This is a genomic window from Acinetobacter sp. AYS6 (assembly GCF_025630795.1).
Taxonomy (GTDB): Bacteria; Pseudomonadota; Gammaproteobacteria; order Pseudomonadales; family Moraxellaceae; genus Acinetobacter.
This window is the reverse complement of record NZ_JAOTNV010000009.1, coordinates 57,672-115,342: the sequence shown is the minus strand read 5'-3', so window position 1 is coordinate 115,342 and position 57,671 is coordinate 57,672. Positions and strand designations below refer to the sequence as shown.

Here is a 57,671-nt window from a genome sequence, read left to right as displayed (position 1 = left end):
TGGATCAGTATGGACTCAATCAGCAAGAGTTTGCTTACGTATTTGGATTAAATGCTTTTGGCATTATGTTGATGTCATCTTTAAATAAGCATTTAACATCACGTGTTGAAATCACTAGACGGTTAAAGGCGGGTTCGCTCGTCCAAGTGACTGGAGCCATTATCGTATTTATTGCGGGTTTAATTCCTGCAGCGCCTTTATGGCTCGTTATGTTAGGGCTGTTTTTAGCTATTTCAGGCATTGGTTTAACAGGACCAAATGCAATGGCGTTGGCAATGTCCAAACAAGGCGCTCGCGCAGGCACAGCGAGTGCCATTATGGGAAGTATGCAATTCGCTTGTGGCCTCTTGGGTGGAGTGCTGCTTAACTTCCTTATCTGGTCTGCATCGCTCAATATGGGTGTGATGATGGTGTTATTTACGCTGAGCGGTTTTATTGTTGTGTTAAAAGCGGCGCAACAGGTAAAAACCAAGCCATCCTCATCGTTTTAGAGAATGGCAACTTAGATTTTATTCGTCTAGAAAAACTGCGAAATTTTCAACAGGTTCTCTAGGTGTAATGAAGGTATTTACAATATGGTTAGGGTCAGCATGACCTAACGCAATTGCACATACCAGTTCTTCATCATCTGATGCACCCAAAATATCTAAAACAATAGGGTGAAAATGGTTCCAAGCTGCTTGTGGGCATGTATCTAAACCACGTCCCTTGGCAGCAACCATCACGTTTTGGATCATCATTGCAATATCCATTTTTGATCCAATTCCCATCGTTTTATTTACTGTAAAGAAAAGACCGACTGGTGCATCAAATAGTTTAAAGTTACGTAACTGCTGTTCGGCCATTTTTTCCTTTTCGCCTTTTTTAATTTCGAGTAGACCATAGAGGCCCCAACCATTTTCGCGGCGGCGATCAATAAAAGGCGATATCCATTTTTCAGGATAATAGGCAAAAGTTTCTTTATATTGTTCTGCAAGTTCCGGGTTTTTTGAAACTTCGATTTGGGCTGCGCAGACACGTTCAACCATTTCATCACGCTTGTTGCCTGTTATTACATAGACTTTCCATGGCTGAGTATTTGTTCCAGAAGGGGCTCGACTTGCGACTCGTAATATATCTTTAATGACTTCTGGCTCAATTGGTGTATTTAAAAAAGCGCGAACAGAATGTCGAGAAGTGATCGCTTCATCAACGAGACGAACTTGTTCCAGATTCATGAGTACTCCTATATCTTTTCATAAATATTTCATACTTTTTGAAGCTTAATTTCATGCTTTGAAAGTAGTTCATTTATAAGCAAAAAATATTAGAAAAGAGAAATTCTTACAGGTATGATAATTTAATTAATTTAGACATATTGTCTGATTAATCATAATTCGAATATGCCACTTTAGATTTAAATAGACAAAATAGTGTGATTTTGTCGGTTATAAAAATAAAAGCATAACAGTAAGTGGGTGAAAAATATTCAATTGAAAGAAAGGTATAATATGTTTAAAAACAGTGCAAAACGGATAGTTTTATATAAAATATGACCATTTTTTATATAAAATTTTAATGAAAAACATACACAAAACTTTAAATTTCTGCATAATACCGACTTTTTTACGCAGGTATGATTTCTCCATACTCATGTTAGGAATAGTGGCTGCATACAAAATCCTTTTACAAAAGGGATCTGAGTGCAGAAATGGAGAAATACACGAGGTATAGGAGCTTTACATGAGTCTACCACTCATCAACAAGCAGTTCATGAAACAAGGATTGGCGATTACCATTGCAACCATGAAAATGAACGTAACTCAAGCAGCTACTGAGCCACAAATAATACAACAGCTTAGTACAGGTCTAAACGCACTCTTCTTTGATCATGGAGAAAAGGGCGCAGATAGTCGCGTTATGGCGATGGCTCGTTACAGTCTTTGAAATTTATATCCAGTTTAGACATTTGCTCAAAAGTATATGTAAATATGCTTATTGGCTTAAATCCAGATTTTGTATAACTCGCTTAATTGATGGGAATCATTGGACGAGTTTATTTAGCGGTGGTCATTTGTTAGTTTCCAAGTTTGTAGCTGAGTCGATGCATACTGTTTTTCCAAAAGCGGAAAAGTTCAGTAGTGCAATGATATTATTTTATCTGAAGGTCGCGTTCTCTCATGCAACTTTCAAAGGCTTAGTGTTGGGCATGATGTTGCTTAAACTTGTGACGATAATTGCTATTCAATTGACATTCAAAGTTTTTTCTTGAATTTACTGAAAAGTCCCGGTTTTTAGGGGCTTTTTTGTTTATTGCAGTATTTTGGCATGTGCTCTTAGCACATTAGCAAGGAACGTAAGCGGACCGAGTATGAATGAACAACTCAATGCCACACTGATGTCGTGGGTAAAATTTTTTAATGACCCTTTATGGGACTTTTTGGTTATTTTCTTGCTGGCTGTAGGTATTTTTTATACGGTCTTAACAGGAGCTGTGCAAATTCGCATGTTCTTGCAAAGTATCCGAGTGATGAAAAGTAGTCGTACAGAAGGGGAAGATGAGCATGGTCTTACTCCTTTTCAGGCGTTTGTAACTGGCCTTGCGAGCCGTGTTGGGGTAGGTAATATTGCTGGTGTAGCAATTGCTATCGCAATTGGCGGTCCTGGTGCAGTTTTCTGGATGTGGGTAACGGCTGTTCTTGGTATGAGCTCTGCTTTTATTGAGTCTACGCTTGCTCAGCTATTTAAAGTTAGAGATAGTAAGAGTAAACAGTTCCGTGGTGGACCAGCCTACTATATTACTCAAGGTTTGCGCAGTAAAACCTTTGGTGTGGTCTTCGCACTTGCATTGATCTTTACCTACGGTTTCGTATTCAACTCAGTTCAAATCAATGCGATTGCTAATGCATCTTCACATGCTTGGGGTTGGGATAAAGCCAATGTTATTGCTCATTTAGGTGGTGTTGATCTAGAAATTTCATGGGTTGGTCTTGCGCTTGTTGTTATGGTTGCATTGGCAATTTTTGGTGGTATTAAGCGTATTGCTAAATTTGCAGAGATGTTTGTACCTTTAAAAGCAGGTCTTTACCTATCTGTTGCTCTCTATATTGCAATCAGTAACTATGCAATTTTGCCTGATATTTTAAAGCTGATTGTGACTGAAGCTTTCAATTTTAATTCTGCAGCAGGTGGTTTCTTTGGTGCGGCAGTGTCAATGGCAATGATGCAAGGGATTAAGCGTGGCTTGTTCTCTAACGAAGCTGGTATGGGTTCTGCACCAAATGCAGCGGCTGCATCTGATGTAAAACATCCTGTAAACCAAGGTTTGGTACAAATGCTCGGTGTATTTGTAGATACTTTCATTGTATGTACAAGTACAGCAATCATCATTTTGGTTTCTGGTGTTTACCAAGATGCAGGTTTTGTCGGTGTTGAGTTAACTCAACGTGCTTTAGAAACTCAAGTTGGGCATTGGGGATCGGACTTCCTTGCTGTTCTATTATTCTTGTTCTGTTATTCAGCTGTACTAGGTAACTATGCCTATGCAGAAGGTAATGTGCAGTTTATTAATAACAACCCGAAAGTCATGTTCATCTTCCGTATTTTTGTATTGGTGATGGTGTACTTCGGTGCAATTGGTAGTGTTCCGCTCGTTTGGTCTATGGCTGACTTGTTTATGGGTATCATGGCAACCATTAACTTGATAGCAATCGTACTATTAACGCCGATGGCACGTACATTGTTGAAAGATTACCGTGAACAATTGAAAAAAGGCATTAAAGAGCCTGAATTTAAAATTGATAAGTATCCAGAATTGAAGAAAAAAGTTGATTCAGATATCTGGTAAGTTACAAAAGGCCTCTTATAAATAAGGGGCCTTTTTCATAAGGGGGATAAATAAAATACTTGAGTCTAAATTTTAAACATGACAAATTAAATAAATTCAATACAGCTTTTCACGAAACTAGCAACTAAAATTGCAATCCAAACTTAAATCTCATAGTGCGAAGATGGGCCATGAAACAGCTTAAATTGTGGGTTCTCGGACTCTCTATGGTATTGGCGGGATGTCAAACCACCACACACTTGTCTGCTGCTCTAAAACCGCAAACAGCGGAGGCTTATGCTCGTTCTGTGGATCAGCCTTTTGCAAGAATCAAAAAACAGCAAAAACGACCTGTGGTTGCGCTCGTCTTGGGTAGTGGTGGAGCACGGGGTTATGCTCACATAGGGGTTATTGAGGTTTTAGAACAACACGGTATTCGACCAGATTTTATTGTAGGGACCAGTGCGGGTAGTATTGTTGGAGCACTTTATGCCAGTGGTAAAAGTCCTGCTGAATTGCGTAATACAGCATTAAAAATGAAAGCTGGCGATGTTCGTGACATTAGTATCGGATTAAAAGGTTTCTTTGATGGTAAAAAAGTAGAAAACTACGTTAACCAGCAAGTAAACAACATGCCACTCGAAAAAATGAAAATTCCAATGTATGTGGTTGCAACCGAATTAAAACATGGTACTAAAACCGTATTTAATTACGGCAATACGGGGCAAGCTGTTAGGGCTTCTGCTTCAATTCCGAGTATGTTTGTCCCTACCAAAATTGGTAAATCTGAATATGTCGATGGCGGGTTGGTGAGTCCTGTGCCAGTGGAAGTCGCACGAGATTTAGGGGCTGATGTGATTATTGCAGTTGATATTTTAGCTCAGCCTATTTACACAGAAACATCGAATGTCTGGGGACTGTTTAACCAGAATATTAATATTATGCAAGGTCGTCTAGCGGCAGAAGAATTACAATATGCGGATGTTGTTATTCAGCCAGATTTAAGAGAAAAAGCGCATATTTTTGATGTGAAAGGCCGTGAAGCCACCATGAAATCTGGTATCGATGCGGCCAATGCCAAACTTTCCGATATTCAGTTTGCTATTGATGAAAAAATAGCTGAACAGAATATGTCTACTGAAGGGTTAAGTGCACAAACTCAATAATTTTATGTTAATTATTTGAAAATTAATTAAAAAGCTTGAATAGGGCTTTTTTTATGGCAGTTTAAATCTTTAATTTTTGGAATAAAAATTTTTGTATATTAGAAACATGTTGGATATGCTGAAAACTCTGATGACCAATAGGTAATATTGATGTCATTGTTAAAAAATAATTGATTTGTAATGTATTGAGGCTGACTAGATAAATGATACAGCAACAGGTTGAAAATGGGTTTCCAACATTAGATGATGTTCATGCTGCCGCAGAGCGTTTAGAAGGTTTAGTCGTAAAAACTCCTTTTGTTTTCTCTGAAACCATTTCTAAAACCTTAGGGGCTGAGATGTGGCTGAAATTTGAAAACTTACAATTTACAGCTTCTTTTAAAGAACGAGGTGCACTGAATAAACTGTTGTGCTTATCTGACCAAGAAAAACAACATGGTGTTATTGCAGCTTCGGCAGGCAATCATGCCCAAGGCGTAGCGTATCATGCTCAGCGCACAGGGGTGACCGCGACCATTGTGATGCCTAAATCTACACCTAATGTAAAAGTGCAACGAGTGCGTGAATATGGCGCACGCGTTATTTTGCACGGACAAGACTTTTCAGAAGCAGCCGCTGAAATGCACCGGGTGGCACAAGAAGAATCTTTAACGATTATCCACCCATTTGACGATGCAGAAATTATTGCAGGTCAAGGAACTATTGCGCTTGAAATGCTTGCAGCTGTTCCTGATTTAGACATTTTGGTGGTGCCAATTGGTGGGGGTGGCCTAATTTCTGGTATTGCGATTGCTGCTAAAGCAATAAATCCCAAAATTAAAGTGATTGGGGTGCAATCGGTTGTATATCCAAGTATGGCAAAACTACTTTGTAATTATCAGCATGCTGTTTCAATGGGTTCTACAGTTGCAGAAGGTATTGCGGTAAAAACTCCGGGTGAGCTTACGACCCGAGTTGCTAAACAATATGTTGATGACATTGTAGTTGTTACTGAAGACATGATTGAAGAGGCAATTGCGCTGTTACTCAATATTGAGAAAACAGTATGTGAAGGGGCTGGTGCGACAGGTATTGCTGCCATTATGTCTCGTCCTGATCTATTTTTAGGTCATAAGCTTGGTGTAGTTCTGTCTGGTGGCAATATTGATACACGCGTTATGGTTTCTGTATTGCAACGTCATTTAACGCGTACAGGTCGTATGGTTCGTATTCGCGTTGAATTACCAGATAATCCAGGTGCTTTAGCGCGTTTAACAGCAATCATTGCTGAGCAAGGCGGTAATATTTATGAATTGCGTCATGAGCGCTTTGCAGCAACCAGCCGTGCCAAAGAAAGCGCCGTGAGTGTTGATGTTGAGCTTAAAAGCGCTTCAGACCTAGATTTGCTCATTCAGGCAATGCAGTTGGAAGGTTATATTGTCCGTAAAGAAGAGATTTAATCTCTGATATTGCTGTGTTATAAAAGCCGTATATGGCTCTATCGAGAGTCATATACAAGGTAATTTAAATGGATTAAATTGCCAAAAAGGGATGAATTTACAAAAAAACGATCAAATCCTTCAATGAAACGGAAAAAACTGACAATTCTCTAAACTTTGCCCTTCACAATTTTAAGGTTTAGGTTTTAGTATTCCTTCCATTGTAAATTTGAAGAAATATAAGGATATCCACGCTCAATGTTCAAATCATTCTTTCCATCACCACGGTATTTTTTTATATCTGTAGTTATTTGGCTCGCGCTAAATATGGTGCTCTGGTATACGGGGGGAGATCACTGGGGAGAGTATTTAGGCTTTCCTCATGGTTATGCAGATGCTGAGTTGCCTATTGGGGTAAGCCGTTTTTGGTCACCTGCATTTTTATGGTTCTATCTCTGGTTTTTAGTCTCTACTGCTCTTTTTGCTGGCTTTTGGAAAGTTATTTCTCATAATCCATGGCAGCGTTGGTCTATATGGGGGTCGGCATTTATTTTATTTAACATCTGGTTTAGCGTTCAGGTCAGTGTTGCGATTAATGCATGGTATGTACCATTTTGGGATTTAATTCAAAAAATGCTTTCGAGTGGCGGGGGAAATGTTTCGGCACTCTATAGTGAGACAATGGTCTTTCTTTATATTGCTATGGTTGCTGTGACTCTTGCTGTAATTAATGCTTTTTTCACAAGCCACTATGTATTCCGTTGGCGTACAGCAATGAATGAATACTACACAGAACATTGGGAACAACTGCGTCATGTTGAAGGTGCTTCGCAGCGTGTGCAAGAAGATACCATGCGCTTTGCAACAATTTTGGAAGATTTAGGGGTAGAGTTAGTAAAAGCAGTTATTACATTGATTGCGTTTTTACCTATTTTATTTCAGCTGTCTAAACATGTTTCCATTTTACCTATTGTTGGTGAGTTAAATCACTCTTTAGTATGGGCCGCAATAGTGTGGTCAATTTTCGGAACTGTTCTATTAATGGTAGTAGGGATTAAGTTGCCAGGTTTGCAATTTAACAATCAGAAAGTAGAAGCTGCTTATCGTAAAGAACTTGTCTATGGTGAAGACCATGCTGATCGCGCACAACCTGCTACCTTGCGTGAGTTATTTAGTAATGTACGTAAAAATTATTTCAGACTTTACTTCCATTATGCCTATTTTAATATGACAGCGATTTGGTATGGCCAACTTGATGTTTTATATAACTTGGTTGTCCTTTTCCCATCAATTGCTGCTGGTAAGCTCACATTAGGTTTGATTCAACAAATTGCAAATGTATTTGGGCGTGTACGTGAATCCTTCCAATACTTAATTAGTTCCTGGAAAACGATTATTGAACTGCTTTCAATTTATAAACGTTTAAAAGCTTTTGAGTCGATACTACATAAATAAATGAAAACCCGCGAAAGCGGGTTTTTTTATAAGCATTGGATTAATGGGTTGTATTATAAAAATTAAGGATAGGTCCTACTAAAGACTGTTGAGATTTATCTAAGGTGACTTGAATCTCTTTATAGTTAAAAGTGTCTTCATCATCATATTTAGCTATACCATGCGTTTTATTGTTCACTTGTGGAATTTGATAACTAAAAAAAGCCACTTTCTTAGAAGGGTGAACAATATTGATCAGTTTTTTAGGATCTTTATAGCCACCGAATTCATTTTCAAGACTTTCTTTTAACAGCTCGGGAAAGTAAAGCGTTGCATTTGGTAGTCCGCAACCAACACAAAATGAAGAATCATAGAGTTCTATTGCTTGTTTTTGATCTGTACTCATTATTAGAGCAAAACCAGTCCCGTTAGCACCTGCACTTGCTTGCACATCTTGCCAATTTCTTGGAACGAGCACTAAACCTGTTTCAGGTAATGCAAGAAGCTTGAGTTGCTTGGCATATTGAGCATCGAGTTTAAAATTAAAACGACAACTTTTAGGTGTACAGGTTTCAAAGTCTTTAAGTAAACCATTCTCTGTTGGGCTTTGTGCTGTAACACCATAAAACGGGACTGTAACGCCGTTTAAAAACTTTGCCTCTCCTAGAGCGTAGAATTGATTATCTGCTTTGCGGGTTGCAGCAGAGCTATAAAACTTTGGGAAATGGGGAGTAAAGCTTTTTACTTCTGCATAAGCAGTTGAAGTTAGACTGATCAATGCTGTGCATAATAGAAAATTTAATTTTTTCATTTTTAGAAAGTAATCAATTTAAATCTTATATAAATCTAACATATTCTTTTAAACTGTAAGGTAATTCAAAATTTAAAACTGTTTTAACTTCATAATAAAACAGACCAGCAGAGACTTGAAAAAATGAAAAAAATCCTTTCAATTTGCTGTTTATCAGTCATCAGTTCTTATGGTTTTGCTCAAGACATAAAAGGTATTTCATTTTCACACCAAGAATGGGAAATCTCTTGTAGCAATACCGGCACATGTAAAGCCGCAGGCTATCAAAATGAAGAAAATGGCGATAATCCAGCATCGCTTTTATTGGTACGTAAAGCAGGGCCAAAACAAGCTGTGCAAGCTGAATTTGCTTTATCAGACTATGAGCAAAGTTTGCCAGCCAATCAGCTTAAAAATATTCATTTTTATGTAAATAGCAAAGATTTAGGGGCTGTGAGTATCGATGGGAATGATTTGCCATTGATGGGGAAATTGAATAATTCACAAGTCAACGCTGTACTACAACAGTCTAAACAGAAACCTGAAATTGTATTTAAAAATGCTCAGCATGAATGGAAAATTTCCGATGCAGGAATGACCGCTGTGCTATTAAAAATGGATGATTTTCAGAAGCGTATTGGGACTGTTGGTGCTTTAGTTAAAAAGGGCAATGCCAATGAAGCTAAAGTACTTATGTCTGAGCCAAAACTACTTGTTAAACGCATTAAAACTACAGCTAAATCTTATTTAACGCTACAACCGAAAAGCAAGCAGTATCAAGCAATACACCGTAGCTTGATGGAAGCTAATCCGAATCCTAAAGAAGACTTTTGTGAAGGAATTTATGGTGGTAATAGTGATGGAGCTGAACCACAAGAAATTGAGCTATATAAACTAACCAATAAGAAAGTTTTGGCGACTACATTGTGTTGGAGAGGGGCTTATAACGAAGGATATGGGGCATGGATACTCGATGAGTCTTTGACTGGTAAAGCAACGTTTGTGACAGAAACAGCTTCTGATTTCGATAGCGGTATTATCAGTAGTGCTCAAAAAGGAAGAGGCATAGGCGATTGCTGGGCAAGTGAAGAATGGGTTTGGGACGGCAAGAGTTTTGTACACACAAAAGATATGTGGACAGGGATGTGCAAAGGCTTGGCAGCAGGTGGGGTGTGGGAGCTTGATCGAATTGAAGCTATTGTAAAATAATGCATTGAATATATAAGAATAGTGTAAGGAAATAAGATTTTGAATTATAAAATTAATTTAATAATGGTTGCTTTAGCAGGTGTATTAAGTTGTTCGGCTATATCCGTTTTTGCTGCGCCATTACAAATTCTGGAATTTAAGAAAGGGCAACTGAGTTCAATAGAACAAAGTCAACTTTGTAAACAAATAAAAGATTTATGCCAGCAAGGCGCGCAATGGCGTAGCTTAAAAACTCCAGACCAAAATTTATGGATGTTATCGAGCCGTAATGATATCGCACAGTTTAAAGCTACATCTACAGGTTTTAAATTAGTCAGGAAATGGAATATTGTGACAACAGGCAGCGAGGATGGCTTTCATAAACAATATATATTTCCTAAGCTTTTTCCACTCACTCAACAGCGTTATGCAATTGCTGTAATCGATTCATTTTCTGAAATGTACTCAGGAGGCGGTGCGAATATTGAGCGTGCTAGTTTTTATGAGTTAACAGATTCTGGAACGACACATCAATTTATTGCGAAATATCCATTTAGTTTTAGTCGGATGATCAGAGCTTGTTTTTCTGAGCAAGATTATGAAAGTTCTCAAGGCAAATGCCATGATGAAGATAGTCTCAGTCTAGATATTCGTCCGATTAAACCTATGTTGTGGCAATTTCGCTATCGTTATAGTTTAAGCGTATCACCTGTCTCGGATTCAGGTGAAAAATCTTATCAGGGCAGTAGAAACTTAGATATTGATTTAAATAAAGCGCCAGAACAGCCAAATATTCCAGAAGCATGGAATTATGCCGGAATGGGCTAATTATTAAAGTAATTATTAAATTTGAAGAAATAGACGATTTACAGAGTCATAACAGGTAACACCACTAGCTCTGTGATACAAAGAACAGATTGTTTATTGGAGCTAGACCCATGTCACGTCAAGTTTATGCGATTGCCCGCCGTAAGTTTTCACATTTGAGCCGTTCAGTTTGTATGGCAGTTGCTGTACTGGGTACAACACAAATTGCGATGGCGGGTCCAACGGTTGATCAGCTCAGTGATTGTCTTGTTAAAGCGACAACGGCTTCAGACAAGACCACGGTGCTTCAATGGACATTTACGGCTTTAGCTGCCCATCCCGATTTAAAAGCATTTAGTAATGTAACGCCTGAGCAAAAAGATCAGTTAGATCAAAAACTGGCGCAGGTTTTACAGCGTGTGATTGTGGAGCAATGTTCTACCCAAACTAAAGCTGTGATTCAGGCTGAAGGTGTGAAGGCAGTTGGGGAGGCTTTCCAGCAGTTAGGTCAAAGTGCGGGTGAAGATATTGTTAAAGACCCCGCAGTTAAACAGCAGTTGCAAGGCACATTACGCTATATCGACTTAAATAAATTGGTGACAACGTTTTTAACGCCAGAGATTTGGAATAAGTTGGGAATTACAAGATAAAAAATCTAGTTTTCTATTTTAGTAATAAAGCCTGCTATCTAAGAGCAGGCTTTATTGTATTTGGGATAAAGTGATTTATTTAGATTGTAATTGTAGCGCCTAAGACTTTCACGAATTGTGCTAACCAAGCTGGATGTGCAGGCCAAGCTGGGGCAGTCACCAAATGTCCATCTGTAACTGCTTCAGTTACAGTAATATCTGCGTATTGTCCACCTGCCAATTTTACTTCGGCAGCACATGCTGGATAAGCTGAGCAGAGGCGACCTTGTAATACATCTGCCGCTGCGAGTAACTGAGCGCCATGGCATACGGCTGCAATTGGTTTTTTCACTCGATCAAACTCACGCACAATTTCGACAACACGGTCATTCATGCGCAAATACTCTGGTGCACGGCCACCCGGAATAACTAGACCTACATAGTTTTCAGTATTAACGGCATCAAAATCAAAGTTAATGGCGAAGTTGTGGCCACGTTTTTCGCTATAAGTTTGTTCACCTTCAAAATCATGAATAGCTGTCGCAATATGGTCGCCGTTCTTTTTATTTGGGCAAACAGCATGCACGGTATAACCTAAACCAGTTAAGAACTGAAAAGGAACCATGGTTTCATAGTCTTCCGCATAGTCACCGACCAACATTAAAATATTTTTAGACATGATTTAACTCTCTTTTTAAAATATAAGTTAGCTCAATTTTTAATTTAAGTTAGCACAGTCGGTATGCGATTTTTTAGTAAAAAGCGCATTCTTTAGTCGAAGAATAATTCATAGGTGATATAAAAAAGCCCCGATAAATCGAGGCTTTTTGTTGAGTTGACTAATGAAATTAACCAATCAATTTTTTCATTAATTCATTTACTTGAGCAGGGTTGGCTTTACCCTTAGAAGCTTTCATGACTTGACCTACAAGACCGTTAAAGGCTTTTTCTTTACCAGACTTGTACTCTTCAACCATTTTCTCATTGGCTGTAAGCACTTCTTTAATGATTGCTTCAATCGCACCAGTATCAGTTTCTTGCTTTAAGCCTTTTTCCGCAATAATGTCATCGGCAGATTTACCTTCCGATTCCCACATAAAGCCAAAGACTTGTTTTGCAATCTTACCGCTAATGGTGTTGTCAACAATACGTGCAATCATTCCACCTAGCTGTTCAGCAGAAACAGGCGAGTCAGCCAAATCTAGATTAGCTTTGTTTAACGCAGCTGAGAATTCGCCCATCACCCAGTTTGCAGATACTTTACCTTGTGTAGCGCCGCCCGCAGCAGCCACAACAGCTTCATAGAAGTCCGCCATTTCGCGTGAGAGTGTAAGTACATGTGCATCGTACTCAGTTACACCAAAGTCTGCGATAAAGCGTGCACGGCGTGCAGCAGGTAGCTCTGGAAGTGCAGCACGAGCTGATTCAATTTGCTCATCTGCAATAATCACGGGTAACAAGTCTGGATCTGGGAAGTAGCGGTAATCGTTCGCTTCTTCTTTCGAACGCATTGAACGTGTTTCCATTTTGTTTGGATCGAACAAACGTGTTTCTTGGTCGATGCTTCCGCCGTATTCCAAAATTTCCATTTGGCGTTCAATTTCAACATTGATTGCTTGTTCAATGAAACGGAATGAGTTGAGGTTTTTAAGCTCACAGCGCGTACCAAACGGTTGACCCGGACGACGTAAAGACACGTTACAGTCTGCACGGAATGAACCTTCAGCCATGTTGCCGTCAGAAATACCTAACCAACGCACAAGTGTGTGAATTGATTTGATATATGCCACTGCTTCTTCAACCGAACGCATGTCAGGTTCAGAAACGATTTCAAGCAAAGGTGTACCAGCACGGTTTAAGTCAATGCCAGACATGCCATCAAATTGGTCATGAATCGATTTACCTGCATCTTCTTCAAGGTGAGCACGAGTTACACCAATACGTTTAGTCGTACCATCCTCAAGCTGGATATCAATGTGGCCTAAACCAACAATTGGGTTATCCATTTGACTAATTTGATAGCCCTTTGGAGAGTCAGGGTAGAAGTAGTTTTTACGTGCAAACACAGATGCTTGGTCGATGTAAGCATCGATTCCAAGACCGAAACGAATTGCAAGATCAACTACTTTTTCATTTAAAACAGGCAATACACCCGGCATAGCCAAGTCTACAAGGCTTGCTTGCGTGTTGGGGTCTTGACCAAATTCAGTCGATGAACCAGAGAAAATTTTAGAATTGGTTGCAAGCTGAGTATGAATCTCGATACCAATAACGACTTCCCAACCGTCAATCAATTTCAACTTTTGAGCTTCAGCCATTATGCATTCTCCTCAGCAATTGCCGCACGTTTGGTATGCCAGTCAGTGTTTTGTTGGTATTGATGAACAATCGACAATAATTGTGACTCTGACCAGTAGTTACCAATCAACTGTAAGCCTACAGGTAAGCTGTCTTTATCAAAACCAACAGGAGCATTAATCGCTGGTAAGCCTGCTAAGTTCACTGCAAGTGTATAGATATCACCTAAATACATTTCAGTTGGACTTAAGTTTGCACCAATTTTATAAGCTGTCGTTGGTGCAGAAGGAGCCGCGATCACATCTACATTTTCAAATGCTTTTAAGAAGTCCTGTTGAATTAAGCGACGTACTTTTTGTGCTTTTACATAGTAAGCATCGTAATAACCTGCAGAAAGCGCGTATGTACCAATAAGGATACGACGTTGAACTTCAGGGCCAAAGCCTTCTGAACGAGAACGCTTATAAAGATCCATCAAGTCGGCTGGGTTTTCACAGCGGTAGCCATAACGAACACCGTCATAACGAGACAAGTTAGAAGATGCTTCTGCTGGCGCAATCAGGTAATACGTCGGTACATAAGCTTCAGTCATGTTGAGATCGATCTCAACAAGCGTTGCACCCATTTCTTCAAGCTTTTTCAAAGATTCTTCAACACGAGCTTTTACGTCTGCATCTAAGCCTGCAACGTTAAAGTACTGTTTAGGAATACCAATACGTAAGCCTTTTACAGATGTGCCATTTAAGTTCGCAACGTAGTCATCAACTTCTTTTTTAACCGAAGTCGAGTCTTTTGCATCATGACCAGCAATTACATTCATCAGGTAAGCACAGTCTTCAGCAGAGCGTGCCATTGGACCTGCTTGGTCTAAAGATGAGGCATAAGCAATGATCCCGAAACGAGATACACGACCATAGGTTGGTTTTAAGCCTGTTAAGCCACAGAAAGAAGCAGGTTGGCGAATTGAACCACCTGTATCTGTACCCGTAGCGAAAGGCGCTAAGTCAGCCGCTACAGCCGCAGCAGAACCACCTGATGAACCACCAGGAACGTGGTCAAGTGCCCATGGGTTGCTAGTTGCTCCAACATATGAGCTTTCTGAAGTTGAGCCCATCGCAAACTCGTCCATGTTCACTTTACCTAAAGTGACAAGACCAACTGCTTTAGTTTTTTCAACGACAGTTGCATCGTAAGGAGAGATGAAGTTGTCTAGAATTTTTGAACCAGCAGTTGTTTTAATGCCTTTGGTACAAAAGATATCTTTATGAGCAAGTGGAATACCCGTTAGAGCAGTTGCATTACCTGCTTTTAAAGCAGCATCGGCAGCATCAGCTTCCGCGAGCGCCTGTTCAGGTGTAACCGTCACATAGCTTTTTACCAGTGGGTCAATTTTAGCAATACGTTGCAAATAATGTTCAGTCAGTTCGCGAGATGAAAACTTCGCTTGGCTTAAGCCCTCAGCAAGTTCACGAATTGATAAGCGATGTAAATCAGTCATGAGTAAAATTTCTTTACATTCAAAATAGGGAAGATGGGTTAATTGAGTAAAAGTTATTCAATCACGCGAGGAACAAGATACAAACCATCTTGAGTTGCAGGTGCAACTGCTTGGTATTCATCTCGATGATTGCTTTCCGTTACCACATCAGCACGTAAAGGTTGAGGATTGTCAAAAGGACTTTTCAAAGGTTCTACGCCTTCCGTATCAATGCCTTTTAAGGTTTCCATCATGCCTAAAATTTTATTTAGACTTTGAGCATATTCAGCAGATTGCGTATCATTGAGCGACAATCGAGCAAGATTGGCGATTGCTGAAACTGTTTGTGCATTTAAATCTGCTGAATGCTGTGCATCCGATGTAGACATAACATCACCTAATCAGTATTAAAAATTTTCAAAATATCGTGCGTTATAATAAGCGATTGACTTGTTCAAATCATCACATTTAGTTTAAAGTTGCCACCTTGCATCCACATGAAAGTTTAACTGAGAACGAACCGTGATTCTAAAACGACTAATTGGCTTGTTTTCGCCGGATCTAGCCATTGATTTAGGTACAGCAAATACACTTATTTATGCACCAGGCCGCGGCATTATATTAAATGAACCAACAGTTGTGGCAATTCGTCACAGTGGTTCACAAAAAATTGTTGCTGCTGTAGGTCTAGATGCTAAGCAAATGCTGGGCCGTACGCCTGCGAATATTTCTGCAATTCGTCCAATGAAAGACGGTGTAATTGCGGATTTTGAAGTGACTGAAACCATGTTGAATCAGTTTATTGGTAAAGTTCACGAAAAACGTTTGTTCCCACCTGCACCTCGTGTAGTTGTATGTGTACCATGTAAATCAACTTTGGTCGAGCGTCGTGCGATTCGCGAAGCAGTATTTAATGCTGGTGCCCGTGATGTTCGTCTCATTGAAGAACCTATGGCTGCTGCAATTGGCGCAGGTATGCCAGTTGAACAAGCATGTGGTTCTATGGTTGTGGATGTTGGTGGTGGTACAACTGAAATTGCAATTATTTCATTGCAAGGTTGTGTCTATGCTGACTCTTTACGCATCGGGGGCGATGTTTTTGATGAGCAAATCATCAATTATGTTCGTAAAGCTCACGGTTGTGTAATTGGTGAAACCACTGCTGAAATTATTAAAAAAGAAGTAGGTATGGCTGTTTCTGATGGCACAACATTAGAAATTGAAGTACGCGGTCGTAATCTTGCAGAAGGTGTGCCTCGCGCAATTACTGTAACTTCTGACGAAATTACTCAAGCAATCTCTGATCCATTACAAAATATTGTAAGCGCAGTAAAATCTGCACTTGAGCAAACTCCTCCAGAACTTTCTTCTGATATTGCCGAGCGCGGTATTGTGTTGACAGGTGGTGGTGCATTACTTCGTAATCTCGATAAATTGTTAGCTCAAGAAACTGGTTTACCAGTTGTGGTTGCTGAAGATCCTCTTACTTGTGTAACTCGCGGTGGCGGTAAAGTATTGGAATTCTTCGACAACCCGAACCATGACATGCTTTTCGTCGGTTAAGTTTAAGGATTAGGCGGTGCAACCGAATATTTTTTCAAGACAGCCGCCATCTTTCCGCTCGTTCATTATTGCGGTCATTACATGCTTGGTTGTGCTATTCTTTGATTGGCGCATGCCCTATGTAATTCAGCCAGCAAGGGATGTCCTGTACGCTGCATATAACCCAATTTATGCATTGGCCAGTTATCCAGTACTGTCGAGAGAATGGCTGAATCAACAAACAAAATCTGAAGCACAACTGCGTCGTGAAAATACTGCGATGCAGGCTGAGCTTTTACAAGCTCAGGTTCGTTTACAGAAGCTTTCTGAACTGTCAGCTGAAAACACCCGTTTGCGAGGTCTTCTTGATACTCCATTAATTATTGATGGACGTATGGAGATTGCCGAAGTGATTGGGACAGATGCAGACCCATTGCGTCATATCATCATTGTTAACCGTGGTTCTATGGACCATTTAAAGGTCGGTCAAACGGTTCTGGATGATAAGGGGATTATGGGACAGATCATTAATGTATATCCTCATAGCTCACGTGTAATGTTGTTATCAGATAAAGAACATTCACTTTCGGTACGTCTTGAACGCACTGGAATGCGAGCGATTGTGTCTGGTACTGGTGATTTGGGCCGTTTAAAAATGGAATATGTGCCGACCAGTGCAAATATTCAAGTGGGTGATAAAGTGTTTAGCTCAGGATTGGGTGAACATTTCCCAGCAGGGTATGCAGTGGGTACAGTTGCTAAAATAAGACGTCATAATTCAGGCGAGTTTGCAGAAATTGATGTGACACCAGCCGCGCAACTAGCAACAGGGCACCATGTCGTTATACTTTTCTCAGAGTCATTAGCGAAGGAGCAGCCATATGCCGATCGCTAAACTGAAACGAGAAAAGCGCCAAGATCCATTATGGGGAATAATTATCTCTGTAATTGTAGGCTCGGTGCTCATGGTTTACCCGCTATCCTACGATATTTCAGGTTGGCGCCCATTATTCATGTTGATGATTATGCTGTTTTGGGTGGTATGTCAGCCAACATGGTGTGGGGTCTGGTTTGCATTTGGAATGGGGATTTTTACAGACTTATTGCTTGATGCTCCTTTAGGTCTCAATGCCTTAAGTTTTGTAATTATGACTTTCCTTACCCGATTTTTAATTCGGGAGCGCCGTATTTTAACCTTTGGTAATTTATGGACAATTGCAACGCTGGTCATTATTGCTCATTTAGCGTTTATGTGGGTAACCCAGACCATGGGTGGAATTCATTTTTCGATTGCTAGACATTGGCAACCATTGATGACAAGTATCATCACGTGGCCAATCGTCTATTATTGTTTGGCAAAATGGCGCATATAGTTTTAGCATCTAGCTCTCCTCGTCGGAAGGAGTTGTTACAACAGCTAGGCTTGGATTTTGAAATCTATAGCCCGGATATTGATGAGTCTGTTCATAAGAATGAGCTGGTTCATCACTATGTTGAACGGTTGGCTAGAGAAAAAGCGCAAACTGTACTGACGCTTTTTCCAGAAGCAATTGTTATTGCTGCCGATACAAGTCTTGGGCTTGATGGTCAAATTATTGGTAAGCCTGAATCAAAGAGCCATGCTTTTGAGATATGGAAACAATTGTCTGGACGTTGGCATGATGTGTTTTCTGGACTATGTATTGCTACGCAGCAACAAATGTTAAGTCAGGTGGTACAAACACAAGTCGAATTCCAGCATCTGACTGCACAAGATATGGAAGATTATTGGATTACAGGGGAGCCTATTGGGAAAGCCGGTGGATATGCAATTCAAGGAATTGCTTCTCAATATATTCCCCAAATTCAAGGAAGTTATAGTAATGTGGTAGGACTTCCTTTATACGAATTTGCACAGTTATTCAAAAGAGTAAAGACATAAGAGGTTGTTATCATTCTTAATTGAATAGCATTGTCGATAAACACTAGGCAAAGTTAACAGCTTCTCTGACTCTTTAATAAAAATTTTATAACGCTTTGAGTTTATGTATGTCAGAAGAATTACTTATTAATGTCACGCCTATGGAGTGTCGGGTGGCATTAATCGAAAACGGAACTGTTAATGAGCTGTATGTCGAACGTACAGTCAAACGTGGTCTAGTCGGCAATATTTACAAGGGTAAAGTCGTGCGGGTGCTTCCGGGCATGCAAGCTGCCTTTGTTGATATTGGTTTGTCTCGAACAGCCTTTTTACATATCAATGATATGGTTTGGCCTCGGTCACAGCCTACCCCAAATGTTTTTGAACTCTTACACCCTGGGCAAACGCTTACTGTCCAAGTAATGAAAGATATGTTGGGGACGAAAGGGGCTCGTCTGAGTACTGATCTTTCAATCCCTTCTCGTTATCTGGTTTTAATGCCATATGGTAATCATATTGGTGTATCTCAGCGTATTGAGTCTGAAGAAGAACGAGAGCGACTACGTAATATTATCGAAGGGATTCAATCTGAACATAATTTGCCGGGTAGCGTGATTGTACGTACAGCTGCCGAAGGTGTAGATGAGGCAGAAATTGCACAGGATATGTGCTATCTGAGTAAATTATGGGAATACATCCAACGAAAACAAATAGATGTTGCTGTTCCTTCCTTAATTTTTGAAGAGCTACCATTACCTCAACGTATTATTCGAGATTTGGCTAGTGATGAAACTGCAAAGATCTATGTCGATTCGAGAGAAATTCACGCCAAGCTTCTTGAGTTTGTTGAAGAATTTGTTCCGAATATGCAGAGTCGACTCATTCATTATCCAGGTGAACGACCACTATTTGATCTTTATAATGTCGAAGAAGATATTCAAAAAGCTTTACAAACCCGCGTAGCTTTGAAGTCAGGCGGCTATCTGATGATCGATCAGACTGAAGCCATGACAACGATTGATGTTAATACGGGGTCATATGTAGGTGGTCGTAGTCTTGAGGACACGGTTTTTAAAACCAATATGGAAGCGACTCAAGTTATCGCGCGTCAACTTAGACTGCGTAATTTGGGTGGTATTCTCATTATTGATTTTATTGACATGCAAGAGGCAATTCACCGTGAAGAGGTGATGCGTCAGTTCGAAAAAATGCTTGAGCGTGATCACGCCAAAACTAAGATTACTCAGGTTTCAGAACTTGGTCTGGTCGAAATGACGCGCAAACGAACACGTGAATCGTTAGAACATTTGTTATGTGAGTCGTGTCCAACCTGTCAAGGACGTGGTTTTGTCAAAACAGCAGAGACAGTGTGTTACGAAATATTTCGTGAGATATTACGATATACCCGTGCATTTGAGTCAACGAGTGGCTTTACTGTTGTTGCTCATCCTTCTGTGATTGACCGATTATTAACAGCAGAAGCGCCCGCAGTGGCAGATTTAGAGCATTTCATCAAACGTGTAATTAAATTTCAGGTCGAAAATTTATATACGCAAGAGCAATACGATATCATTTTAAGTTAAAGTTGTAACAAGATATCGCTTAATCCTTGTTACAACTGAAATTTTACTTTCATTCATGAATTTTAAATACTACTTACATACAGTAGCCGTAGACGTTCTCCCTATTTAACGTCTTAGCAAACAATAAGAGGTATAACCCATGAATGTAAGTGAAAACTTAATTAGCAACGGTCTTAAACATGTTTTAGAAAGTACGCCAGTAAATAGCTGCTATATGTTGAATGACCAAGGTAAAGAAGTACCGATCACAACTGCAATGATTCGTTCAGTATGTCATCAGTTGCTTAACCAGTGCCGCACAATTAAAAAATAAGGGGCCAATTCAAAGCCCCTTAATTTTTCTAACTTGCTGAATGATGTTTCAGCTGCTTCTCTGCAATAATTTCTTCAAAACGTTGAATCTCATCTTCTAAGTGAGTTAAAAGGTTTTGCATTTTTGGCAAAGCATTTCGACAAGCTGTTAATCCAACTTCAAGCTTATCTAAATAACTCGTCATGGTAATATTTAGAGCTTGTCCATCCATGACAATGGAAGCAGGGTAGAGAGCATCTAATTTCGCGCCATTCCAATAAAGCGGCTCACGTGGTCCTGGGACATTGGAAATGACTAAATTGAACGCTTGGCGCTTAGGAAGCATTCCTGACATGATGTTTAATCCTGCCGGACCATAAACAACTGCACTATAGTTTAAAATTTCATTTGCAGTCATACGGCTAAAGCGTTGCTTTGAATTCTGCATGCTGCGACGAATAATTTCTAGACGTTCTAATGGTTGGTCTTTATGAGTCCCTAGATTTGCCAAAATCATTGTAATCCGGTTACTCATGTCAGAATCATCTGTACGTAATGAAGCTGGTACCATGGCAATAAGTGGCTTTTTAGGTAAGCTATTTTGACTAATCAAATATTCACGTAAAGCTCCAGAACATACAGCCAGCACAACATCGTTAATTGTGACACCTAATGCCTTTGAGATTTTTCTAAGGCGGCTCAATTCAAATGATTGGGCAGCAAAGCGACGTGAAGCACTTACTCTTTGGTTCAATATCGAAATTGGCGCCTGAAAGGTAGAAACATAATCAGGATTTTTACCCATTTCTTTAAATATAGTCTGAGATAGCTCTTGCATCACTTTAGGAGCTATATCGAGTTGAGATTTAATACCACCTAAAATACTCTTAATTTTGCTTGTACTTGGAGTAGGTACTTTTAGGCGTTTAGTTCTTTTGCTCTCAACACACCATAGAGGAACCACGTGTTTCTCTTCAGGTGTTTTTGATAGGGATTTCTCGATCAAACGCATACCCGCAACGCCATCGACCATTGCATGATGGATTTTAAAATACATGGCAAAACGATTGCCTTCGATTCCTTCAATAATGTCACATGTCCAAAGTGGCTTTGCGCGATCAATTAATGAGCTATGCTGCTGTGAAATATAAACCAGTAGTTCACGAATACGGCCCGGATGAGGCAAAGCAATGTGACGAAAGTGATGATCGATATCGAACTCTTCATCTTCATCCCAAAATAAGCCATTTAAACGGTTATTGAACGGAGGAATAGGAATGCTTTTTGAGCGTTTAATATCTTCTACTAAATCATGTACAAAAGTTTCAGGTGCATTTTCTGGAATTTCAAATAAAAATAATCCACCGACATGCATGGGTTGCTGTCTTTTTTCAAGTGACAGAAAAATGAAATCAATTGGGTGTAATGGACGCATAAATCATTGTGCCTCATGCATTTTTCTAAGAAGCCCTTATCTGAGCTCTTATTAGAATTATAGAACCGTAAAATTAAGTATATAGCGTTTAGAGTAGATAAAATATGACTTTGTGTACGGAACATGACATAAAAAAAACCACTGATTTAGCAGTGGTTTTTTGATAACAAATTACTTTTTCATATTACCTGCGTGTAATCCACATTCTTTTTGAGTCGCTTCTTCCCACCACCAGCGTCCTTCACGTTCATGTTGGTTCGGTAATACAGCACGTGTACATGGTTCACAGCCAATAGAAACAAAACCACGTTCGTGAAGAGGGTTATATGGAATCTCCATCATACGGATGTAGCTCCATACTTCAGCACTTGTCCAGTTTGCTAGAGGATTATATTTAATGAGCTGCTTACCTGGACCTGAGAAACCCGCATCTGCTTGTACTACTGGAATTTCTGTACGTGTACCAGGGCTTTGATCTTTACGTTGACCCGTAATCCAGCCATCTAAAGTCGCAAGTTTTTTACGTAAAGGCTGAACTTTTCGGATACCACAACATTCTTGGTGACCATCTGTAAAAAAGCTGAATAAACCTTTTTCGTTTACCATGTTTTGAACAGCTTCAGATTCAGGGAAACAAATTTCGATATTGATATTGTAGTGTTTACGGACAGTTTCAATAAATTGATAAGTTTCAGCATGCAGGCGGCCAGTGTCGAGACTAAAGACACGGAACGGCTTACCCAAACGTGAAGCAATATCAATTAAGACAACGTCTTCTGCTCCCGAAAATGAAATTGCGATTTCACCTTGTTGGCTTAAAGCAAGTTCTAAAATTTCTCGAGGGCTTTTGGTGGCATATTCAGCAGCAAGAGCATCTACGATATCAATAGTCGGAATAACGGTCATGTGTGTTCCTGGCAAAAGGCTTGGGCGCATTGAGTTATGAAAAATATTCTAAAGGATAGTTGATAAAGTGCTTAGCACTTTAATTTCGAACCTTATGAATAAAATTGATTTGATCAATAACAACGCAAAACTGAAAATCTTAATGGTATGATACAGCAATTTTTAACCAACGTTGGAAGCATTCATGGAAATCGTATGCCTAGATCTTGAAGGGGTTTTAGTTCCTGAAATCTGGATCAATTTCGCTAAAAAAACAGGGATTAAAGAACTCGAGGCGACAACTCGTGATATTCCGGATTATGATGTTTTAATGACTCAGCGCCTTAATATCTTAAAACAACACGGTTTAGGCTTAAATGACATTCAAGCAGTCATTGCTGAGATGGGACCATTGCCAGGTGCAAAAGAATTTGTTGAATGGGTGAACACTCATTTCCAACTTGTGATCTTGTCAGATACTTTCTATGAGTTTGCACATCCTTTAATGAAACAATTGGGTTGGCCAACAATTTTCTGTCATAAATTAGAGACAGATGAAGAAGGAATGATTACGGCTTATAAACTACGTCAACCAGATCAAAAACGTGAGTCGGTTAAGGCGCTACATGGCTTAAATTTCCGAGTAATTGCAGCGGGTGATTCATATAATGATACAACGATGCTTGGAGAGGCTGACCACGGTTTCTTATTTGATGCACCTGCAAACGTGATTGCTGAGTTCCCGCAGTTTCCAGCTATCCACGGATATGATGCCTTGAAAGAAGCAATCCGTTCAGTTTCAAAGCGTAGTATTCCAGCATAAGAGATAAGTAATAAAAAAGGCGCTTTAAGCGCCTTTTTTATTACTTAGTTTTGAAACTTAGAATTTATAGCCAAGTTTTAAACCATAAGCGATTGCGTTGTTGTCAGAGAACTCCGCAACATATTCATCACCACCAGCTTGTGCACCAGTTTGAGCCTTAGCATCGCCTAACCAGAAGTATTTTACGCCGCCAGCAATAAACGTTTGTGGGGTAGGACTATATTGAAGACCTAAACCTACGTTCCAGTAACCTTCTGTTGGACCTAGAGTTGTGATTGGGTCACCTGCACCAGAGTCCCAACCTACAGAAACGTTACCAGCCCATTTGTCATTAAGTTTGCGGCCAACACCTGTAGTCACTGTCCATTGGTCATCTGAATAGCTAACTAAATCAAAACCATTTGGACGGTTGACAATTGGGCCTACAACTTTTGATAGTTGTCCAAATTTGTATGGTTGAACAGAGAAATCTTTCCAGTTCACCCAACGTATGTTAGCAAAGGCTACAGTGTCAGCCATAATTCCCGTTTGGAAATCAAAGTTAACTGATTGAGGTGTAGTAATTGTGGTATCTGCTGAGCTATTTTTAATTGCTTCACCAGCTGCAGCTTGTCCTAATAATGAAAGAGCAGGAAGTGTAGGCAAGTTTTCGCGAATATTGACATCATGGTCAATTTCAGAGCGATAAGTTAAAGATGCTTTTAATGCAATTTCAGGAATTTGATAAGCGAAACCTGCTAACCAACCTGCACCACCTGTTTCTTTAATATCTGCGTCATAGCCATTGTAGATACTGTAAGCTTGACCACGGAGGTTGATGTTTCCTTTAATGGTTTGATATACACCACCCGCATAGAAGTTCCAATTTTGATTTGGTTGAAAACCAAAAACCATTGCAAGGTTCTGGGTATCAACTTTAACCTTGGTAGCACCTTTACCAAGCAAACCATTGACTTGAGCTAGACCGGCGTCAACCTTTGCAGCAACACCTTGTTTAACACCTGCATCGATAGCAGCTTTAGTGGTTGCATCATTATTATAAGCTTTTAAAGTAGCAGCAAATTGTGCTTTTCCAGCAGCAGAGGTTAAGTCAACTCCTTGGGCTTGTAGAATAGCACCTACACGTTGGTCGGCAGTTAATCCATTAAATGTTGTATCAATAGTGCTGGTACGAATAGCATCTAATTTTTCAGGAGCTAAAATTGTATTGGTGCTATCTGATACAAATACGTTTTTTCCAGAATATTCAGCATCTGCGCCGAATGGTTGATCGTATAGTATACCAAATGAGAATTTATCATTAAGTTGCAGTTTTAATGCAGCATTTGGGAAATAATAATCATTACCCATATCACCAATATCACGGCGTGTTGCACTTGTACCAGCTTCTTTACCCGCTACATCTGGGTCTAAAACAGAAATACCAGCTTCAAAGTAATTATTAGGCTGCAAAAATGCAGACATTGATTGTCCAGAGCGATCCAATGCTGCTGCAAAAACCCCAGTTGCAGGCAGCGTTGCTAAAATCATTGCAGTGCTCAGATGTTTTAATTTCATTTTAATCTTTCCTTGAACTTCAAGACATTTTTTTAAAAGTAACAGAGTTAAACCGTTTAAACTGTGTTGCCTTCAAAGCTTCTAATTACAACTTATAAAAGCTTTGATAACTCCATGTAACAAAAATAGCATAATTACAATAAGAGTAAATCTGTTATATGAACTGAGGAGTACTCACTTTTTATACAAATAGTGCCAATAATGAATGAAATATGAAGGAATATTTTCATTGTTAAATTTATTTAATTAATTGATATTTATATTTTTTATCTATTAGTAATGCCCTTTGTTGTTATGACATTTTTGTCACAAATCTAAGAAAAATGGTCAAAGATTTTTTTGTAAAAATATGAATTAATTGATTATGAAATGAGTATTAGTTGTCATTTTTAGTTGATAAGTCTAGTTTCTCTACATCTGTATATTATTGATTAACTTTTATATTCTTAATTTTATAAAAAAAGTTTTCATTAGTTTTTTTACCATTTGATCTATTTTTTAAGCGATTTTGATTTCCCTGCTTGGGAGTAACTATGAGAGAGAATAACCAAAAATATAAAGATAGATTCGACTATTCTATTTTTAGAGCTAAAACATAGCGTTAGAGTGGGTATAGTTTTTCATCAAATTGCTCAAGCTTAGGAAATTTTAGTGGTTCAAGCTTGTCTAGATGAGTGAGGTAGGTTACGTAGTCGTCGAGAAGGGTTTCTCGTGCTACTTGGCTAATATAAGGTACGTGATAAGCAATGAATGGTGGTAAAACTTCAAAACCGGCATATGCCAAAGTACCACGTTGAATCGGTGATAAATAATTTTCAATTGGGCCGTGAATTGAGTTCTCTCCAAACATGTGTGTTCTACCACCAAGTGTTAAGCACAACATTGCTTTTTTACCTGCCATGCCGCCGTGGTTATAAAACCGCTTGCCCCCATAAAATAAGCCAGAGACAAACACACGATCAATCCAGCCCTTTAAAATTGCTGGAACAGATGTCCAATAAAGTGGGAAATTTAAAATAACTAAATCAGCTTTTTTTACTTTTTCAATTTCTGCTTGAATATCTGGAGCAAGAAGTTGATTTTTACTGGCATTTCTTTGTTCGAGGGCATAGTTAAAATAATCAGGTTGGTTGAGCTCTAGAAAATCCTCTTTGGACGCAATAGGGTTAAATTGCATCGCATATAAATCTGAAACCTCTACTGTGTGCCCCAATTTTTCTAAGGTTTGCTTGGCAGTACTTTTTAGAGCAGTGGTAAAAGACTGTGGTTCTGGATGAGCATGGACAATCAGAATGTTCATAAGGCGACCTGTATTCTTTTCAGAAATTGTGCTGTCTAGTGCAATTCAGCGGATTTTGTTTTGAATCACTATGCCTCAATTTAAAAGCATGGCATAGTTCCTGAACTGACAGTTTTTACCATTTCACGCCATTTTATTTTGCTTAATGGGTTGCTCATGAATCCAGAATTACCCGGAACTTATATTAATTTAATTGTCGAGACTGTTAAGCGGTGGGGTGTCTCTGGTGAGCAGCTTTTAGATGGAAGCGGCATAACAGCAGATCAATTAAAAAAGCCTTATTGGTATGTTGAGTTCAATCACTTAAACCAGCTTATTGAACGAGCCATTACTTTGTGTGAACAACCAGCATTAGCTGGGTATTTAGCTTTGGAGATGACAGCCTCATGTTATGGTTCAGTCGGAATGGCTGCTATGGTTTCTCCAAATTTAGGAGAAGCGCTGAAAATACTTGAGCAGTTCATTGGATCTCGTTGTAATGTTTTTAAACCACAACTAAAACAAGAAAAGAATTATGTATGTTGGTCAATTCATCAGCCCGTAAAAGCATTTCAGCTGAGCCCAAACGCCAACATTTTTTTGTTAATCGGTTTTGTTCAAATTGCAAAAAAATTAACAGGGCTTTCTCATTTAGGAAAAGTTGAATTACAAATGCCGGAACCGATAGGTTTTGCTCAAATAAGCGATCAACTAGCAGTCACTTGTTTATTTAACCAAAAGCGTAATAGCTGGACATTTCCAAAAGAGTATTTAGCGCAGCCTGTGTTAACAGCAGACCCAATGCTAGCACCGTTGTTAGATGCACAATGTAAGCGGGATATAGAGAAATTAAAGTTAAAAAGTGGTTGGAAAGGGCGAGTTAAACAAGTAGCTGAAAAATTGCTTCTGGATGAGCAAGGTGAAACCTTAAAAGTGGGACAGGTAGCTCAAATCATGAATATGTCAGAACGAACTTTACAACGTTACTTAGCCCTTGAGAATACAAGTTTTACAGTCTTGATTGACTTACTTAAAAAGGAACATGCCCAGAAACTTTTAGTTCGAAATAACATGTCGATTGAAAAAGTTGCTTTAATGCTAGGGTATGCTGAAACATCTCACTTTACTCGCGCATTTAAGCGTTGGACGGGTGTGACGCCTAAATATTTCCAAACCCAGCATAAAATGGCTGGTTTAAATTAAAAGGCCATAAATTTAACTTTATGGCCTTTCATTTATTATTTGAACTAATTAAGTAGATTGTTCTGGCTTAGATGAAAGTGATTCAATCACTTCAAAATAGCTAGGTGGTGCTGGAACATGTCCGCGATCTCTCAATAGACGATGCATACGCGGCAGTTTGAAGTAGGGCACTGAAGCCATTAAATGGTGTTCCATGTGATAATTAACGTGAATAGGAGCAACAAAGCTTCTAGCAATCCAACCAGCACGTGTTGTACGGGTATTGGTTAAGGCGGTATTACTCGTTTGCATCCCTGCATGTTCGGCCATTGAGCGAATTCTTAAAAATAATGGAAATGGTGTCAAATAAGCTAAAGGCCATAACCAATAAAAACGTTGTTGACCAAAAGCTTTTAAAACACCATAGAGTGCTACATTGGTTGCAATGGCTCCAGTACTATTTTTTACAAGACTTTTTGCATAATCAACCAGATCTTTATTGCTGCGGTCTAACCAGACTTGATCATTTGCAACGGTCCATTTCATTAAATCGAGATCCATTAATACTCGACCAAAGCTAAACTTTAATCCCGTCATACCCGTTAAGTCGCGTAAGAATTTACGCGTAAGAGATTTTTTGCTTACAGGAAAACCAGAAACTAGAGAAAGGTCCGGATCATCTGGAGTAGATGTTTTTGCATGATGACGAACATGATGTACACGGTATTTTTGTAGATCATTCCAGATTGGCCGAGCGCATAGCCATTCACCTATAAAGTCATTTATTTTCTTATTTTTGAATAAGCTTTTATGAGATGCATCGTGCATTAAAATCGCTAGGCATAACTGGCGACCAGCCAATATAGCCAAAGCAAGCATACAAGCAAGTAATTTGCCCCAGCTTGGTAAGTAATCCCACATTATGATTAAGCTAGCAAATGTTCCACCAATAACAGCCCATGTACTTGCAACCGCCCAAGCACCGTATGCATCTGAGGGTTGCGTGAGTTCTTGTATTTCTTCTCTGCTAAATAGATCGGTCACGCTCACTTGTGCATTCATTTTTATTCTCCCAAATCAGATTTTGGTTTCCATACTTTATATTACCAATATAATCATAAAATTTAAAAAAGTGTAATATTTGTTTGTAAAAAAATAAATTGCTCTTTAATGAGCTAATTCATTTTCATAAATTTTCTGCCACAGCTTTTGTCCAATTGAGTCGAGTTGCTGTACATTTTGGGCAAACTGATTACGGGCATGTTCGTTAACAAATGGAAAGGGCAATAGAGGATCATTCATGAGTAAGGTAATTGTTTCACGTCCTAATAACAAAGCTTGGGTAGCGGCCTCATTTAAGGATAAATTTTTATAATTCAAAAACCATTCTTGGATATCTTGACTATACATCTCATAGTTTTTTTCAAGCTGCTTCGTATCCCATAAAGAAGGAATTAACGAAACTGTTTTTGAGTCAAATTTTTGAATAATAGAAATTTTGGCTTCATTTTCAAGGCCCGCTAAAACGAGCTCTTCACATGTTTTTTCAAAGCTATAGGCTAAATTATCTGGACGTATATAAATACCAGTTTCGAGCTCTCTAAAACCAAATTGGCGTAAAGCATGTTCTCTCTTTTTTAAAGCAGTCCGATCTATACGACCTAATGTTCCCGTAAATACTGCCAGATATTGCTGTTGCCATTCTTTGGTCTGCTTAATGCCATTTTTACGATTCAAAATGACTTTTGCCCATTCTTTGGTGGAGGCCGAAAGTTGATAAATACCGCGCTCGACACTCTCGATCATGCCTTCATTTAACAGTCGAGTGGTCGCAACACGAATACCATTTTCACTCATATGAAAGAGTTTTGCTGCAATTAATATTTGTTTAATGGTGAGCTGAGAATAGGCCGAGGAAAGAAATAAATCGATAATGAGATGACGTGCATTAATTTTGGTATTTTTCATTCAGATAGAATTTTTGATATGAGCTGCATTTAATCAGAATAATATCATGTTTTTTTAAGGACTTTTTAAGATCATTTTGTAGAGTAACTAAAGACAAAAAACTTTATCTGTACCAAGAATAATTTCGGTAGTTTTTAACCAAGTTTGATCTTTTTACGATAGTTAACCCAAGTTTGTCATCATGATGTGATACATTATCGCACTTTAAATAAACTGCCTTGAACTAGGGGCAATAACCACAAACGTTAGAAATGATCTGATATTGAACATGTGTTAAGTCTAATTTGCGACTTACCAATTGCGATAAAACAAATTTTAGATCGTTCTAATGATTAACTTTCTTTGAGCAAGTTATGGAAAATTTTGAAGTTATAAAAGCACTCTTTTTAGGCTTTGTTGAAGGCTTAACTGAATTTTTACCCATCTCGAGTACAGGCCATTTAATTTTATTTGGTCATATTATCGATTTCCATTCAGACGGCGGTCGTGTATTTGAGGTCGTAATCCAGTTAGGTGCTATTTTGGCAGTGTGCTGGTTATACCGACAAAAAATTGTTAACTTGATTAAAGGCTTCTTTAGTGGTGATGTGGAGTCACGTCATTTTGCTATCAGTGTGCTGATTGCATTCTTCCCAGCAGTCATTATTGGGGTTTTGGCGGTAGACTTTATTAAAAGTGTTTTATTCAGCCCAATCGTCGTTGCGATTGCTTTGATTGTCGGTGCTCTTATTATTTTCTGGGTTGAATCTAGACAATTTGAACATAAGACACTTGATGCAACCAAAATTACCTTTAAACAAGCACTTTTAGTGGGTCTTGCTCAGTGTGTAGCAATGATTCCGGGAACTTCACGTTCGGGTGCAACAATTGTGGGTGGAATGTTTGCGGGCTTATCACGTAAGGCTGCTACAGAATTCTCTTTCTTCCTTGCTATGCCAACGATGTTAGGTGCTGCAACTTTTGACTTGGTTAAAAATGCTGACGTACTGACTGCCGATAATATGATTAATATTGGAGTCGGTTTCGTTGCTGCCTTTATTGCCGCGCTGTTTGTTGTAAAAGCATTGGTACTATTTGTAGAGCGTCATACGTTACGCGTATTTGCTTGGTATCGAATTGCACTTGGTGTAATCATTTTGATTGCAGCAATGTTCTTTAATTTATCGGCCTAAATAATCTGATAAAGTGAAAAGCCTAGAATGTACTAGGCTTTTTTATGCCTAAAAATTGATTTGAATTGCCTATTTATACAAAGTAAACCTAAGACAGATGTTTTCATTCTAGCTTCATTGTTATATTAATTATTAGATTACTCCTCACAATAAAACTATGCCGCAAAATCATCTTACAGTACATTTGGTCGATGCATTTTTGCACTTGGCTCCAGCAGAAGGCCTCTATCCTACTTTTATTTCTAACATCACTTTGATGCGTGTAGATCATTCCACACCACCTGTTGCAGTGCTGCAAGAACCTTCAATTGTTTTAGTGATACAGGGGTTAAAGCGAGGATATATTGGTAAAGAAATCTTTCAATTTCAACAAGGACAGTGTCTATTCATCTCAATTGCAATACCGTTTGATTGCGATACTGTCGTTGAAAATAATGAACCAATGTTGGCGATAGCAATAAAATTTGAACCACAAATGATGGGTGATCTCATTACTAAAATGGATAAACAGCAACAAGTGGTTACTGAAGATCCTCACTCGGAAGATTTAAAATTAAGCTGTGGGCTTAGAGTGATTGACATGAATGCCACCATTTCAGAAGTTGCTCTCAGATTGCTTAATCTACTTCGCTCTAAACAAGATACTTTTATATTGGGGGAGCAAGTTAAAAGAGAATTGGTTTATCGTGTGGTACAAGCTTCAGGTGGCAATCTAGTCGAGAGCTTATCGGCTATGGCAAGTCGAAATGGTGTGATTTACACCATTTGTGAAATTATTCAGCGTGATTATTATCATAACTTAACGGTTCAAGAGTTGGCGAAACAAGCGGGCATGAGCATCTCGCTTTTTCATCAAACTTTTAAAAAGGTGACGAATTATTCGCCCTTACAGTACATCAAAATTACTCGGTTACATAAGGCACGTGAGTTGATCATGAACAATAAAATGGGTGTAGCAGAAGCAGCCTATGAAGTGGGTTATGTCAGTGCTTCGCAATTTAGCCGAGAATTTAAGCGACTGTTTGGCGTTCCACCCAAGTCCTCAATTATTTAACGTAGATTAGTATTTGAAATATAAATCAAACATGGAGCATTTTATGACCCTTCCAACAACCATGAAAATTATTGAAATTACGGCTCCTGGCGGACCTGAGGTTCTAAAAGTTCAAGATGCAAATATTCCAGCACCTCAAGCAGATGAAGTCTTAATTGAGGTAAAGGCTGCTGGAATTAACCGTCCTGACGTTTTGCAGCGTATGGGATTATATCCAATGCCTAAAGGTGTTACTCAAATACCCGGACTTGAAGTCGCTGGTGTAGTGGTTGCTGTGGGTGAACAAGTAGATCAATTCAAGGTTGGTGATAAAGTCTGCGCCTTAACCAATGGCGGTGGTTATGCTGAGTACTGTGCGGTAACTGCAACTCAAGTATTACCAATACCTGAAAATTTATCTTTTACGCAAGCTGCTGCGATTCCGGAAACATTTTTTACGGTTTGGGCAAATCTATTTGATATTGGCCGTTTAAAGAAAGATGAAACCGCATTGATTCATGGTGGGGCAAGTGGTATTGGAACCACAGCTTTAGCGATTTGCCAAGCTTTAGGAATTAGAACTTTTGCTACCGTTGGTAGTGAAGATAAAGTTGAAGCACTCTCTAGTTTCACCACAGCAATTAACTATAAAACCCAAGATTTTGAGCAAGAAGTATTGAAACATACTCAAGATCAAGGTGTTGATGTTATTTTAGATATTGTAGGTGGTTCTTATTTCACGAAAAATTTAAATCTATTAAAACGTGATGGCCGACTTGTCATTATTGGTTTTATGGGTGGTCGAATCGCAAAAGAATTTGATTTACAAAAACTGATTTTAAAACGTGCCACAATTACGGGTTCAACGATGCGAGCACGTAATAGCCAAGAAAAAGCAGAGATAGCACAATCTTTGCATGAGCATGTATGGCCATTATTGGCACAAGGTAAATGTTTACCGCAAATCTATAAAACGTATGCTTTTTCAGATGTACAAAGTGCTCATGCATGTATGGAGCAAGGTGATCATATTGGAAAGATCGTTTTAGAAATAAATGCGTAACGCTGTACTCATTAAAGTTTGGGCGAACGACAGGTTCGCCTAAACTGAATTTTATAACTCTAAATTCTGCCTATTTCTCTATAAAAATTGCCAAATTCTATTGGCAGATTGCATCAGTTCTATAACTTCACCTATAAATTGAGTAAGAAATAACAATGGGTTCTTACCTTATTATTTCTTTCCATACTGATGAAAAAGGATAGTAACAATGAATACCGCAAATATTGATGATAAAAATCCTACTCCAGATTTGGCTGAAGATAATGCCTTTTTCCCATCACCTTATTCACTAAGTCAATATACTGCTCCTAAAACCGATTACGACGGCACGACTTATTCAACGCCGTATGCGGGCAATAAAAAAGTTTTAATGATTGCAACTGATGAGCGTTATATCCAGATGCAAAACGGTAAGTTCTTTTCAACAGGTAACCATCCTGTAGAAATGCTTTTACCGATGTTTCATTTAGATAATGCAGGCTTTGAAATTGATATTGCGACACTTTCTGGCAATCCTGCCAAACTTGAAATGTGGGCGATGCCAAAGCAAGAACAAGTAGTGTTAGACACTTTTCAGAAATATGCAGATAAATTAAAAAATCCTCTAAAATTGGCTGATATTTTAGAAAATACAGTGGGGGAGAACTCACCATATGCGGCTATATTTATTCCGGGTGGGCATGGTGCACTAGCTAAAATTCCACATAGCCTTGAGGTGAAAAAAGTTCTTAAATGGGCAGTTGAACAAGACAAATTTATTATTACGTTATGTCATGGTCCAGCTGCATTACTTGCTGCTGCAGTAGATGAACAGCCAGAAAACTATATTTTTAAAGGTTATCAAATTTGTGTATTCCCTGACTCATTAGATAAGGGAGCAAATATTGATATTGGTTATATGCCTGGGGCTCTACCTTGGCTAGTAGGTGAAAACCTTGAAAAACTCGGTGTCGAAATTTTAAATAAGGGCATTACAGGGCAATGTCATAGAGACCGTAAATTGCTAACTGGTGATAGCCCGCTTGCTTCTAATAATTTAGGAAAACTTGCAGCTGAAACATTGTTGGCTGAAGTGAAGGATTAAGTAAACAGTTTTTATAGAAATAGGGCTTATATTTATTAAGTCCTATTTTTTATAATAAATAATGTGTTAGGTGTAAATTTGAAAATGATAAGTGATGTAAAATCAGCATAATAAGTAAGAATAGGAGAATATTAAAATGATAAAAATAGAAGATATAAATCTACTTGAGCAAGGGTATAAGTTGGTATTTGATTTAAGGTCATCTTCTTCAATATTGATGGATGAAAATTATATCAAAAATATACACCAAACTACGCTGGATAAGGGAACAAATATGGGGCTTAAGGGCGACAACGGTTTATATGCAACAGCTGAATGGTGGGAAAATATCAAAAATGGCAATATAGAAACTTATTGTGTGAAAGGAGTAATAGTTGGGATTAATGAGGAAAATCCTTTTATAGAGGGGAATACAATGATTACAATTAAAGTAAATGGAACGAATAAAGAAATTTTTCAAGATATAGTTTTTACGAGTGAAAGAGAAAAAACTATTAGTGAAGAGCTTTACAAAGCTGGAAATGAGATAGTATCCATTTATATTCTTGATAAATTAAAAGAGGAAGATACTTGGAATTGGATAGTAGAAGAGAAATTGGGTGTTTCTCCCTTACTTAATAGAGTTTACATTAAGGGGGAAGGTTAAAATTATTTTATATTAATGGATTGTAGGAATTTAATATGGATGAAGATGAAATTAATATTATAGCCTATAGCTATGTAGGTTATATTAAACTAAATAAAGATATTATTTTTCCTGCTGGTGGTAATAAAAATGATATTATTTACAACCAAAGTGGAGTTAATAGGAGGGTTTTTTCTGGATATGTTAGCTTTCCCGAAGTTGAAAAGAACACTTTATTTTATATGAAAGCTTTTTTACTTACTCTTACTGTAGATATACCTTGTAAGGAAGAAATTCATTCTTTAATTAAAATATTTTCATATTGTGAAAACCACTCTTTATTAATTGAAAAATTATCATTAGGGTTAAAATCTAATTCAAAAGGTCTTATTTTTAATGGGCTTAAAGAAATAATAGGTGATTTTTACTTGTTTGAAAAAATTGATGACTTGTTTTTCTATGATGGAAGAGAGAAGTTGTACAATAATTTTTTTAAAAATGATAAATAATTTAGATAGTTGTAAAATATAAAATAGATAAGGATTAAATAAAATGATAGAGAGTTGTGCATTGATTAATCAAGGATATAAATTGATTTTTGATTTAAAAATATGGTTGGAAAAAAATGGGGAAGATGAGATGAGATCTACACATGCTTTGACTCTAGATAGCACTACTAATAGTGGTTTAAGTGGAGTGTATGGTTTATATGGAACAAGTGAGTGGTGGGATAATATTGGAAAAAGTAATATTGAAACATATATTGTAAGTGGGGTAATTACTGATCTTAGGAAGGAGAATATTTTTGTTGATGACAATACAATGATAACTATTGAGTCAGATAATACTGAAGATGAGATATATGAAGGAGTATTATTTACGAATGAAAATTTGAAGAAAGAGTATAGTCATCTTTATTCTATAGGAAATAAAATAGTTGTTTTTTATATATTAGATGATTTGAAGGATAAAGATACTTGGAATCCTTTAATACACAACAAAAATGGTACTTTACCCATAACAAGTAAGATTTATATTAAAGAGAGAAATTGATTTTTTATATTATTGATTTTATTTGTGATTTTTGGCCTGTTTGGGAGTAAAAGCATATTATTAAATATTTTAAATTATTAAGGGAAATTCTGAACAAGAAGATTCAATAAATATAAATAGATGTTTGAATAAATTAGTGTTTGTTACTGAATGTAAATTTTAAGATTAAGGGGTAACATTATAAAAACTGTGGTGCTGGAGGTGGCTGGTAATGACGAATTTGTATAGCTTACTATTTATACCAGTGTTAGTGGCATGCTCTGGTATAGTTGATTTACTTGTTTCGGGTAATACTAATAGCGGAATTATATTTCAGCTATCTAAAAGTGATGCCAAAAAGCTTGATAGTGGTTTTCGATTTTATGTAATGGATAATAGTGCTGTTCCTGCTGGTACATTGAAAGAAACAGTATGGGAGATTAAGATAAATAGGGAAATAAAATGGTTTGATTTTAAAAATGATTATGCATATAAATGGATTTATGGAGTTAAACCAAGTGGATTTAAAGAGATTGTGAAACCCAAGCAGCTAAAGTTAAATACTCAATATTATTATTCGATTAATGGTGGGGCAGGCTATCATGGTTCAGGTTGTTTTTATTTAAATGAGAACAAAATGGTTGTAAATAGTAAGAGCTGCTAAATAAATCAAATAGTAGGGCACGAGGTAGGAAGTGAAAGAGACTTATCTTTTAATATATACAAAATATAAACTTATAATATTTTTTATATATACATTAATTTCTGCTTTTGGAATATTTGTACAATATATTAAGGAAGTTTTGTCTATATCTTCTGTTTTAGTTATATTTGCATCAACTTTTTTTTGTTTATATGCTTGGTTTAATGGAAATTTTACCTTTGTATTTGCTATAGATGTTAATAGTAGTACAGGAGAGGTTTATAGGAGATGGTGTGTAATTCTTTTTAGCTCTTTGTTTTATATATATACTTTAATTGATCCTTTTCTTTAATCATTGCTTGTATATCTATTTACTAGATTATATGTGCGCCCTGCGGGACTCGAACCCACGTCGGTCGCTTAGGAGGCAACTGCTCTATCCAGTTAAGCTAAGGGCGCATAATTTTATGATTATAAACAAAAAAGCCATTGTCTAGACAATGGCTTTTATATTTATTTATTCTTCAGGATTCTCAATAGAATCGAGTTTTTTAGGATTTAAATAGTCAAAAAGTACAAGCATTGCCGTAATCCAAATAGGGATCATCATTACTGACTCTTTGAAGCCTTGAGTCCACATAATATAGAGAACTACAGCAATAAACGCTAAAACTAAGTAATTACTAAAAGGTGACCATAACGCTGGAAAAGATGTCTTAATATTCGCGTGCTTAACAAAGCGTCTATACTTCAAATGTGTAATTGATATCATTGCCCAGTTTAGAACAAGTGCACCAACTACAACATACATGAGATGTCCAAGAGCATCTTCAGGTACAAAGTAATTTAAAAGAACGCAACCAAAGATTAATAAAGCAGAAAGCAGAACAGCGGGAATAGGAACCCCCTGTTTATTGGTTTTTGCAAAAACTTTTGGTGCATTCCCTTGTTGAGCGAGACTGTAGAGCATACGGCTATTTGCAAACATCCCACTGTTATAAACAGAGAGAGCAGCAGTTAAAATAATGAAGTTCAGTAAGTGTGCAGCCCAACCAATTCCCATTTGGCTAAAAATCATAACAAATGGGCTTTTGTCGAGACCGCCAAGATCTAATTGGTTCCATGGTACTAATGAAAGTAAGATTGCCAATGAACCGATATAGAAAATCAAGATACGGAAAACGACTTGGTTAATTGCTTTTGGAATAGTTTTTTTCGGATCTTTTGCTTCTGCTGCGGCCATACCAATCAGTTCAATACCACCAAAGGCGAACATCAAGAAAGCCAACATGTAGAACAGGCCGCTAAAGCCATTTGGAAAAAATCCACCATGAGACCAAAGGTTACTAAATGAAATGCTTGAACCAACATCTGCTGTAAAGAGCAAATAAAGCCCAAACACAATCATAGAGATAACCGCAGCTACCTTAATAATAGCGAGCCAGAATTCGGACTCACCATAAAATTTGACATTGGTTAAGTTAATTGCCGTAATCACGACAAAGAAAAATAAGACAGAAGTCCACGCTGGAATATGAGGCCACCAATAATTAATATATTTGGCTACCGCGGTGAGTTCACTCATCGCAACCAGAACGTAGAGTATCCAATAGTTCCATCCGGTTAAAAATCCGGGAAATTTCCCCCAATATTTATACGCAAAATGGCTGAACGATCCTGCAACAGGTTCTTCAACAATCATTTCTCCCAAGTGACGCATAATCAAAAACGCGATTAAGCCGCCAATGGCATATCCTAAAATAATGGATGGTCCCGCAGATTGAATCACTTGCGCCGAGCCTAAAAATAATCCGGTACCAATTGCTCCACCCATAGCAATTAATTGGATATGTCGATTTTTTAGTCCTCGTTGCAGTGTAGAAGATTCGTTGGTCAAAGGTCTTCACTCACAATGAATAAGTAAATTATTCTAATAGATGGAGTTATTTTAGCCTAGACTACAAATTAATAAGCTGTGACTGAAAAGTAATCTTAAAAAACATTTAAAATCATGACCTTGCTTTTAATATTTCAATATCGAGTAAAAAGTGCTCTAAAAAATATAATTTCATATAGACTTTTTTTCTTAAATTTTGCTTAGATTAAGTCATTGCAAGCATATTGCTAAATTCTCAAAATATGCTCGCGTCAATACGATTGATGTATAAAGCAGATCGCTATCTCTTGGCCTTAAAACAATTTAAGATGCAGAGAAGGGTAAACAAGAATGTTTGTTTTGATATAGAAGAACATAATAGTAAGGATAACAGTTGATATGAGCTCAGTATCGCAAATTAAAATTCCAGCAACTTATATGCGTGGTGGAACCAGTAAAGGTGTCTTTTTTAAGCTTGATGATTTGCCGGAAAAAGCCCAAGTTGCAGGACAAGCAAGAGATCAGCTCTTACTACGTGTAATTGGTAGCCCTGACCCATATGGAAAACAAATTGATGGGATGGGCGGAGCCACTTCGAGTACCAGCAAAACTGTTATTCTCGCTAAAAGTTCTCAGCCAGAGCATGACGTTGATTATTTATTTGGTCAGGTTTCAATTGATCAGGCTTTTGTAGACTGGAGTGGTAACTGCGGCAATTTAACTGCTGCTGTTGGTTCTTTTGCGATTTCAAATGGCTTGGTTGATGCAGACCGTATTCCAGAAAATGGCCTATGTACGGTTCGAATCTGGCAAAAAAATATTCAAAAAACCATTATTGCGCATGTACCTATTACCAATGGTCAAGTTCAAGAAACTGGTGATTTTGAACTTGATGGCGTGACGTTTCCTGCCGCTGAAGTTCAAATTGAGTTTTTAGATCCAGCCGATGATGGCGAAGAAGGCGGCGATATGTTCCCGACAGGGAATATTGTTGATGAATTAGATGTTCCTGATATTGGCCGTTTCCAAGCAACATTTATTAATGCAGGTATTCCAACTATTTTCTTAAATGCAGAAGATTTAGGGTACGAAGGCACCGAATTACAAGATCATATTAATAGTGACGCGACTGCATTGGCACGTTTTGAAAAAATTCGTGCATATGGCGCGGTACAGATGGGCTTAATTAAAGATATTTCAGAAGCAGCTGGGCGTCAGCACACACCAAAAATTGCTTTTGTTTCTAAACCTAAAAATTATACAGCATCAAGTGGTAAACCAGTTTCAGAAAGTGATGTTGATTTACTGGTTCGTGCTTTGTCGATGGGTAAATTGCACCATGCGATGATGGGAACAGCAGCGGTTGCAATTGGCACTGCTGCCGCCATTCCGGGCACATTGGTAAATCTAGCAGCTGGTGGGGGCGAACGTGAGGCGGTTCGTTTTGGGCACCCATCGGGAACATTACGTGTTGGTGCTCAAGCAGAGCTTGTTAATGATCAATGGGTCGTGAAAAAAGCCATTATGAGTCGTAGTGCACGTGTATTAATGGAAGGTTGGGTACGCGTTCCGGGTGACAGTTTCTAAAGCATTTAAGAATGAAAAAAGCCTCTCAATTTTGTAGAGGCTTTTTTACATAGGCCTTCGAAAACTCATCACGCACTTTTCACAGTGAATCGTGTATGATGTAGCGCATGAATGCTTCATTACATTCAATAAAATTTCTCTACTGATTTTATCGAGGCGACTGTGTCATCACTCTCTCAAGTTAATGCGGATGTTTTAAAACAAGCTCAACAACGTATTCAACAAGATTTATTGACGACATTGGCTGCGTTCTCTATTCCAGAACCTTTAAAAAGTGCAGTACATCATGCAGTCATGCTTGGTGGAAAACGTGTTCGTCCGGCTTTGTGTTATGCCACCGCTTCTTTACAGCCAAATCCAAATTTTGCTGCGGCTCGCCGTGCTGCGGTTGCAGTAGAACTTATTCATTGTTATTCATTGGCTCATGATGATTTGCCGTGTATGGATAATGATTTACTTCGTCGTGGGCAACCGACTTGTCATGTCGCATTTGGTGAAGATACTGCCTTACTTGCGGGCGATATTTTACAATCGATGGCTTTTGAGGTTTTAAGTAGTCGTTTGTTCGATGAACAAGGGCAGGACACTGATGCCGCGATTGTATTAAAACAAATCCAGATTCTAGCAACAGCCACCTCTAAAATGGTTTGCGGGCAGATTTTAGACTTACAAGCTGAAGCTAAGCAAATTGCTCAAGAAGAACTTGAAAATATACATCGTAATAAAACTGGTGCGCTCATTCAGGCGGCCATTATGATGGGTGCAGTCACTATATTTTCTGGAACCGATCAAGCAATTCCAAAATTACGCCAATATGGGCAGACCATTGGGCTGGCTTTTCAAGTGTTAGACGATATTCTCGATATTACTTCGAGTACTGAAACTTTGGGTAAAACTGCTGGTAAGGATGAGCAAGTTCAAAAATCGACGTACCCAGCATTAATGGGGCTTGAACAAGCACAGATTTATGCCAAAGAATTGCATGATCAAGCTTTTGAGGCCTTAGCTCATTTTGGTGACAATGCAAAAGAATTAGTGGATATCTCACAATTTCTTTTAGCGCGTACGAATTAATAATATTAAATTAATATTGGTGCTTCTATTCATGCAAAATGAATAAAGGAGAAAAAAATGAATGGTGAACAACTCCATCAAAAAGCAATTGAAATTGCACGAAATCTTCCTTTTAGTGAGCAGACTCATCCATTTGGGCCTGACTATGAAGTTTTTAAAATTTTAGAAAAAATATTCCTGCTGACAGCGGAAGTGGCAGGCGTCAAAATGATTAATGTCAAATGCGATCCTTATAAAAGTCAGGAATATCAGGAGCTTTATTCATTTATTATTCCGGGCTATCACATGAATAAAAAGCACTGGATTTCAATTACACCACATAAGAACTTAACAGGCGATTTACTTCAAGATTTAATCCATGACTCTTATGATTTGGTTGTAAAAAAATTACCTGTGAAAGATCAAAAAAGATTACAAAACCAATAATATTAAAAGTAAAACAGCGACCTTTAGGCCGCCGTTTTATATCTTTTTATCTAATCAATACGATTAATTATGTTTACCCATAATACCGCGTATTGTATTTAAAACATCGGCAGGTAAAACGACAGTTTTAGCATTGCTTGATTTCGCCATATCTTGCATCGCTTTGACATATTGTTCACCCAAAAGGTAAGCAACCGGAATTTCTTTATCACCCACTGCGCTGGTCACCATTGTAATCGCTTTTTGAGATGCTTCAGCTAACACAACTTGAGCTTCTGCATCACGACGCGATGCTTCTAAGCGACCTTCTGCACTTAAAATAGCAGCCTGTTTTTCACCATCTGCTTTAGTGACAGCAGCACGTCGTTGACGTTCTGCAGCAGCTTGTTCTTCCATGGCAGCTTGCATGGTATGAGACGGTTGAATGTCCTGAATTTCGACTGTTTTTAGGGTAATGCCCCAATCTGAAATATCGTCAGAAATAGCAGCTTTTAATTTAGCCTTAATATGATCGCGTGAAGACAATGCATCATCTAGATCCATTTCACCAACAATAGAACGTAATGAAGTTTGTACAAGGTTTTGAATTGCCCATGTATAGTTTTCAATACCGTAAACTGCTTTTTCTGGTGTAGTTAAATTAATATAGGCCACGGCATTCATAAGTAATACGGCGTTGTCACGTGTAATCACTTCTTGCGATGGAATATCTAACACAATATCTTTAGTGGTAATTTTATAGGCCACTTCATCCACATAGGGAATAACAAAATTAAGTCCTGGATTTAGCGTAGAGTGGTATTTACCCAAACGCTGTACAATCCATTTATAACCCTGAGGAACAATACGTACCCCTTTAAAAATGGTAACAGCAACAAAAGCCAAAAAGGCTAAAACAATAATAGTACCAACTGGCATGAAAATACCCTCTCTTTATCTTTAATGTTTATGAAGTACCGTGAGACTGAACAATTAAATCATTACCTGAAATATCAATAACTCTCACTCGATCGCCCACTTTAACAGGAGTCATACTTCGACAATTCCACTCATCGGCTCCTAAGATCGGCATCGGAAAACGAACAATAATTTGGTCATGATCAAGCCCAGTTTGAATGACCATTCCAATCTGACCAATTGTTGCTTCTCGGGGTAATCCGGCTTTGGTTTTATCAATTGATAAGGGTTTAATAAATTTGAACCAAAGAATGGTGCATAGCACTGATAATATTATCCAAAATACAATTTGCGTTGTGAGGCTAATATCTGGAAATAACCAATAGAGAATGCACACCATAATGGCGGCAATACCAAACCAGAGTGCGGCAAAGGCAGGTAGAATTAGTTCAGAAAGAATAAGTAAGATACCCAATACAAACCAATGCCAAGGTTGTACAACAAACTCCATAGATCTGCTCTTTTATATATCTTTATGTGAGTAAAAGTGACTCAATATCACTTTTACCACTGTAGCAGATGATGGGGAATGTGGACAGAAAAAAACCACTTCTATTAGAATTTAGGGCGTGGTGCTGGCTTAAATGCTGCTGGAGATTTTTTGAAGTTTGCAATTGCAACTTCAATTTGACGAATTTGAGCTTGAGCAGCTTTTTCACCTTCCAAAATTGCCTGATTGCTAGATTTTAAGTCAAGCGTGCCTAAATGGCCTACTTTGGGTTGAATAACCACATTCGCTTGCTTGAGTTCTTCATTAATACTTTGTTGGCCCATAATATTAATGGTTTGATCCAGTAATCCCCACATATTCGCTGGGCGATTACCTGCCGGACGTGCAGAAATATCAACCGCAATCACAATATCTGCACCCATATCACGAGCTGTTTTAACAGGAATTGGGCTAACTAATCCGCCATCAATGTATTTTTGATTGCCAATTGTGGCAGGCACGAACACGTTAGGAATACTACACGATGCTCGTACTGCTTGGCCGGCATTACCTTTAATAAAGTCTGCCTTTTGACCATTATCAAGACGAGTTGCCACAGCCGCAAAACGGATTGGGAACTTCTCAATCGGTTTATTGCCAACATTACGATTAACGTAGTCTTGTAATTTTTGTCCGAGAATAATTCCCTGACGGTTAAGGGTTAAATCACGGATATCAGACTCTTGTAATTTCAGAGCTAGACTTTGCAATTGATAAGGTGTTTGTCCACTCGCGTAGATACTTCCAACAAAGCTACCAGCACTGGTACCCGTTACAATTTTAGGCTTAATACCATGAGACTCTAAAACCTTGATCACACCAATATGTGAAAATCCTTTTGCTCCACCGCCCCCTAAAGCAAGCGCAATGACAGGTTCGCGGGCTTTAATTGAGGTCGTCGGCGTTGGTGTTTTGCTAAATTTATCACAGCCAAAGAGTGCTAGAGAGATAAATCCAATACTGGCAAATTGAGCAATTTTCATCTTTAAAAATAATCTATGTCGAGATAAATTAAGAAGGGCAATAAGACCAGATTCGCTCAATTTTTGCTAGGTTTTTTTCACTAGATTTTGTAAAGGTTCAGCAAGCCAATTGCGATTTTTGGGTGAGATTTTTCCTTCATAGCGATCAAAAATCTTTTGTAGATCTTCATCATAGTTGCCACTTGGGTCTAGGTGGCCTAAACAGTGAATCGTCTTGTGGTCATAATCAAAAGAAAACATCACAATTGGAATATTAGCTTTTGCGGCAATATGGTAAAAACCACTTTTCATTTTTTTTGCTTTTTTACGTGTGCCTTCAGGTGCCATCCCAATCCAGATCTTGTCATATTTTTGAATGGTTGCAACGACTTGCTCAGTAAGTCCATTGGCTGTATCACGTTTAACAGGAATGACGCCCGCCCAGTCTAATGCTCGTTTAAAGGGTGGTTTAAAAAGAGCATCTTTACCTAATACCGTAATTTGGATACCTAATCCGAAAATGGCCAGAAAACCATACCATCCATCAATGTTAGACGTATGAGGTGAAATAATCGCAACAGCTTTTGGATAATTAGGAATTTCGCCTTCAATTGTCCAACCTTGCGCTAAAAAAAGCTTCTTAAATAGTGCTCGGCTTAAAGCATTGCCACGTTGGGGTACCAAATCAGGTAAATTAGGGAAATGTTGATCCATATTTTTTAAATTTTAACTTGTCCTTGTTTTATCTTAGTCTTTTGAAATATATGCTTCATTGGCAAAATGTAAGAACAACATGACATTTGATGTTATTCCTTATTAAAGAAATAAAAAGTAGGTTTCTATGTGGCGGCAGCAAAATTTTTATCTTCTGCTATTTTCCTTATATTGGGCGCAAGGTTTGCCTGTAGGTTTTATGACCCATGCCTTACCCGTTATTTTAAGAGCGCAAGGTGTATCACTCGCCCATATCGGTGGGTTTGGCTTATTAATGTTGCCTTGGTCAATTAAGATTTTTTGGGCGCCGTGGGTTGATCGACATGCACTTTCCCGTTTAGGACATTATCGTAGTTGGATTTTACCTACTCAGTTTTTAACGGTGGGTGTACTTTGCATTTTGTCTTTTTTCCCCATTCAAGCTTTAGATCAGCCCACTTATTTATTCGCCTTTTTCATTTCGCTTCTTTTTATGAACTTAACTGGAGCAACGCAAGATATTGCTACCGATGCTTTGGCGGTTAATTTATTGCACCATGACCAGCAACATTGGGGCAATACATTTCAGGTGATTGGTTCCCGACTAGGTTTTATTGTTGGAGGAGGTGCCGTACTCTGGTGTTTAGACTGGTTGACATGGCAACCCACTTTTTTGCTACTAGCGGCTTTGGTATTTTTAAATACTTTACCTGTTTTATTATTTAAAGAACCTCAACATGCTTTTCATTCAAATCAGGAACTCAAACTTAACCAACAAAATTTAGTTATAAAGATTAAGGCTTACTTGAGTTATTTCTCTCAAAATAAAGAGTTCCGTTCTTGGTTAGTTGTACTGATTACTTTTAAAGTCGCAGATGGTTTAGCTGGACCACTGCTTAAACCTTTAATGGTTGATATGGGGTTAAGTTTTACTCAAATCGGTGTTTATATCACGATGCTTGGTGCAGTAGCGGCACTGGCAGGGGCAGCAATAGCGGGTGGAGTACTTAAATACTTTTCAAGACCAACAGCTTTAATTATTTTTTCAGGATTTAAAATCATGAGCTTAGCGGCGTATACCTATTTAGCTTATGCCTACGAACAGAAAATTCAACTGAATGTCTGGGCTATCTATACAGTCAATGCTTTAGAAGATGCTTTCTCTGCCATGTTGTTGGTGGTTATGTTGACCTTGGTCATGCACTACAGTCGGAAAGAATATGCTGGTACAGATTTTACCTTTCAGGTTTCAGTCATGGCGACTGTGAGTGGTCTTCTTTATAGTTTTAGTGGAGTGCTTGGAGATGCATTCGGTTATTTCCATTATTTGATAGCTATTGTCATTATTGGCAGTGTTACTTTGCTGCCTATTTACCTTTGGAAACATGCAAAACTACACGAAAAATAATGTTAACTAAATGAAATAAAGAAAGTTAATATCGCTTAAGGAGTGATCTAAGCTTTATCTAATACCTTTGTCTATGTTTTTAAAAATGTATGTTTTTAGCTATTTAAATGCTCTATTAATTGTGCCATCTTGTTTGGGTAGCAAATGGAAGCTAACTGGAGTAAAAATGGATTTCGTTAACAAGAAAAATCATGTGAATCAATCAAAATGGATAGAAAAATGTTCAATTAGACTGGATATTAGCCTAAAGTCTAAAAAAGAATAATGAAATAACGATTTAATCATTCTATAAGATAAGAGAGTTGTGTAGGATTCGTTACAACATGAAGTTAAGGTAAAAATCTGTAAGTCAAAGTATGTTTTTTATGTCTTTGGTTATTGGTTTTAGTCTTGCACAGCGTTGAAATTGGTTTTGGTTGCGGTAATAAAATTAATGTAACCAAAGTGGAGGAGAGTTGATTTTTTTAGCCCTAATTTAATGGCTTGAATCAGCTTGGCATGGATAGGCAACATAAAATATATTTTTTGGAGTTTTTGATGGATCTATTCCTTAATCGTAAATCTTTCGTTATTAAAAGTTTAGCTCTTACAGTAACAGCTTTAATGATGAGTGGGGCACATGCTGCGACTTCCGACAAAGCGGAAATTCAACAGCTTCGTAAAGAAGTTGAAGCTTTAAAAGCTTTAATTCAAGAACAACGCCAAGTACAGCAACAACAACAGCAAGTACAACAACAACAGCAAGTTCAACTCGCTGAAGTGAAAGCACAACCTGTTGCTGCACCAGTTTCACCTTTAGCAGGATTTAAATCTAAAGCTGGCGCTGATGTGAACCTATATGGTTTTGTCCGTGGGGATGCTAACTATATTATTGAAGGTGCGGATAACGACTTTGGTAAAGTAGCTGAATCAAAAGGCGAAGCAACTGATAAAATTCGTGCAACTGCTAAAACAACACGTCTTGGTTTAGATTTTACTGCTCCAGTAAATGATGCCAAAGTCGGTGGTAAACTCGAAGTCGACTTTGCTGGTTCAACAACAGATTCAAATGGTTCATTGCGTGTTCGTCATGCTTATGTGACATATAACAATTGGTTATTTGGTCAAACGACTTCAAACTTCTTGGCTAATCATGCACCAGAAATGATCGACTTCTCGACAAACATTGGTGGTGGTACTACTCGTGTTCCACAAGTACGCTATAACTACAAACTAGGACCAACAACACAATTGTTTGTAGCGGCTGAAAAAGGTGATAGCACTGGTCTTACTGGTAAAAAAGATACAGATGGTAGCTGGATAAATGACAGTATTAAATATAGCTTACCAGTATTAACTGCTAAAATTACTCAAGGCTATGCAGATGGTAAGGGTTCTGCTTCAGCTCGTGCATTAGTTGAAAACTATAAATCTAAAGCTGGTAGTGATAACCAAACTGGTTGGGGCGTTGCGGTTGGTACCGACTTTAAAGTATCTGATCCTTTAAAACTCTTTGCTGATGCATCTTATGTTGTAGGTAATAGTAACTACTTATATGGTAGCAACAAGGCTTATACCGTAGTAGATGGTGATATCGAGCAAAATAAATTTGTAGCGGTACAAGTAGGTGGAACTTATAAGATTTTACCTAACTTGCGTTCGACTTTAGCGTATGGTGCTCAGTTCGCTGATGATGGCACAGACTATGCTAAAGCCTATACAGCAGGAAACGAAAAAGTTCAACAAGCATGGCTTAACGTAATTTACACACCAGTTAAACCAATTGATTTAGGTGTTGAATACGTTAACGGTAAGCGTGATACCTTTGATGGTAAGTCTTACAAAGATAACCGTGTTGGTTTAATGGCTAAATATAGTTTCTAAGAACAATATTTAGTTAAAGATTAAAGAAGATGAGGTTAAATTTAACCTCATCTTTTTTTTAGTAAAAAATTTTAAAATAAGTGTTTTTTAAGATTTCTGTTTTTAGATCATTTTTTATTTAAGTCATTTTTAAGTTTCAATTTCTACAGTAAAGCATCATAAAAAGATTGTAGTTCCCCCAAGATGCTGAATTTTTTTTCTACCTTAAAAAATAAACAGATTTCACTGTTTATGTTTAATTTCATTATAGCCATTTGGTTAGGTGCAATTCTAAATATTGGTTTTTATAACAAAGTACATCTTTTGACCCCATATTTTGGAGTAAAGGCTATTTTATTTTTAGCTGCTACAGTGATTATTGTTGTTGCTGGTTATTATGCGATTTTACAAATTTTAAACTGGAAATGGACGGCCAAACTTTTTGCAATTTTGTTAGTCTTTATTGGTGGTTTTAGCTCTTATTTTGTGAATACATTAGGTGTAATCATCTCGCCTGATCAGATTCAAAATATGATACAGACAGATGTATCTGAAGTTTCTGATTTAGTTTCATTACGGTTTGGACTTTGGACAGTTTTCTTTGTTGTTTTACCTATTATTTTAATTACTCAAGTAAAGCTTAAAAAAGAAAAAGTATCTCATTTATTGTTGAAAAAAGCTGGCTCAATTGTCGCTTCTTTTGCAATTGTCGGTATTTTACTTTTTACATATTATGTCGATTTTGCAGCTATTTTTCGTGAACATCGTGACTTGAAAGGCATGATTTCTCCTCAAAATAGTATTTCTTCTTTAATGTCTTATTATCATAAGAAGGCGCCTAAGAAGAATTTACCATTAATACATTATGGGGAAGATGCTCATCAAGTTCAGGTAGTACAAAAAAACCTGCCTAAATTAATGGTGCTCGTTGTCGGAGAGACAGCTCGTGCGGAAAGTTTTGCATTAAATGGTTATGCTAAAAATACGAATCCAGAGCTTTCTAAACAAGATATTTTGAATTTCTCTCAAGTAAGTTCATGTGGTACAGCAACCGCTGTTTCAGTTCCGTGTATGTTCTCTGGCATGCCTCGTGTTGACTATGATGAGCAATTAGCAAGTCATCGTGAAGGTCTTTTGGACATTGCAAAGCGTGCAGGTTACCAAGTGACTTGGATTGATAATAATTCTGGTTGTAAAGGTGCTTGTGATCGTGTTGAACAATATCAAATTCCAGAAAAGTTAAAGCAAAAATGGTGTAAAGATGGCGAATGCTTTGATGATATTTTAATTGATAGCTTAAATGAATATTTAGCCACTATTCCTAAAGAAGATACGCGCCCACGTCTCATTGTTTTACATCAAGTCGGAAGTCATGGTCCAGCTTATTACAAGCGTGCTCCTGCTACATATCAACCGTTTAAACCAACTTGTGATACTAATGCGATACAGGGCTGCTCTCAACCAGAGTTATTAAATAGTTATGATGACACGATTGTGTATACAGATCATGTGTTAAGTCAGATGATTAATAATTTAAAAGAAGTATCGAAATATCAAACAGGTTTATGGTATTTATCTGATCATGGTGAATCAACTGGTGAACATGGTTTATATTTACATGGTTCACCGTATGCAATCGCACCGAGTCAACAAACACATGTACCAATGATTATGTGGTTCTCTGATAAATGGAAACAACATAATCTTGCGCAAGTGAGTTGTTTAGGCCAACAAACGAAACAAAAGTTAAGTCAGGATAATTTATTCCCAAGCTTACTCAGTTTGTTGGATGTAAAAACTCAAGTCATCAACCCTCAACTGGATATGCTGCACTCTTGTGCCCATGTGAATTAAAGCGAGCCTAGAACATGACAAAAATCTTGATGATTGAAGATGATTTTATGATTGCTGAGTCAACTATAACGTTGCTGCAATATCATCAATTTGAGGTGGAGTGGGTCAATAATGGCTTAGACGGTCTGGCTCAATTGGCCAAAAATAAGTTTGATATCATTTTATTAGACTTAGGATTGCCTATGATGGATGGTATGCAGGTCTTAAAGCAAATTCGTCAAAGAGCTGCAACTCCAGTCTTAATTATTTCAGCACGAGATCAGTTACAAAACCGCGTGGATGGCTTAAATCATGGAGCAGATGATTACTTGATTAAACCATATGAGTTTGATGAATTACTTGCTCGTATTCACGCGCTATTACGCCGTAGTGGGGTAGAGGCTCAGCTTGCAAATCATGAACAGCTATTACAAAGTGGTGATCTGGTTTTAAATGTTGAACAACATATTGCGACCTTTAAAGGCCAGCGGATCGATTTGTCGAATCGTGAATGGGCGATTCTTATTCCTTTAATGAGTCATCCAAATAAAATCTTTTCTAAAGCAAATCTTGAAGATAAGTTATATGATTTCGATAGTGATGTGACCAGTAATACGATTGAAGTATATGTGCATCACTTGAGAGCTAAACTTGGGAAAGACTTTATCCGTACGATTCGAGGATTGGGTTACCGTTTAGGACAATCGTAACTTAAATTTTGGAATTTCATAACAGTGCATTATTCATTAAAAAAACGACTGATTTGGGGCACCTCAATTTTCAGTGTCATCTTAGGTTGTATATTAATTTTTAGTGCCTATAAGGTTGCGCTTCAAGAAGTTGACGAAATTTTAGATACCCAAATGCGTTATTTAGCAGAACGAACAGCTGAATATCCATTGAAAACAGTAAGTAGTAAGTTTGATTTTCACAAAACTTATCATGAAGAAGATTTATTTGTAGATATTTGGGCCTATAAAGATCAGGCCCACTTATCTCATCATTTACATCTGTTGGTTGCACCTGTTACACAAGCTGGTTTTTATTCGCATAAAACTAACCAAGGTGTAGTGAGAACGTATGTTTTGCCTTTAAAAGATTACCAGATTCAGGTGAGTCAACAAGAGCGGGTTCGTGAAGCCTTTGCTTGGGAGCTTGCGGGCAGCATGTTCATTCCTTATCTAATTATTTTGCCTTTTGCGATTTTTGCTTTAGCCGCGATTATTCGTCGAGGCTTAAAACCCATTGATGACTTTAAAAATGAACTGACTCATCGTGATTCGGAAGAACTGACACCCATTGAGGTTGCAGACTACCCTCAAGAGTTATTGCCAACCATCGATGAAATGAACCGTTTATTTGAGCGTATATCCAAGGCTCAAATGGAACAAAAACAGTTTATTGCCGATGCTGCACATGAACTTCGAACGCCTGTTACAGCTCTAAATTTACAAACTAAAATTCTAATTAGTCAGCTTCCCGAGCATGAGTCTTTGCAGAACTTGAGTAAGGGATTAGCGCGTATTCAGCATTTGGTCACACAGCTTTTAGCTTTGGCTAAGCAAGATGTCTCTTTAAGTGTGATTGAACCGACTAGAACTTTTCAACTTAATGATGTCGCTCTAAATTGTGTTGAACAGCTTGTTAATTTAGCTATGCAAAAAGAAATTGATCTAGGATTTGTCCGTAACGAACCTATTGAAATGCATAGTATTGAGCCAACAGTACACTCAATTATTTTTAACTTAATTGATAATGCAATCAAATACACACCTCATGAGGGAATGATTAATATCTCAGTTTTTACAGATGCAGATGGCTATGCGTGTATACAGATTGAAGATAGCGGGGCGGGTATTGATCCTGAACATTATGATAAAGTTTTAAAACGTTTTTATCGTGTACATCACCATCTTGAAGTCGGCAGTGGCTTAGGTTTATCAATTGTTGACCGAGCAACTCAGCGTTTAGGTGGAACTTTGACGTTAGATCGAAGTTTAGAGCTTGGTGGACTTTCAGTTTTGGTTAAGCTCCCAAAAGTTCTACATATTCATGAAACAAGAACTTGATTTAAGCAAGTTCTTGTTTGATTCGTTTTTCAAACTCAAAACGATGAATACATATTTTATAAAATAAGATGTTTACTGCCCAAATGACCCAACCTGTCCATAAATTGTGGCTAAGGAAATGGGCACCACGCATCATTTGTCCCCAACCCATCATAAAGCCTAAGATGATGCCAGCGATGAGATAAAAATAGGCACGTTTAGGTTGCTCAAGACGATAAACAAAATAGCCCGTCATTAAAATAAAGCCTGCGCTTGCATGACCACCCGGAAAGCAATGACCGTGAGTAGCACTAAAGTCCCACACATAACTTAAAGCGGTTGGATGAACCATATTCCAAGGGCAAGCGTGAGCAGATTGTGACTTCAACAATCCCACTATAGCGCTACCAATCATACTCACAAAAAACATATAGCCATATTGCCAGCGATAAAGCTTTAATTTTTCTACTTTGAATGACGCAATCCACAGACCTAAAAAGATGACATAAACGGTGGTAATGATTTGTTTTACGATTTCATGGTTAACCCTTACCAGATACCAATTGTCCCGATTAAAAAAATGACCTGTTGAATCCATCCAAGGCTGGATGAAATACATATCAATTTTTCCACCTACTGGAAATATAAATAAAAGTATAAAAAAACTAAGGGCAAGAAAAATAAGCTGAAGTTGGAAAAATTGTTTTTGTTGATTCATTGCTGTGCAACATCAATTTGAATGTGAGTTGAAGGCATTACATAAAATCAAACTTAAATTGTTCTTAAACTAATCAAAATTTAATGTTGAAATAAAGTTGCGACTTAAAAAATAATATCGATGATTCATAGGCATATATTATTTATTTATAGAAATTATGTGTTTTTTTAATCACTTTTGCCCATGCAAACTTTTAAATAATGATAAGCAGGATAGTTTGATCCTGCTTATCAATCGTTGAGTTAAAACATACCTTCTTCGGAGTTTGCAGAAATTTTATGAATGGATAAATCTGCACCTCTAAACTCATCTTCTTGAGATAAACGAATACCAATAGTTGCTTTAAGTAAGCCGTAAACAACAAAGCCACCAATGAGCGCAATCGCAATCGCGAGTACTGTACCAATGAGCTGTGAGGCAAAAGAGACACCGCCTAAACCACCAAGCCATTTTTGACCGAATAGACCTACTGCAATACCACCAAATGCACCGCATACGCCGTGTAAAGGCCATACACCCAACACATCATCAACTTTAAGTTTGTTTTGAGTATAGGTGAATAGGTATACAAACATTGCACCAGCTGCACCACCAATAACAAGTGCACTGACAGGATGAACAATATCAGAACCTGCACAGATTGCGACTAAGCCTGCAAGTGGACCGTTATGTAAGAAACCGGGGTCATTTTTTCCAATCGCATTTGCTGTAATGGTTCCGCCGACCATAGCCATGAGTGAGTTAATTGCAACCAGACCAGAAATAGCATCAACACGCTGTGCACTCATCACATTAAAGCCAAACCAACCTACAATTAAAATCCATGAACCGAGCGCTAAAAATGGAATAGAAGATGGTGGGTGAGCACTTACACGACCATCTTTCTTATAACGACCAGAACGTGCACCCAATAAAATCACGGCAGCAAGTGCAATCCAACCACCCATAGCATGCACAACGACTGAACCTGCAAAGTCGTGAAAAGCTGCACCAAAAGTCGCCTCTAACCATTTTTGCAGACCGTAGTTACCATTCCAGACCATACCTTCGAAAAACGGATAAACCAGTGCAACTAACGCAAGTGTTGCAATTGCTTGCGAACGCATTTTTGCACGTTCAGCAATACCACCTGAAATAATGGCAGGAATTGCCGCAGCAAAAGTGAGTAAAAAGAAGCAACGCATGAGGTTGTAGCCATGATCACTCGCAAGGCTTGTACCATCATGGAAAAAATGCTGGTCGTAAGAAATGTAGTAGCCAACAAAGAAATAAGCGATTGCAGAGAGGGCAAAGTCAGTCAGAATTTTACTTAGTGCGTTCACCTGATTTTTATGGCGAACCGTACCAAGTTCCAAGAATGCAAAACCTGCGTGCATGGCAAGAACCAAAACTGCACCAAGTAATAAGAAAAATAGATCTACATTTTGCATAGCATGCTCGAAAAAAGTGCTAAATTCCATTTTGGAACAAATCTGGGTCTGTAAATTGCACCAAAATAGATTTAAGGAATCTAAAAACCTAAGTTTGTCGAAACAAACTCAATTGCATAAAAGTGAATATGCAATAAGTGCACCAATTTGAATTGGAAAAGTGTTTTTTGGCGATAAATGGTGCGTTGATTTGGTTAAGATAGGGCAGTTATGGCGCTTTTTACGTTACAAGTCATCTAATGCGCTTATAAATTGACCTGAAAAAGTTCGTTATCAAATTCCTAAAAATTATTCGTAATCATTTAATAATTTGACCAAACCGATTGAGCAACTTCTATAAATGCTTTTACGGCTGGACTGATGTGCTTCTTGTTTTTTACTGCAAGGCCAATAGAGCGTTTAAGATTCGGTTTAAAAGGGCGTTTGACCACGTTTGGATAGAGTGAGAGTAACTCTTTGGTGATGACCATATCAGACACAATGGACACTCCTAATTGGTTGTGGACCATGCTAACGATACTTAAAATTTGTGACACATAAAATTTGATGTCTGGTTTCACATTAAAGTTTTTTAAAATTAATTCGACCTGATATCTACTACCAGCCATTGTCATAATAAAAGGGCAGTTTTCTAGTTGTGCTGGATCAATGTAAAGTTGTTGCGCGAGCGGGTAGTGACAAGGAATTAAGGCAACAAAACGATCTTCAATTAAGGGGAATGTATCAAAACGCTCATCTGGCATAATCAAAAAACCAACCTCTATGCGCCGCTCCAATAACCACTGAGCAACTTCTTTATCTTCACCTTCATCAATATAAATTTCGATTTTAGGGTAGCGTTGCCGAAAGGTCTCTAAAATTTCAGGCAATAGATAAATAGAGGATGAAGCCCCAAAAGAGCCAATACGTAATGTGCCTTCGTTTAAACCATGGATCGCAGCCACTTCTTTTTCTAATGTATCGGAAATACTCAATAGCTCTTTGACATGTGTCAATAACTGCTGACCTGTCGTGGTGAGCTCAATATCACTTTGGGATCTTGAAATCAGGTTAATATCCCATTGTTGTTCTAATGATTTAAGGGCATGGGAAACTGCCGACTGTGAAATTCCCAGCTTTTCTGCTGTGGCAGTAAAACTTTTTAGTTCAGCAATGAGTGCAAAAATTTCAAGCTGGGTAAATGTCATATTGTACTTATTATGAGTAAAAACTCATTTTATCATGAGCTTTCATTATCTTTAATATATGAGTAAGCCAAGGTCATTGCTAAAAACAGCAAGCCTCAACAAAACTCGAGTAAAGAAATGAATAGCATTGTTTTATCTCTTTTTCCTTTAGTTGCATTAATTGCATCGGGATACTTATTTAAAAAATATCGTTTTTTTAGCGATGAGTTTTGGGCCGGGGCAGAGAAGCTAAATTACTATATTTTATTTCCCGCTTTGCTTTTTAGTACGCTATCGACCGCAAAAATTGACTTACAAAGTTTGAGTACAGCCATTATTGCGATGTTGATTGTGGTTTTAGCAGTGACCGCCTTTTTATATATCCTCCGAATGTTTTGGCACATACCGCCTGCACGTTTTGGTGTGCACGTACAAAGTATGGTTCGCTTTAATACCTATATTGGTTTGGCTTTAGTCACTTCGCTTTTTAAAAGTGAAGGAATGGCAATTCTGGCAATTTTATTGGCACTTTGCATTCCACTTGTAAATATTATTTCGGTGCTTGCTTTAACTTCTAAAGAACACATGGCAATTAAACCTGTTTTGATTGCACTCCTTAAAAATCCGTTAATTGCATCGTGTGTGGTCGGGGCAGCAGTTAATGCGCTTCATATCCCGATTTGGGAAGGCTTTACTCAGTTTATTAAGCTTTTTTCAGTGTCGAGTTTGCCGCTAGGTTTGTTATGTGTGGGTGCAGCTTTACAATTTATGCAAATTAAAAAAGACATTGTGGTGTTGGCAGCAGACACGTTTGCACGACTTTTAGCAGTGCCTGCCTTGGCTTACGCAGTTTGCATGTGGTTTGGTTTACCAAGTTTGCAAACACAGATTTTAGTCATTTTCTTTGCGCTACCGACTGCTTCTGCTTCATATATTTTAACCAAAGTTTTGGGTGGTGATAGTCAGCTCATGGCAGCTGTAATTAGCTTTCAAACTTTATGTGCTGCCGTAACTTTACCATTAGTGATTTGGTGGATTTCTTAAGTTATAACTTAGATAAGTCGTATTCTATTTTCTAAAAATGAATAGACTGATTCTGACTTAAAGAATGCTTTGCTACCTTCCTCATTTAATTATTGCTACACTTTTTTCTTTTTCAGGTGGATGAGTATGTCCTTTGATCTCAAAGTGAGCTTGCAGCAAAGGTCTGAGCCGTCTGCACAGCAGAAAAAACTGAATCGCCTGTTTGATAAAATAGAACAGCAAAAAGTTAGCCTGAGCACATGGCAAAATGCACAAGCTGAGATTCAACAGCACATACGCCAAAAACTGATGCCTGTGTATAACGATTTACATGTAGTCTTATTTCAGCAGTTGGATCAACTTTGGAATATGTTGCATAGCCATGAATTTTCCAAAGCAGATATGCAACAACTCGATGAAAAAATTGCCCAGCTTGCACAAATGTTGAAGCGCTCCAAAATGCTGTCTACTGAACAGTTGGACTTGGTGAAGCAGATTGATACCTTTTATCAGCAACATGCACAAGAGTCGATAAAAAAGAATAAAAAAGCTCAGCCAATAAGATTTGAAGATGAAGAAAGTGCTGATCAAGGTTTAGAGTTAGAAGAAGACTTTGAACAATATGCAGCCGAGCAACAACAAGCGCGAGAACAAGCCAAACAGCAAAGACAGCAACAAAAACGTGAACAAGCCGAGCAAATGGCAGCGCAGTCATTAAAAACGGTCTATTTAAAAATTGCCGCAATGATTCACCCAGACCGTGAGCAAGATGAAACAAAGAAAGAAGAAAAAACTGAGTTGTTCCAACAAGCAAGTCAGGCCTACGAAAAGCAGGATTTGTTTTATTTACTCAAACTCCAGTTACAGCTTGAACAGAATAAAGGGATAGGCGCTAAAGAATTATCTGCCGAGCAGTTGCGGTTTTATAAACTGGCTTTGGATGCACAAAGTCAGCAGCTTGAAAGCCAAATTGCTGATATTTTGGATTCTTTTCAGTTGGCAACGAATGTGAAAGCAGAGCATGTACATATCAGTGATATTTATAAAGCCATAGATGCTGACTGTGCTGAGCTAAAGCAGCAGGTGAAGTGGGAAAAGGAACGTTTAAAGCATATGAAAAAGGTGAGTGGGGTAGAGATGTTATTGGAACATGGGGCGCTTTAGATACAAAGCCTTCGTTTGCAAGTTTGCCTGCGATTTGCTCGTGTTGCTTTTGGAATAAGAAATTGTTGAGATTGGATTTTTTATAAAATATAGTGTGAAAATTATAAAAATTAAAAGATCGGATTTATGAATGAAAAATTTATTCAATTATCAAAAGAACTTAACCATAGACCTATTTTAGAGAAGGCTTTAGGCCATTTTCCTAACTTACCTTTAGTTGCTATAGATTGCGGCTGTGGCGCTGGGAATGAATCTGCTTATCTATTATCAAAGGGATTTAATGTTCATGCTTTTGATATTTCAATTGATGCGCAAAAAGTCTGTGCTGAGCGATTTAAAGATGAGTCTAGATTTAGTTTTTATCATGAATCTTTTGAAGACTTTAATTTTCCATCTGCAAGCTTAATTATTGCCTCATCAAGTCTATTCTTTTGCGACCCAAGTTATTTTTATAGTGTAATTAAACGAATTATAAATGCACTTCCTGAAGGCGGAATTCTGGTAGTTGATTTATTGGGGACTCAAGATGAATGGGTTATTAGAGAACCTAAAAAATTTATAGGTTTTACGTACCAAGATATAGGCGATTTGTTTTTATACGAATTTAATTTATTGTTTCATAAAGAAATGAATGAAAATTTGCCCTTATTGAATGGTTACATAAAATTATGGCATCTTCATATGTTGATTCTACAAAAAAAGTAATTCTTAAATATAGAAAAACCCAGAACCTGCTTGCACAGATTCTGGGTTTATTCGACTAAAAAGCTTAAAGCGCAGCAATCTGCTCCATATTCGCTTTAACTTTCTCTAACTGAGCAGCAAACTCAGCAAGCTTCGCTTTTTCACCTTCAACAACCGTTA

Annotated in this window: 59 protein-coding genes, 1 tRNA gene and 1 pseudogene (2 of these 61 cut by a window edge); 38 read left to right on the top strand and 23 right to left on the bottom strand. The window is 37.9% G+C overall.

The genetic code is table 11. The annotated features are described in order from the left end of the window. On the top strand, positions 1–491 hold the final stretch of the coding sequence (locus OD757_RS15015) for a multidrug effflux MFS transporter (protein WP_263032361.1). 730 nt of this gene lie to the left of the window's left edge; only the last 491 of its 1,221 coding nucleotides appear in the window; the start codon falls outside the window, past its left edge; its stop codon occupies positions 489–491. Between the two features lie 18 nt (positions 492–509). On the opposite strand, the gene OD757_RS15010 is transcribed toward OD757_RS15015, so the two are convergent. Then, positions 510–1,217 (bottom strand): nitroreductase, encoded by a 708-nt coding sequence (locus tag OD757_RS15010; RefSeq protein ID WP_263032360.1) that lies wholly within the window; start codon positions 1,215–1,217, stop codon positions 510–512. A gap of 505 nt (positions 1,218–1,722) precedes the next feature. Between OD757_RS15010 and OD757_RS15005 the strand changes: the two genes are divergently transcribed. The 6 genes from OD757_RS15005 (at position 1,723) to sbmA (ending at position 7,844) form a co-directional block, all read left to right on the top strand. After that, the gene (locus tag OD757_RS15005; RefSeq protein ID WP_263032359.1) at positions 1,723–1,926 is read left to right on the top strand and encodes a hypothetical protein; all 204 of its coding nucleotides are present in this window, start codon (positions 1,723–1,725) and stop codon (positions 1,924–1,926) included. Between the two features lie 157 nt (positions 1,927–2,083). Next, complete coding sequence (locus OD757_RS15000; protein ID WP_263032438.1) at positions 2,084–2,251, top strand: hypothetical protein; 168 nt, start codon at positions 2,084–2,086, stop codon at positions 2,249–2,251. A gap of 99 nt (positions 2,252–2,350) precedes the next feature. Further along, a complete protein-coding gene (locus OD757_RS14995; RefSeq protein ID WP_004789302.1) occupies positions 2,351–3,826 on the top strand; it encodes an alanine/glycine:cation symporter family protein in 1,476 nt (491 codons plus the stop codon). Between the two features lie 170 nt (positions 3,827–3,996). Continuing rightward, entirely contained in the window at positions 3,997–4,971 is a 975-nt protein-coding gene (locus OD757_RS14990) for a patatin-like phospholipase family protein (RefSeq protein ID WP_263032358.1), read from the top strand. A gap of 203 nt (positions 4,972–5,174) precedes the next feature. Beyond that, positions 5,175–6,410, top strand: coding sequence for a threonine ammonia-lyase (locus tag OD757_RS14985; protein ID WP_009389407.1), 1,236 nt, complete (start codon positions 5,175–5,177; stop codon positions 6,408–6,410). A gap of 237 nt (positions 6,411–6,647) precedes the next feature. Continuing rightward, positions 6,648–7,844, top strand: a complete 1,197-nt coding sequence (gene sbmA, locus OD757_RS14980; protein WP_263032357.1) for a peptide antibiotic transporter SbmA — start codon at positions 6,648–6,650, stop codon at positions 7,842–7,844. Between the two features lie 40 nt (positions 7,845–7,884). On the opposite strand, the gene OD757_RS14975 is transcribed toward sbmA, so the two are convergent. Beyond that, positions 7,885–8,634 carry a DUF4850 domain-containing protein gene (locus OD757_RS14975; protein ID WP_263032356.1) on the bottom strand — a complete coding sequence of 250 codons (750 nt, stop codon included), beginning with the start codon at positions 8,632–8,634 and terminating at the stop codon, positions 7,885–7,887. 123 nt (positions 8,635–8,757) lie between these two features. On the opposite strand from OD757_RS14975, the gene OD757_RS14970 reads away from it, so the two are divergent. The 3 genes from OD757_RS14970 (at position 8,758) to OD757_RS14960 (ending at position 11,258) form a co-directional block, all read left to right on the top strand. After that, the gene (locus OD757_RS14970; protein ID WP_263032355.1) at positions 8,758–9,822 is read left to right on the top strand and encodes a DUF1176 domain-containing protein; all 1,065 of its coding nucleotides are present in this window, start codon (positions 8,758–8,760) and stop codon (positions 9,820–9,822) included. A gap of 63 nt (positions 9,823–9,885) precedes the next feature. Further along, the gene (locus OD757_RS14965) at positions 9,886–10,629 is read left to right on the top strand and encodes a hypothetical protein (RefSeq protein ID WP_263032437.1); all 744 of its coding nucleotides are present in this window, start codon (positions 9,886–9,888) and stop codon (positions 10,627–10,629) included. Between the two features lie 110 nt (positions 10,630–10,739). Next, complete coding sequence (locus OD757_RS14960) at positions 10,740–11,258, top strand: hypothetical protein (RefSeq protein WP_004789310.1); 519 nt, start codon at positions 10,740–10,742, stop codon at positions 11,256–11,258. Positions 11,259–11,337: 79 nt separating this feature from the next. Here OD757_RS14960 and OD757_RS14955 read toward each other — a convergent pair whose 3' ends face one another. The 4 genes from OD757_RS14955 to gatC all read right to left on the bottom strand — a co-directional run bounded on the left by OD757_RS14955 (position 11,338) and on the right by gatC (position 15,401). Then, positions 11,338–11,916 carry a DJ-1/PfpI family protein gene (locus tag OD757_RS14955; RefSeq protein WP_263032354.1) on the bottom strand — a complete coding sequence of 193 codons (579 nt, stop codon included), beginning with the start codon at positions 11,914–11,916 and terminating at the stop codon, positions 11,338–11,340. A gap of 169 nt (positions 11,917–12,085) precedes the next feature. Further along, positions 12,086–13,555 (bottom strand): Asp-tRNA(Asn)/Glu-tRNA(Gln) amidotransferase subunit GatB, encoded by a 1,470-nt coding sequence (gene gatB, locus OD757_RS14950; protein WP_263032353.1) that lies wholly within the window; start codon positions 13,553–13,555, stop codon positions 12,086–12,088. Continuing rightward, positions 13,555–15,033, bottom strand: coding sequence for an Asp-tRNA(Asn)/Glu-tRNA(Gln) amidotransferase subunit GatA (gatA, locus tag OD757_RS14945; RefSeq protein ID WP_263032352.1), 1,479 nt, complete (start codon positions 15,031–15,033; stop codon positions 13,555–13,557). The genes gatB and gatA overlap by 1 nt, the downstream gene beginning before the upstream one ends. 53 nt (positions 15,034–15,086) lie before the next feature. After that, on the bottom strand, positions 15,087–15,401 hold the full coding sequence (gene gatC, locus OD757_RS14940; RefSeq protein WP_000107699.1) for an Asp-tRNA(Asn)/Glu-tRNA(Gln) amidotransferase subunit GatC: 315 nt from the start codon (positions 15,399–15,401) through the stop codon (positions 15,087–15,089). A 133-nt stretch (positions 15,402–15,534) separates the two neighbouring features. On the opposite strand from gatC, the gene OD757_RS14935 reads away from it, so the two are divergent. The 6 genes from OD757_RS14935 to OD757_RS14910 all read left to right on the top strand — a co-directional run bounded on the left by OD757_RS14935 (position 15,535) and on the right by OD757_RS14910 (position 20,350). Next, the gene (locus OD757_RS14935; RefSeq protein ID WP_004789315.1) at positions 15,535–16,575 is read left to right on the top strand and encodes a rod shape-determining protein; all 1,041 of its coding nucleotides are present in this window, start codon (positions 15,535–15,537) and stop codon (positions 16,573–16,575) included. Positions 16,576–16,591: 16 nt separating this feature from the next. Further along, the gene (mreC, locus tag OD757_RS14930) at positions 16,592–17,449 is read left to right on the top strand and encodes a rod shape-determining protein MreC (RefSeq protein WP_009389719.1); all 858 of its coding nucleotides are present in this window, start codon (positions 16,592–16,594) and stop codon (positions 17,447–17,449) included. After that, positions 17,436–17,927, top strand: a complete 492-nt coding sequence (gene mreD / locus OD757_RS14925; RefSeq protein ID WP_263032351.1) for a rod shape-determining protein MreD — start codon at positions 17,436–17,438, stop codon at positions 17,925–17,927. Before mreC ends, mreD begins: the two co-directional genes overlap by 14 nt. Further along, positions 17,915–18,475 carry a Maf-like protein gene (locus tag OD757_RS14920; protein WP_263032436.1) on the top strand — a complete coding sequence of 187 codons (561 nt, stop codon included), beginning with the start codon at positions 17,915–17,917 and terminating at the stop codon, positions 18,473–18,475. Before mreD ends, OD757_RS14920 begins: the two co-directional genes overlap by 13 nt. A 107-nt stretch (positions 18,476–18,582) precedes the next feature. Then, entirely contained in the window at positions 18,583–20,037 is a 1,455-nt protein-coding gene (rng, locus tag OD757_RS14915) for a ribonuclease G (protein ID WP_263032350.1), read from the top strand. A 139-nt stretch (positions 20,038–20,176) separates the two neighbouring features. After that, positions 20,177–20,350 (top strand): PA1571 family protein, encoded by a 174-nt coding sequence (locus OD757_RS14910; RefSeq protein ID WP_002116397.1) that lies wholly within the window; start codon positions 20,177–20,179, stop codon positions 20,348–20,350. Between the two features lie 28 nt (positions 20,351–20,378). Here OD757_RS14910 and OD757_RS14905 read toward each other — a convergent pair whose 3' ends face one another. Together OD757_RS14905 and OD757_RS14900 are read right to left on the bottom strand one after the other, a co-directional pair. Then, positions 20,379–21,764, bottom strand: coding sequence for a WS/DGAT/MGAT family O-acyltransferase (locus OD757_RS14905; RefSeq protein WP_132071658.1), 1,386 nt, complete (start codon positions 21,762–21,764; stop codon positions 20,379–20,381). Positions 21,765–21,935: 171 nt separating this feature from the next. Next, positions 21,936–22,670 (bottom strand): phosphoadenylyl-sulfate reductase, encoded by a 735-nt coding sequence (locus OD757_RS14900; RefSeq protein WP_004789321.1) that lies wholly within the window; start codon positions 22,668–22,670, stop codon positions 21,936–21,938. Between the two features lie 184 nt (positions 22,671–22,854). Here OD757_RS14900 and thrH point away from each other — a divergent pair, with 184 nt between their 5' ends. Next, positions 22,855–23,472, top strand: coding sequence for a bifunctional phosphoserine phosphatase/homoserine phosphotransferase ThrH (thrH, locus tag OD757_RS14895; protein WP_263032349.1), 618 nt, complete (start codon positions 22,855–22,857; stop codon positions 23,470–23,472). Positions 23,473–23,529: 57 nt separating this feature from the next. On the opposite strand, the gene OD757_RS14890 is transcribed toward thrH, so the two are convergent. Together OD757_RS14890 and OD757_RS14885 are read right to left on the bottom strand one after the other, a co-directional pair. Beyond that, positions 23,530–25,029, bottom strand: a complete 1,500-nt coding sequence (locus tag OD757_RS14890; RefSeq protein ID WP_263032348.1) for an outer membrane protein transport protein — start codon at positions 25,027–25,029, stop codon at positions 23,530–23,532. A 601-nt stretch (positions 25,030–25,630) separates the two neighbouring features. Next, the gene (locus OD757_RS14885) at positions 25,631–26,329 is read right to left on the bottom strand and encodes an NAD(P)H-dependent oxidoreductase (protein WP_263032347.1); all 699 of its coding nucleotides are present in this window, start codon (positions 26,327–26,329) and stop codon (positions 25,631–25,633) included. A gap of 156 nt (positions 26,330–26,485) precedes the next feature. Here OD757_RS14885 and OD757_RS14880 point away from each other — a divergent pair, with 156 nt between their 5' ends. Next, on the top strand, positions 26,486–27,511 hold the full coding sequence (locus OD757_RS14880) for an AraC family transcriptional regulator (protein WP_263032346.1): 1,026 nt from the start codon (positions 26,486–26,488) through the stop codon (positions 27,509–27,511). A gap of 48 nt (positions 27,512–27,559) precedes the next feature. On the opposite strand, the gene OD757_RS14875 is transcribed toward OD757_RS14880, so the two are convergent. Both OD757_RS14875 and OD757_RS14870 read right to left on the bottom strand, forming a co-directional pair. Continuing rightward, positions 27,560–28,552, bottom strand: coding sequence for a fatty acid desaturase family protein (locus tag OD757_RS14875; RefSeq protein WP_263032345.1), 993 nt, complete (start codon positions 28,550–28,552; stop codon positions 27,560–27,562). A 105-nt stretch (positions 28,553–28,657) separates the two neighbouring features. Beyond that, positions 28,658–29,458, bottom strand: coding sequence for a PaaX family transcriptional regulator C-terminal domain-containing protein (locus OD757_RS14870; protein WP_263032344.1), 801 nt, complete (start codon positions 29,456–29,458; stop codon positions 28,658–28,660). A gap of 353 nt (positions 29,459–29,811) precedes the next feature. Here OD757_RS14870 and OD757_RS14865 point away from each other — a divergent pair, with 353 nt between their 5' ends. The 8 genes from OD757_RS14865 to OD757_RS14830 all read left to right on the top strand — a co-directional run bounded on the left by OD757_RS14865 (position 29,812) and on the right by OD757_RS14830 (position 36,131). Then, positions 29,812–30,630: an undecaprenyl-diphosphate phosphatase gene (locus OD757_RS14865; protein ID WP_016137097.1), complete on the top strand. Its 819-nt coding sequence runs from the start codon at positions 29,812–29,814 to the stop codon at positions 30,628–30,630. Positions 30,631–30,787: 157 nt separating this feature from the next. Then, complete coding sequence (locus tag OD757_RS14860) at positions 30,788–31,684, top strand: AraC family transcriptional regulator (RefSeq protein ID WP_263032343.1); 897 nt, start codon at positions 30,788–30,790, stop codon at positions 31,682–31,684. A 31-nt stretch (positions 31,685–31,715) separates the two neighbouring features. Continuing rightward, entirely contained in the window at positions 31,716–32,726 is a 1,011-nt protein-coding gene (locus tag OD757_RS14855; RefSeq protein ID WP_263032342.1) for an NAD(P)H-quinone oxidoreductase, read from the top strand. Positions 32,727–32,934: 208 nt separating this feature from the next. Continuing rightward, entirely contained in the window at positions 32,935–33,810 is an 876-nt protein-coding gene (gene hchA, locus OD757_RS14850) for a glyoxalase III HchA (RefSeq protein ID WP_263032341.1), read from the top strand. Positions 33,811–33,946: 136 nt separating this feature from the next. Next, a complete protein-coding gene (locus tag OD757_RS14845) occupies positions 33,947–34,456 on the top strand; it encodes a hypothetical protein (protein ID WP_263032340.1) in 510 nt (169 codons plus the stop codon). A gap of 35 nt (positions 34,457–34,491) precedes the next feature. After that, positions 34,492–34,944, top strand: coding sequence for a hypothetical protein (locus tag OD757_RS14840; RefSeq protein WP_263032339.1), 453 nt, complete (start codon positions 34,492–34,494; stop codon positions 34,942–34,944). A 43-nt stretch (positions 34,945–34,987) separates the two neighbouring features. Then, complete coding sequence (locus tag OD757_RS14835) at positions 34,988–35,488, top strand: hypothetical protein (protein WP_263032338.1); 501 nt, start codon at positions 34,988–34,990, stop codon at positions 35,486–35,488. A gap of 211 nt (positions 35,489–35,699) precedes the next feature. After that, positions 35,700–36,131, top strand: a complete 432-nt coding sequence (locus tag OD757_RS14830) for a hypothetical protein (RefSeq protein ID WP_263032337.1) — start codon at positions 35,700–35,702, stop codon at positions 36,129–36,131. A 365-nt stretch (positions 36,132–36,496) separates the two neighbouring features. On the opposite strand, the gene OD757_RS14825 is transcribed toward OD757_RS14830, so the two are convergent. Then, positions 36,497–36,569, bottom strand: a tRNA-Arg gene (locus OD757_RS14825). A gap of 58 nt (positions 36,570–36,627) precedes the next feature. Then, positions 36,628–38,007: an amino acid permease gene (locus tag OD757_RS14820; protein ID WP_004789335.1), complete on the bottom strand. Its 1,380-nt coding sequence runs from the start codon at positions 38,005–38,007 to the stop codon at positions 36,628–36,630. A 378-nt stretch (positions 38,008–38,385) separates the two neighbouring features. On the opposite strand from OD757_RS14820, the gene prpF reads away from it, so the two are divergent. From prpF to OD757_RS14805, 3 genes are all read left to right on the top strand, one after another. Continuing rightward, complete coding sequence (gene prpF / locus OD757_RS14815; RefSeq protein ID WP_263032336.1) at positions 38,386–39,573, top strand: 2-methylaconitate cis-trans isomerase PrpF; 1,188 nt, start codon at positions 38,386–38,388, stop codon at positions 39,571–39,573. A gap of 162 nt (positions 39,574–39,735) precedes the next feature. Continuing rightward, complete coding sequence (locus tag OD757_RS14810) at positions 39,736–40,647, top strand: polyprenyl synthetase family protein (protein WP_263032335.1); 912 nt, start codon at positions 39,736–39,738, stop codon at positions 40,645–40,647. A 57-nt stretch (positions 40,648–40,704) separates the two neighbouring features. Then, positions 40,705–41,073, top strand: coding sequence for an MmcQ/YjbR family DNA-binding protein (locus OD757_RS14805; RefSeq protein WP_009389408.1), 369 nt, complete (start codon positions 40,705–40,707; stop codon positions 41,071–41,073). A 63-nt stretch (positions 41,074–41,136) separates the two neighbouring features. Here the strand turns inward: OD757_RS14805 and OD757_RS14800 are convergent, their stop codons facing one another. From OD757_RS14800 to OD757_RS14785, 4 genes are all read right to left on the bottom strand, one after another. After that, positions 41,137–41,991, bottom strand: coding sequence for an SPFH domain-containing protein (locus tag OD757_RS14800; RefSeq protein WP_263032334.1), 855 nt, complete (start codon positions 41,989–41,991; stop codon positions 41,137–41,139). Between the two features lie 28 nt (positions 41,992–42,019). Beyond that, a complete protein-coding gene (locus OD757_RS14795) occupies positions 42,020–42,481 on the bottom strand; it encodes an NfeD family protein (protein WP_263032333.1) in 462 nt (153 codons plus the stop codon). 104 nt (positions 42,482–42,585) lie between these two features. Then, positions 42,586–43,503, bottom strand: coding sequence for a patatin-like phospholipase family protein (locus OD757_RS14790; RefSeq protein WP_263032332.1), 918 nt, complete (start codon positions 43,501–43,503; stop codon positions 42,586–42,588). 66 nt (positions 43,504–43,569) lie between these two features. Then, positions 43,570–44,196, bottom strand: coding sequence for a lysophospholipid acyltransferase family protein (locus OD757_RS14785; protein WP_263032331.1), 627 nt, complete (start codon positions 44,194–44,196; stop codon positions 43,570–43,572). Between the two features lie 127 nt (positions 44,197–44,323). Between OD757_RS14785 and OD757_RS14780 the strand changes: the two genes are divergently transcribed. The 6 genes from OD757_RS14780 to OD757_RS14755 all read left to right on the top strand — a co-directional run bounded on the left by OD757_RS14780 (position 44,324) and on the right by OD757_RS14755 (position 51,327). Beyond that, positions 44,324–45,583, top strand: a complete 1,260-nt coding sequence (locus tag OD757_RS14780; protein ID WP_263032330.1) for an MFS transporter — start codon at positions 44,324–44,326, stop codon at positions 45,581–45,583. 73 nt (positions 45,584–45,656) lie between these two features. Beyond that, positions 45,657–45,848, top strand: coding sequence for a hypothetical protein (locus OD757_RS14775; RefSeq protein WP_263032329.1), 192 nt, complete (start codon positions 45,657–45,659; stop codon positions 45,846–45,848). A 272-nt stretch (positions 45,849–46,120) separates the two neighbouring features. Then, positions 46,121–47,446: a DcaP family trimeric outer membrane transporter gene (locus tag OD757_RS14770; RefSeq protein ID WP_009389573.1), complete on the top strand. Its 1,326-nt coding sequence runs from the start codon at positions 46,121–46,123 to the stop codon at positions 47,444–47,446. Between the two features lie 183 nt (positions 47,447–47,629). Next, positions 47,630–49,279, top strand: a complete 1,650-nt coding sequence (locus tag OD757_RS14765) for a phosphoethanolamine transferase (protein WP_263032328.1) — start codon at positions 47,630–47,632, stop codon at positions 49,277–49,279. 14 nt (positions 49,280–49,293) lie between these two features. Beyond that, positions 49,294–49,968 (top strand): DNA-binding response regulator PmrA, encoded by a 675-nt coding sequence (locus OD757_RS14760; protein ID WP_009389484.1) that lies wholly within the window; start codon positions 49,294–49,296, stop codon positions 49,966–49,968. A gap of 24 nt (positions 49,969–49,992) precedes the next feature. Beyond that, complete coding sequence (locus tag OD757_RS14755) at positions 49,993–51,327, top strand: ATP-binding protein (protein WP_263032327.1); 1,335 nt, start codon at positions 49,993–49,995, stop codon at positions 51,325–51,327. 1 nt (position 51,328) lies between these two features. Here OD757_RS14755 and OD757_RS14750 read toward each other — a convergent pair whose 3' ends face one another. The 3 genes from OD757_RS14750 to OD757_RS14740 all read right to left on the bottom strand — a co-directional run bounded on the left by OD757_RS14750 (position 51,329) and on the right by OD757_RS14740 (position 54,641). Further along, the gene (locus OD757_RS14750) at positions 51,329–52,024 is read right to left on the bottom strand and encodes a phosphatase PAP2 family protein (RefSeq protein ID WP_263032326.1); all 696 of its coding nucleotides are present in this window, start codon (positions 52,022–52,024) and stop codon (positions 51,329–51,331) included. 242 nt (positions 52,025–52,266) lie between these two features. Continuing rightward, positions 52,267–53,454 carry an ammonium transporter gene (locus OD757_RS14745; protein ID WP_263032325.1) on the bottom strand — a complete coding sequence of 396 codons (1,188 nt, stop codon included), beginning with the start codon at positions 53,452–53,454 and terminating at the stop codon, positions 52,267–52,269. A gap of 302 nt (positions 53,455–53,756) precedes the next feature. Further along, the gene (locus OD757_RS14740; protein ID WP_263032324.1) at positions 53,757–54,641 is read right to left on the bottom strand and encodes a LysR family transcriptional regulator; all 885 of its coding nucleotides are present in this window, start codon (positions 54,639–54,641) and stop codon (positions 53,757–53,759) included. Between the two features lie 117 nt (positions 54,642–54,758). On the opposite strand from OD757_RS14740, the gene OD757_RS14735 reads away from it, so the two are divergent. Further along, complete coding sequence (locus OD757_RS14735) at positions 54,759–55,664, top strand: AEC family transporter (RefSeq protein ID WP_263032323.1); 906 nt, start codon at positions 54,759–54,761, stop codon at positions 55,662–55,664. 126 nt (positions 55,665–55,790) lie between these two features. Further along, positions 55,791–56,807, top strand: a complete 1,017-nt coding sequence (locus OD757_RS14730; RefSeq protein WP_263032322.1) for a molecular chaperone DnaJ — start codon at positions 55,791–55,793, stop codon at positions 56,805–56,807. Here the strand turns inward: OD757_RS14730 and OD757_RS18330 are convergent. After that, positions 56,797–56,859: pseudogene (locus OD757_RS18330) on the bottom strand (hypothetical protein); the annotation flags it as partial. The gene OD757_RS14730 and the pseudogene OD757_RS18330 sit on opposite strands and share 11 nt — an antisense overlap. A 74-nt stretch (positions 56,860–56,933) precedes the next feature. Here OD757_RS18330 and OD757_RS14725 point away from each other — a divergent pair. After that, complete coding sequence (locus OD757_RS14725) at positions 56,934–57,512, top strand: class I SAM-dependent methyltransferase (protein ID WP_263032321.1); 579 nt, start codon at positions 56,934–56,936, stop codon at positions 57,510–57,512. Between the two features lie 64 nt (positions 57,513–57,576). On the opposite strand, the gene OD757_RS14720 is transcribed toward OD757_RS14725, so the two are convergent. After that, positions 57,577–57,671 carry the 3' portion of a valine--tRNA ligase gene (locus tag OD757_RS14720; RefSeq protein ID WP_263032320.1) on the bottom strand. Its footprint extends 2,803 nt past the window's final position, so the window shows 95 of its 2,898 coding nt (coding positions 2,804–2,898); the start codon falls outside the window, past its right edge; it ends in the stop codon at positions 57,577–57,579.

Excerpts from the sequence above, each read along its gene's own strand:
- OD757_RS15005 (WP_263032359.1), top strand. The coding sequence starts at position 1,723 with ATGAGTCTACCACTCATCAACAAGCAGTTCATGAAACAAGGATTGGCG.
- gatA (WP_263032352.1), bottom strand. The coding sequence starts at position 15,033 with ATGACTGATTTACATCGCTTATCAATTCGTGAACTTGCTGAGGGCTTA.
- OD757_RS14760 (WP_009389484.1), top strand. The coding sequence starts at position 49,294 with ATGACAAAAATCTTGATGATTGAAGATGATTTTATGATTGCTGAGTCA.
- OD757_RS14995 (WP_004789302.1), top strand. The coding sequence starts at position 2,351 with ATGAATGAACAACTCAATGCCACACTGATGTCGTGGGTAAAATTTTTT.
- OD757_RS14845 (WP_263032340.1), top strand. The coding sequence starts at position 33,947 with ATGATAAAAATAGAAGATATAAATCTACTTGAGCAAGGGTATAAGTTG.
- sbmA (WP_263032357.1), top strand. The coding sequence starts at position 6,648 with ATGTTCAAATCATTCTTTCCATCACCACGGTATTTTTTTATATCTGTA.
- OD757_RS14750 (WP_263032326.1), bottom strand. The coding sequence starts at position 52,024 with ATGAATCAACAAAAACAATTTTTCCAACTTCAGCTTATTTTTCTTGCC.
- OD757_RS15010 (WP_263032360.1), bottom strand. The coding sequence starts at position 1,217 with ATGAATCTGGAACAAGTTCGTCTCGTTGATGAAGCGATCACTTCTCGA.
- OD757_RS14885 (WP_263032347.1), bottom strand. The coding sequence starts at position 26,329 with ATGAACATTCTGATTGTCCATGCTCATCCAGAACCACAGTCTTTTACC.
- OD757_RS14910 (WP_002116397.1), top strand. The coding sequence starts at position 20,177 with ATGAATGTAAGTGAAAACTTAATTAGCAACGGTCTTAAACATGTTTTA.
- OD757_RS14855 (WP_263032342.1), top strand. The coding sequence starts at position 31,716 with ATGGAGCATTTTATGACCCTTCCAACAACCATGAAAATTATTGAAATT.
- OD757_RS14780 (WP_263032330.1), top strand. The coding sequence starts at position 44,324 with ATGTGGCGGCAGCAAAATTTTTATCTTCTGCTATTTTCCTTATATTGG.
- OD757_RS14745 (WP_263032325.1), bottom strand. The coding sequence starts at position 53,454 with ATGCAAAATGTAGATCTATTTTTCTTATTACTTGGTGCAGTTTTGGTT.
- OD757_RS14740 (WP_263032324.1), bottom strand. The coding sequence starts at position 54,641 with ATGACATTTACCCAGCTTGAAATTTTTGCACTCATTGCTGAACTAAAA.
- OD757_RS14830 (WP_263032337.1), top strand. The coding sequence starts at position 35,700 with ATGACGAATTTGTATAGCTTACTATTTATACCAGTGTTAGTGGCATGC.
- OD757_RS14870 (WP_263032344.1), bottom strand. The coding sequence starts at position 29,458 with ATGAAAAATACCAAAATTAATGCACGTCATCTCATTATCGATTTATTT.
- thrH (WP_263032349.1), top strand. The coding sequence starts at position 22,855 with ATGGAAATCGTATGCCTAGATCTTGAAGGGGTTTTAGTTCCTGAAATC.
- OD757_RS14730 (WP_263032322.1), top strand. The coding sequence starts at position 55,791 with ATGTCCTTTGATCTCAAAGTGAGCTTGCAGCAAAGGTCTGAGCCGTCT.
- rng (WP_263032350.1), top strand. The coding sequence starts at position 18,583 with ATGTCAGAAGAATTACTTATTAATGTCACGCCTATGGAGTGTCGGGTG.
- OD757_RS14725 (WP_263032321.1), top strand. The coding sequence starts at position 56,934 with ATGAATGAAAAATTTATTCAATTATCAAAAGAACTTAACCATAGACCT.
- OD757_RS14900 (WP_004789321.1), bottom strand. The coding sequence starts at position 22,670 with ATGACCGTTATTCCGACTATTGATATCGTAGATGCTCTTGCTGCTGAA.
- OD757_RS14795 (WP_263032333.1), bottom strand. The coding sequence starts at position 42,481 with ATGGAGTTTGTTGTACAACCTTGGCATTGGTTTGTATTGGGTATCTTA.
- OD757_RS14960 (WP_004789310.1), top strand. The coding sequence starts at position 10,740 with ATGTCACGTCAAGTTTATGCGATTGCCCGCCGTAAGTTTTCACATTTG.
- gatB (WP_263032353.1), bottom strand. The coding sequence starts at position 13,555 with ATGGCTGAAGCTCAAAAGTTGAAATTGATTGACGGTTGGGAAGTCGTT.
- OD757_RS14840 (WP_263032339.1), top strand. The coding sequence starts at position 34,492 with ATGGATGAAGATGAAATTAATATTATAGCCTATAGCTATGTAGGTTAT.
- OD757_RS14805 (WP_009389408.1), top strand. The coding sequence starts at position 40,705 with ATGAATGGTGAACAACTCCATCAAAAAGCAATTGAAATTGCACGAAAT.
- OD757_RS14970 (WP_263032355.1), top strand. The coding sequence starts at position 8,758 with ATGAAAAAAATCCTTTCAATTTGCTGTTTATCAGTCATCAGTTCTTAT.
- OD757_RS14880 (WP_263032346.1), top strand. The coding sequence starts at position 26,486 with ATGAATCCAGAATTACCCGGAACTTATATTAATTTAATTGTCGAGACT.
- OD757_RS14765 (WP_263032328.1), top strand. The coding sequence starts at position 47,630 with ATGCTGAATTTTTTTTCTACCTTAAAAAATAAACAGATTTCACTGTTT.
- OD757_RS14800 (WP_263032334.1), bottom strand. The coding sequence starts at position 41,991 with ATGCCAGTTGGTACTATTATTGTTTTAGCCTTTTTGGCTTTTGTTGCT.
- OD757_RS14790 (WP_263032332.1), bottom strand. The coding sequence starts at position 43,503 with ATGAAAATTGCTCAATTTGCCAGTATTGGATTTATCTCTCTAGCACTC.
- OD757_RS14990 (WP_263032358.1), top strand. The coding sequence starts at position 3,997 with ATGAAACAGCTTAAATTGTGGGTTCTCGGACTCTCTATGGTATTGGCG.
- OD757_RS14905 (WP_132071658.1), bottom strand. The coding sequence starts at position 21,764 with ATGCGTCCATTACACCCAATTGATTTCATTTTTCTGTCACTTGAAAAA.
- hchA (WP_263032341.1), top strand. The coding sequence starts at position 32,935 with ATGAATACCGCAAATATTGATGATAAAAATCCTACTCCAGATTTGGCT.
- prpF (WP_263032336.1), top strand. The coding sequence starts at position 38,386 with ATGAGCTCAGTATCGCAAATTAAAATTCCAGCAACTTATATGCGTGGT.
- OD757_RS14975 (WP_263032356.1), bottom strand. The coding sequence starts at position 8,634 with ATGAAAAAATTAAATTTTCTATTATGCACAGCATTGATCAGTCTAACT.
- OD757_RS14875 (WP_263032345.1), bottom strand. The coding sequence starts at position 28,552 with ATGAATGCACAAGTGAGCGTGACCGATCTATTTAGCAGAGAAGAAATA.
- OD757_RS14770 (WP_009389573.1), top strand. The coding sequence starts at position 46,121 with ATGGATCTATTCCTTAATCGTAAATCTTTCGTTATTAAAAGTTTAGCT.
- gatC (WP_000107699.1), bottom strand. The coding sequence starts at position 15,401 with ATGTCTACATCGGATGCACAGCATTCAGCAGATTTAAATGCACAAACA.
- OD757_RS14985 (WP_009389407.1), top strand. The coding sequence starts at position 5,175 with ATGATACAGCAACAGGTTGAAAATGGGTTTCCAACATTAGATGATGTT.
- OD757_RS14785 (WP_263032331.1), bottom strand. The coding sequence starts at position 44,196 with ATGGATCAACATTTCCCTAATTTACCTGATTTGGTACCCCAACGTGGC.
- OD757_RS14890 (WP_263032348.1), bottom strand. The coding sequence starts at position 25,029 with ATGAAATTAAAACATCTGAGCACTGCAATGATTTTAGCAACGCTGCCT.
- OD757_RS14735 (WP_263032323.1), top strand. The coding sequence starts at position 54,759 with ATGAATAGCATTGTTTTATCTCTTTTTCCTTTAGTTGCATTAATTGCA.
- OD757_RS14835 (WP_263032338.1), top strand. The coding sequence starts at position 34,988 with ATGATAGAGAGTTGTGCATTGATTAATCAAGGATATAAATTGATTTTT.
- OD757_RS14955 (WP_263032354.1), bottom strand. The coding sequence starts at position 11,916 with ATGTCTAAAAATATTTTAATGTTGGTCGGTGACTATGCGGAAGACTAT.
- OD757_RS14775 (WP_263032329.1), top strand. The coding sequence starts at position 45,657 with ATGTTTTTAAAAATGTATGTTTTTAGCTATTTAAATGCTCTATTAATT.
- OD757_RS15000 (WP_263032438.1), top strand. The coding sequence starts at position 2,084 with ATGCATACTGTTTTTCCAAAAGCGGAAAAGTTCAGTAGTGCAATGATA.
- OD757_RS14860 (WP_263032343.1), top strand. The coding sequence starts at position 30,788 with ATGCCGCAAAATCATCTTACAGTACATTTGGTCGATGCATTTTTGCAC.
- OD757_RS14920 (WP_263032436.1), top strand. The coding sequence starts at position 17,915 with ATGGCGCATATAGTTTTAGCATCTAGCTCTCCTCGTCGGAAGGAGTTG.
- mreD (WP_263032351.1), top strand. The coding sequence starts at position 17,436 with ATGCCGATCGCTAAACTGAAACGAGAAAAGCGCCAAGATCCATTATGG.
- OD757_RS14965 (WP_263032437.1), top strand. The coding sequence starts at position 9,886 with ATGGTTGCTTTAGCAGGTGTATTAAGTTGTTCGGCTATATCCGTTTTT.
- OD757_RS14865 (WP_016137097.1), top strand. The coding sequence starts at position 29,812 with ATGGAAAATTTTGAAGTTATAAAAGCACTCTTTTTAGGCTTTGTTGAA.